This is a genomic window from Streptomyces sp. NPDC006261, from assembly GCF_040613515.1.
In the GTDB taxonomy this organism is placed as follows: domain Bacteria; phylum Actinomycetota; class Actinomycetes; order Streptomycetales; family Streptomycetaceae; genus Streptomyces.
Window position 1 is genome coordinate 1 of the sequence record NZ_JBEXSI010000049.1, and the last position, 50,198, is coordinate 50,198.

At 68.9% G+C, this 50,198-nt stretch carries 38 protein-coding genes and 12 pseudogenes; 27 read left to right on the top strand and 23 right to left on the bottom strand.

Features of this window, described 5'->3' with window-relative positions:
- A partial coding sequence (locus tag ABZ154_RS26735; protein WP_356836753.1) for a DUF3263 domain-containing protein occupies positions 1–82 on the top strand: 82 nt, incomplete at its 5' end.
- 122 nt (positions 83–204) lie between these two features.
- Here the strand turns inward: ABZ154_RS26735 and ABZ154_RS26740 are convergent.
- On the bottom strand, positions 205–1,590 hold the full coding sequence (locus tag ABZ154_RS26740; RefSeq protein WP_356836691.1) for an endonuclease/exonuclease/phosphatase family protein: 1,386 nt from the start codon (positions 1,588–1,590) through the stop codon (positions 205–207).
- A gap of 623 nt (positions 1,591–2,213) precedes the next feature.
- Between ABZ154_RS26740 and ABZ154_RS26745 the strand changes: the two genes are divergently transcribed.
- Complete coding sequence (locus tag ABZ154_RS26745) at positions 2,214–2,486, top strand: DUF6233 domain-containing protein (protein ID WP_356836693.1); 273 nt, start codon at positions 2,214–2,216, stop codon at positions 2,484–2,486.
- 409 nt (positions 2,487–2,895) lie between these two features.
- Here the strand turns inward: ABZ154_RS26745 and ABZ154_RS26750 are convergent.
- The 3 genes and pseudogenes from ABZ154_RS26750 to sigJ all read right to left on the bottom strand — a co-directional run bounded on the left by ABZ154_RS26750 (position 2,896) and on the right by sigJ (position 7,982).
- Positions 2,896–6,236, bottom strand: a pseudogene (locus ABZ154_RS26750) (RHS repeat-associated core domain-containing protein).
- 400 nt (positions 6,237–6,636) lie between these two features.
- Positions 6,637–6,927 (bottom strand): annotated as a pseudogene (locus ABZ154_RS26755) (HNH endonuclease); the annotation flags it as partial.
- Positions 6,928–7,094: 167 nt separating this feature from the next.
- A complete protein-coding gene (sigJ, locus tag ABZ154_RS26760) occupies positions 7,095–7,982 on the bottom strand; it encodes an RNA polymerase sigma factor SigJ (protein ID WP_356836694.1) in 888 nt (295 codons plus the stop codon).
- Between the two features lie 70 nt (positions 7,983–8,052).
- Here sigJ and ABZ154_RS26765 point away from each other — a divergent pair, with 70 nt between their 5' ends.
- Together ABZ154_RS26765 and ABZ154_RS26770 are read left to right on the top strand one after the other, a co-directional pair.
- A complete protein-coding gene (locus ABZ154_RS26765) occupies positions 8,053–8,529 on the top strand; it encodes a carboxymuconolactone decarboxylase family protein (protein ID WP_356836696.1) in 477 nt (158 codons plus the stop codon).
- Positions 8,530–8,607: 78 nt separating this feature from the next.
- Positions 8,608–9,435: pseudogene (locus tag ABZ154_RS26770) on the top strand (IS5 family transposase).
- Between the two features lie 25 nt (positions 9,436–9,460).
- Here the strand turns inward: ABZ154_RS26770 and ABZ154_RS26775 are convergent.
- A complete protein-coding gene (locus tag ABZ154_RS26775) occupies positions 9,461–9,787 on the bottom strand; it encodes a hypothetical protein (protein ID WP_176145750.1) in 327 nt (108 codons plus the stop codon).
- A gap of 236 nt (positions 9,788–10,023) precedes the next feature.
- Positions 10,024–10,368 (bottom strand): annotated as a pseudogene (locus ABZ154_RS26780) (DNA-3-methyladenine glycosylase 2 family protein); the annotation flags it as partial.
- Between the two features lie 142 nt (positions 10,369–10,510).
- Here ABZ154_RS26780 and ABZ154_RS26785 point away from each other — a divergent pair.
- Together ABZ154_RS26785 and ABZ154_RS26790 are read left to right on the top strand one after the other, a co-directional pair.
- Positions 10,511–11,293: pseudogene (locus tag ABZ154_RS26785) on the top strand (transposase); the annotation flags it as partial.
- 60 nt (positions 11,294–11,353) lie between these two features.
- Positions 11,354–12,652: pseudogene (locus ABZ154_RS26790) on the top strand (Tn3 family transposase); the annotation flags it as partial.
- A 167-nt stretch (positions 12,653–12,819) separates the two neighbouring features.
- On the opposite strand, the gene ABZ154_RS26795 reads toward ABZ154_RS26790, so the two are convergent.
- Both ABZ154_RS26795 and ABZ154_RS26800 read right to left on the bottom strand, forming a co-directional pair.
- Positions 12,820–13,353 carry a terpene synthase family protein gene (locus ABZ154_RS26795; protein WP_356836698.1) on the bottom strand — a complete coding sequence of 178 codons (534 nt, stop codon included), beginning with the start codon at positions 13,351–13,353 and terminating at the stop codon, positions 12,820–12,822.
- 663 nt (positions 13,354–14,016) lie between these two features.
- Positions 14,017–14,877 carry a polyprenyl synthetase family protein gene (locus ABZ154_RS26800; RefSeq protein WP_356836700.1) on the bottom strand — a complete coding sequence of 287 codons (861 nt, stop codon included), beginning with the start codon at positions 14,875–14,877 and terminating at the stop codon, positions 14,017–14,019.
- A gap of 1,028 nt (positions 14,878–15,905) precedes the next feature.
- Here ABZ154_RS26800 and ABZ154_RS26805 point away from each other — a divergent pair.
- Positions 15,906–17,105: a hypothetical protein gene (locus ABZ154_RS26805; protein WP_356836702.1), complete on the top strand. Its 1,200-nt coding sequence runs from the start codon at positions 15,906–15,908 to the stop codon at positions 17,103–17,105.
- Positions 17,106–17,348: 243 nt separating this feature from the next.
- Here ABZ154_RS26805 and ABZ154_RS26810 read toward each other — a convergent pair whose 3' ends face one another.
- From ABZ154_RS26810 to ABZ154_RS26835, 6 genes and pseudogenes are all read right to left on the bottom strand, one after another.
- On the bottom strand, positions 17,349–18,401 hold the full coding sequence (locus ABZ154_RS26810; protein WP_356836704.1) for a cytochrome P450: 1,053 nt from the start codon (positions 18,399–18,401) through the stop codon (positions 17,349–17,351).
- A gap of 661 nt (positions 18,402–19,062) precedes the next feature.
- A pseudogene (locus tag ABZ154_RS26815) lies at positions 19,063–19,457 on the bottom strand (DUF6415 family natural product biosynthesis protein).
- A gap of 44 nt (positions 19,458–19,501) precedes the next feature.
- The gene (locus ABZ154_RS26820) at positions 19,502–19,684 is read right to left on the bottom strand and encodes a hypothetical protein (RefSeq protein ID WP_356836706.1); all 183 of its coding nucleotides are present in this window, start codon (positions 19,682–19,684) and stop codon (positions 19,502–19,504) included.
- Between the two features lie 96 nt (positions 19,685–19,780).
- Positions 19,781–20,629 (bottom strand): helix-turn-helix transcriptional regulator, encoded by an 849-nt coding sequence (locus tag ABZ154_RS26825; RefSeq protein WP_356836707.1) that lies wholly within the window; start codon positions 20,627–20,629, stop codon positions 19,781–19,783.
- Positions 20,630–20,636: 7 nt separating this feature from the next.
- Positions 20,637–21,188 carry a DUF6879 family protein gene (locus ABZ154_RS26830; RefSeq protein WP_356836709.1) on the bottom strand — a complete coding sequence of 184 codons (552 nt, stop codon included), beginning with the start codon at positions 21,186–21,188 and terminating at the stop codon, positions 20,637–20,639.
- Positions 21,148–21,423: a hypothetical protein gene (locus ABZ154_RS26835; protein WP_356836755.1), complete on the bottom strand. Its 276-nt coding sequence runs from the start codon at positions 21,421–21,423 to the stop codon at positions 21,148–21,150. The genes ABZ154_RS26830 and ABZ154_RS26835 overlap by 41 nt, the downstream gene beginning before the upstream one ends.
- Here ABZ154_RS26835 and ABZ154_RS26840 point away from each other — a divergent pair.
- Together ABZ154_RS26840 and ABZ154_RS26845 are read left to right on the top strand one after the other, a co-directional pair.
- Entirely contained in the window at positions 21,422–21,910 is a 489-nt protein-coding gene (locus tag ABZ154_RS26840) for a DUF1524 domain-containing protein (protein WP_356836710.1), read from the top strand. The genes ABZ154_RS26835 and ABZ154_RS26840 overlap by 2 nt on opposite strands.
- A gap of 107 nt (positions 21,911–22,017) precedes the next feature.
- On the top strand, positions 22,018–22,245 hold the full coding sequence (locus ABZ154_RS26845; protein ID WP_356836712.1) for a DUF6207 family protein: 228 nt from the start codon (positions 22,018–22,020) through the stop codon (positions 22,243–22,245).
- A gap of 334 nt (positions 22,246–22,579) precedes the next feature.
- Here the strand turns inward: ABZ154_RS26845 and ABZ154_RS26850 are convergent, their stop codons facing one another.
- Positions 22,580–24,415, bottom strand: a complete 1,836-nt coding sequence (locus ABZ154_RS26850) for an RICIN domain-containing protein (protein ID WP_356836714.1) — start codon at positions 24,413–24,415, stop codon at positions 22,580–22,582.
- A gap of 67 nt (positions 24,416–24,482) precedes the next feature.
- Positions 24,483–25,203: pseudogene (locus ABZ154_RS26855) on the bottom strand (hypothetical protein).
- A 370-nt stretch (positions 25,204–25,573) separates the two neighbouring features.
- On the opposite strand from ABZ154_RS26855, the gene ABZ154_RS26860 reads away from it, so the two are divergent.
- Positions 25,574–26,668, top strand: coding sequence for a hypothetical protein (locus ABZ154_RS26860; RefSeq protein WP_356836716.1), 1,095 nt, complete (start codon positions 25,574–25,576; stop codon positions 26,666–26,668).
- 40 nt (positions 26,669–26,708) lie between these two features.
- Positions 26,709–27,209 (top strand): hypothetical protein, encoded by a 501-nt coding sequence (locus ABZ154_RS26865; protein ID WP_356836718.1) that lies wholly within the window; start codon positions 26,709–26,711, stop codon positions 27,207–27,209.
- A gap of 52 nt (positions 27,210–27,261) precedes the next feature.
- On the opposite strand, the gene ABZ154_RS26870 is transcribed toward ABZ154_RS26865, so the two are convergent.
- Positions 27,262–28,782 (bottom strand): RICIN domain-containing protein, encoded by a 1,521-nt coding sequence (locus tag ABZ154_RS26870; protein WP_356836720.1) that lies wholly within the window; start codon positions 28,780–28,782, stop codon positions 27,262–27,264.
- 87 nt (positions 28,783–28,869) lie between these two features.
- Complete coding sequence (locus ABZ154_RS26875) at positions 28,870–29,394, bottom strand: relaxase domain-containing protein (RefSeq protein ID WP_356836722.1); 525 nt, start codon at positions 29,392–29,394, stop codon at positions 28,870–28,872.
- Between the two features lie 37 nt (positions 29,395–29,431).
- On the opposite strand from ABZ154_RS26875, the pseudogene ABZ154_RS26880 reads away from it, so the two are divergent.
- The 12 genes and pseudogenes from ABZ154_RS26880 to ABZ154_RS26935 form a co-directional block, all read left to right on the top strand.
- Positions 29,432–29,846 (top strand): annotated as a pseudogene (locus tag ABZ154_RS26880) (ATP/GTP-binding protein); the annotation flags it as partial.
- Between the two features lie 260 nt (positions 29,847–30,106).
- Positions 30,107–30,772 carry a type II secretion system F family protein gene (locus ABZ154_RS26885; protein ID WP_356836757.1) on the top strand — a complete coding sequence of 222 codons (666 nt, stop codon included), beginning with the start codon at positions 30,107–30,109 and terminating at the stop codon, positions 30,770–30,772.
- Positions 30,769–31,653 carry a type II secretion system F family protein gene (locus ABZ154_RS26890; RefSeq protein WP_356836724.1) on the top strand — a complete coding sequence of 295 codons (885 nt, stop codon included), beginning with the start codon at positions 30,769–30,771 and terminating at the stop codon, positions 31,651–31,653. Before ABZ154_RS26885 ends, ABZ154_RS26890 begins: the two co-directional genes overlap by 4 nt.
- Before the next feature lie 39 nt (positions 31,654–31,692).
- Entirely contained in the window at positions 31,693–31,899 is a 207-nt protein-coding gene (locus tag ABZ154_RS26895) for a hypothetical protein (protein ID WP_267067281.1), read from the top strand.
- A gap of 16 nt (positions 31,900–31,915) precedes the next feature.
- The gene (locus ABZ154_RS26900; protein ID WP_356836726.1) at positions 31,916–32,371 is read left to right on the top strand and encodes a TadE family protein; all 456 of its coding nucleotides are present in this window, start codon (positions 31,916–31,918) and stop codon (positions 32,369–32,371) included.
- A complete protein-coding gene (locus ABZ154_RS26905) occupies positions 32,368–32,835 on the top strand; it encodes a TadE/TadG family type IV pilus assembly protein (RefSeq protein ID WP_356836728.1) in 468 nt (155 codons plus the stop codon). Before ABZ154_RS26900 ends, ABZ154_RS26905 begins: the two co-directional genes overlap by 4 nt.
- The gene (locus ABZ154_RS26910) at positions 32,835–33,275 is read left to right on the top strand and encodes a pilus assembly protein TadG-related protein (RefSeq protein ID WP_356836730.1); all 441 of its coding nucleotides are present in this window, start codon (positions 32,835–32,837) and stop codon (positions 33,273–33,275) included. Before ABZ154_RS26905 ends, ABZ154_RS26910 begins: the two co-directional genes overlap by 1 nt.
- Positions 33,276–33,311: 36 nt before the next feature.
- Entirely contained in the window at positions 33,312–34,637 is a 1,326-nt protein-coding gene (locus tag ABZ154_RS26915; RefSeq protein WP_356836732.1) for a hypothetical protein, read from the top strand.
- 320 nt (positions 34,638–34,957) lie between these two features.
- The gene (locus tag ABZ154_RS26920) at positions 34,958–36,805 is read left to right on the top strand and encodes a hypothetical protein (protein ID WP_356836733.1); all 1,848 of its coding nucleotides are present in this window, start codon (positions 34,958–34,960) and stop codon (positions 36,803–36,805) included.
- Between the two features lie 629 nt (positions 36,806–37,434).
- Positions 37,435–37,731, top strand: coding sequence for a hypothetical protein (locus tag ABZ154_RS26925; protein ID WP_356836735.1), 297 nt, complete (start codon positions 37,435–37,437; stop codon positions 37,729–37,731).
- 35 nt (positions 37,732–37,766) lie between these two features.
- Positions 37,767–39,197 (top strand): hypothetical protein, encoded by a 1,431-nt coding sequence (locus ABZ154_RS26930; protein WP_356836737.1) that lies wholly within the window; start codon positions 37,767–37,769, stop codon positions 39,195–39,197.
- Positions 39,198–39,535: 338 nt separating this feature from the next.
- Positions 39,536–39,940 carry a type II toxin-antitoxin system PemK/MazF family toxin gene (locus tag ABZ154_RS26935; RefSeq protein WP_356836739.1) on the top strand — a complete coding sequence of 135 codons (405 nt, stop codon included), beginning with the start codon at positions 39,536–39,538 and terminating at the stop codon, positions 39,938–39,940.
- Between the two features lie 161 nt (positions 39,941–40,101).
- Here ABZ154_RS26935 and ABZ154_RS26940 read toward each other — a convergent pair whose 3' ends face one another.
- The 4 genes from ABZ154_RS26940 to ABZ154_RS26955 all read right to left on the bottom strand — a co-directional run bounded on the left by ABZ154_RS26940 (position 40,102) and on the right by ABZ154_RS26955 (position 44,347).
- Positions 40,102–41,100 (bottom strand): hypothetical protein, encoded by a 999-nt coding sequence (locus tag ABZ154_RS26940; RefSeq protein WP_356836741.1) that lies wholly within the window; start codon positions 41,098–41,100, stop codon positions 40,102–40,104.
- Positions 41,101–41,251: 151 nt separating this feature from the next.
- Positions 41,252–42,172: a DNA-3-methyladenine glycosylase 2 family protein gene (locus ABZ154_RS26945; RefSeq protein ID WP_356836743.1), complete on the bottom strand. Its 921-nt coding sequence runs from the start codon at positions 42,170–42,172 to the stop codon at positions 41,252–41,254.
- A gap of 311 nt (positions 42,173–42,483) precedes the next feature.
- Positions 42,484–42,660 carry a hypothetical protein gene (locus tag ABZ154_RS26950; protein WP_356836745.1) on the bottom strand — a complete coding sequence of 59 codons (177 nt, stop codon included), beginning with the start codon at positions 42,658–42,660 and terminating at the stop codon, positions 42,484–42,486.
- Positions 42,661–43,153: 493 nt separating this feature from the next.
- Complete coding sequence (locus ABZ154_RS26955) at positions 43,154–44,347, bottom strand: helix-turn-helix domain-containing protein (RefSeq protein ID WP_356836747.1); 1,194 nt, start codon at positions 44,345–44,347, stop codon at positions 43,154–43,156.
- A 119-nt stretch (positions 44,348–44,466) separates the two neighbouring features.
- Between ABZ154_RS26955 and ABZ154_RS26960 the strand changes: the two genes are divergently transcribed.
- The 4 genes and pseudogenes from ABZ154_RS26960 (at position 44,467) to ABZ154_RS26975 (ending at position 49,480) form a co-directional block, all read left to right on the top strand.
- Entirely contained in the window at positions 44,467–45,150 is a 684-nt protein-coding gene (locus ABZ154_RS26960) for a haloacid dehalogenase-like hydrolase (protein WP_356836749.1), read from the top strand.
- Between the two features lie 199 nt (positions 45,151–45,349).
- Positions 45,350–45,460: pseudogene (locus tag ABZ154_RS26965) on the top strand (transposase); the annotation flags it as partial.
- Positions 45,461–45,565: 105 nt separating this feature from the next.
- A pseudogene (locus ABZ154_RS26970) lies at positions 45,566–46,060 on the top strand (transposase family protein); the annotation flags it as partial.
- Positions 46,061–46,356: 296 nt separating this feature from the next.
- A pseudogene (locus tag ABZ154_RS26975) lies at positions 46,357–49,480 on the top strand (Tn3 family transposase).
- A 126-nt stretch (positions 49,481–49,606) separates the two neighbouring features.
- Here the strand turns inward: ABZ154_RS26975 and ABZ154_RS26980 are convergent.
- On the bottom strand, positions 49,607–50,023 hold the full coding sequence (locus tag ABZ154_RS26980; RefSeq protein ID WP_356836751.1) for an ester cyclase: 417 nt from the start codon (positions 50,021–50,023) through the stop codon (positions 49,607–49,609).
- Positions 50,024–50,198: the final 175 nt, after the last annotated feature.

Sequence of the window (50,198 nt, forward strand, 5' to 3'; positions counted from 1 at the left end):
GGACGAGCGGGCACTGCGGGAGGATCCGGTCACGGTGAACCGCCTGCGCCGGCTGCGGGAGGCGAGGCGGGAGCGCCGCTGACCCCCGTTCCGGGAGCGGTAGCGGAGTGGTAGAGGTACAGGTCGGTCAGGCCGATGGCCGGCGCGGCGGTGGTGGGGAGATCAGCAGCGACCTTCTCATCGTCGTTCAGAACAGCCCGGTGCTCAGCGCGCGGCCAGGGTCACCGTGCCCCAGACGGGCTTGTGGTCCGAGGGCCAGGCGGTTGTCCCAACGGTGCATCCGGACCAGGCCCCGGAGGGCGGGGCGAAGAGGTAGTCGAGTTTCGAGTTCCCTGCGGTGGCGCGATTGAGCGGGTCATCGCACTCTTTGTACGTGTGGTAGAGCGACAGAAGGACCGGCAGGTTGCTGCCCGTGGGTGTCACGGTCGGGGTGGCGTTCAAGTCGCCGCCGAAGACGGCCCGGTAACCCTCGTGGTCGACCTTCTCCGCGAGGAAGGCAGCCTGAGCCTTCTGCTGGTTTCGGTCTTCGTCGTCGTAGCCTTCGCCGCCGGTGCTGAAGTGGGCGGTGCAGGCCATGACGGCCCAGGACTGGATCGCAGCGCACAGAGCGGTGCGGCGCTCGGTGTTCGTGGGAGATTCCAGCTCCAAGGCGTTGTACCAGGTGTTCTCGGCGGGCACGGCGATTGCGACGCCGTAAGCTCCGCGATTCTTGGCACATGACTTCTGGGCCCAGTGTTTGGTTGTGCCTATCTGGTGCTGGATGGGGGCGAAACGAACGTCCCAGGCGTCCGCTCCACCGTTGAGGTCTGCTTCGAGTTTCTTCTCCAGCGGCTTGGCGAGCTTCTCGCAGAACTCCTGGAGCAGGATCACGTCAGCCTTCGCCTGGCTGGCCCAGTCCGTGACAGCTTGGGTGAAACTGTCGACCGAGTACTCGTATATCTTGCACTTGCTGTTGTTGCTGCACGCGTTCCATGTCAGCACGTTGATCTTGCGCTCCGGCGTGGACGCTGTGGTCGGCGGCGACGAGGCGGAAGGGATCTCGACGAGCTTGAACTGTTCCCAGGAGCCGGGCGTTCCTGTCGCGCGGGCTCGCAGGAGTCCCTCGTCCGAGCCGGTGCTGTTGATCTCGGCGGAGACGTAGTAGTCCTTGGACGTGCCTCCCTCAGTGAAGTTGTACTTCAGGGCGAACCAGTCCCCTTGGGGTACTAGTTCGAACCGCTCCCAGTTGCCGATGGCGCCGTCTTGACGGGCACGGAGCATGCCCATGTGGGAGCCCGTGTCGTGGAACTCGGCGGATACGTAGAGGCCGTTGGCCTCGGAACGCAGGGCTGCGCGCGAACCCTTGTCGTTGGTGTGCAGTGTGAACGTCTCCCACGACCCGAGACTGCCCGGATTCTCGCAGTTCGTTCGAGCACGGAGCTTGCCAGCCTGGTTGCCGGCGTCGTTGATCTCCGTTGAGACGCACATCTTCTTGCCGGCCTTGTCGGTGGCCGCCCTTGACTGGAGCGCGTACTTACGGCCCGCGGACTTCTCCGTAAGAGGGTCACCGGCCTGAGCCGGCGGCGCTATGAACAGCGCGAGCAACGTCATCAGGAACCCGCACAAGACTCCAGCACGAATCGTTCTCATGGTTATAGGAAGCTCCGCTTATGTAAAATTTCTGACTTGAACAGGACGCATCATAGGCTCTGGCGATCATCGCTTGCGACGCGAACGGTTGGCCGCCGCCAGCCATACGCGTTCGGCCACCCCCCAAGGTTGCCGCCGTCCGTGGCCCGCCGCTCGACGCGCGGCGGGGGGGGCATGCCAACCGTGGTGCCCGTGAAGCGACGATGAGGCCGCTCCTGCTACCGGGGAACTCCTGCACCGATAGTGGCCTGTCCTGCGCCCCTGCGATCCATGCGGGGCCTTTCGCCATGATCACCCCGATGGTGCCCTGGCAAGAACCCCAGCGCCTCCCGAACTCATCAACATCACCCGGCCACATTTCTGGGCGCCTCCCAAACCCGTCGACAAGTGACATCGCTACTGCTCGATAAAGCCAGGTCGTCGATGCGCGGATGCGGCTGAAGCACCAGCACGAGGCTCCTGACACCGAGGCGGCCTGATCCTCATGTCGGGGCTCCGGTGGGATATCCCGTCTGGAGAAGTGGTGGATCACCCGGGACTTCCTCGCCTGGCATCTGCGGCAGGCAGAGCAGCAGGTCCGCACGTTGGAGGCGCAGGAGGAAGAGCAGCAGCGTCGGTCGCGCCGGGCCCGGTCGGAGCATCTGTGGAAGGTTGAGCCGCAGCGTTCAGGTTCCGTCACGCTGCTCCATCGCGGCGGTTGCGGCCTCTTCGATGACGCTGGCGCGCTCATCGACCGCGAGGCGGCCCTCGCCGCGCTGCGCGAACCGGATGTCGAAACCTGCACAGTGTGGGGTTGGCTCATACACCCAGCGGACCGGAGGGCCGTCGCACGGGACATGCTGCCGCCACCCTCGTGATCGATCTGTTGGCCTGAGCAGCTCCCGATGGTGGTGAGTACGCCGGCGAGGCCGCTGATATCGGACAAGACGGCTGCGGTGGGCTACCCCACCGATCAGGAACTTCCTTTTCTCCTCCGCGCTACCGCAAAGGCAAGCAGGGCCACTCCCAGCAACCCCATTCCCCCCAAGAACAGATACATACCATCTCCTGTCTGTACGCCAGCCACCAAGGCTGCGACAGATACCACAACGCACACGACAGAGAAGATCTGCAGCTTGACTTTATCGTGCATCCTGAACTCCACACTTAGAATCCATCAGAACCTTCGCGAAATCCGCTTATCGTAGTCGCCCCTCTGCCGCGGCGACGGAGGAATCCGTCGCCGCGGCAGAGTTTGACTAACGAGCTAGTGGTGCCCTTTCATGCTCATCCGTAACTGATGATGTCCATGCCTGCGTAGCCCATGGCGCCACCAACCGCGCAGCTGGCGACTACCGCACCTACCGTGCCCACCGGGCCACCGAAAACACTTGCGGCCTGGATGATCCCCGTTTCAGCTGCGGCGCCGATGCCCGCAATGCAGCCGACAGCGGCACTTACCTTACTTTCGTGATCGCTCAGGAAATCCCCTGCTTTCTGAAGCCATCCGAGACCCGTAGGGTCGATGTTATTGACGGGGTCGCCTGCGGCGTAGAGGTAGGGGTTCTTTTCCTGGCCGGAGGGGTCGGGGGTGGTGAAGCGGCCGATATTGGGGTCGTAGTAGCGGGCCGCGAAGTGGTAGAGGCCGGTGGGATCCTGGTAGCCGCCGGCGAAGCGGTAGGGCTGGGGGACCTGTTCGGTGGTGGTGGCGCGTTGCACGCCGCGGGGGGTGTAGGCGTACGTGTTGACCTTCGTGCCGGCCTCGTCAGCCAGAGCGACCACCGAGCCGAGTGCGTCGGTCAGGTAGTAGTAGTTCTTCCCCCCGCGGGACACGGAGTTCAGCGTGCCCCCGGGTTCGCGGTTGAATCCGGTGTCCACACCAGCCGTTGAGGTGGCGGAGAGGCCGAGGGGTCCGTTGTGGAAGTAGGTGACGCCGAGCTTGATGCGTTCGGACTGGTCGGTGGAGCCGTACTGGCCCGCGTAGGTCTTGCCGCCGGTGGTGATCGAGGTCATCTGCGAGTGGTCGGTCCACTTGATGCCGGTGCGGGTGGTTTCCGGGGTGGAGGCGGCGGCGGTCTCGTTGCCGATCTGGTCGTAGGACCAGTTCGTGGTGGAGTTGTCCTTCGCGGTGATCTGCTGGGCGTCGTTGATGGTGTAGGTGGTGCCGCGCGGGCAGCCCTTGTCGACGCCCTGCGAGGTGAGGTTCCCGGCGAGGTCGTAGCAGTACTGCCAGGAGGAGTTGAGGGTGGAGCCCTTGTTCTCCGCCGCGTAGGAGAAGCGCCCGGCGCTGTCGTACTCGTAGCTCGTCTTCGTCCCTGCGACCGCGTCCGTCATGGTGCGGATCTTGAGGCCGTCGGTCGTGCCGCCGGTTCCGTAGCCGTAGGTGTAGGCGAGGTCGATCAGGGTGCCGTGGGGGCTGGTGGCCTTGATCTTCTCCGGGCGGCCGGACTTGTCCGGGGTGATCTCCTGGACCGTGCTACCCGGGTACGTGGTCTTGGTGCGGACGTCGTTCTTGTTGTACTCGTACGTCGTGACCTTGCCCTTGGGGTCCTTCAGCTCGGCGAGCTTGTTGACCTCGTTCCAGGTGTAGTCAGTCAGGCCCGCCGGATCCTTGTAGGTGTCGACGTTGCCCGCTGGGGTGTACGCCAGGACCGTTTGCGAGCCGTTCTGCAGGGTGCGGACGGTTTCGCGGGAGAGCGGGTCGAAAGCGTACTTGATCACGCCGGTGCCGTCCGAGCGCTGGGTGAGGTTGCCGTCACCGTCGTACTCGTAGGTGACCGTCTGGTAGTTGGAGGAGTCGACCTTCTTGACCCGGTCGCGGTGGTCGTAGGCGTAGGTGATGGTGGTGCCACGGGCGTCCTTGGCGGAGGAGACGCGGCCGAGGTCGTCGTAGGTGTAGGTGGTGGTGCCCAGCGGGGCGGGGGCTTTGACCGTCTTGAGGTTGCCCTTGGCGTCGTAGGTGAAGGCGGTGGCCACCGACTTGGCAGCCGTCATCCTGGTGGTGACCTTGCAGACCTGGCCCTCGAAGCCGCCGCAGGTGGGGGTGGCGGGGTTGTGGTCGAAGGACTGATTGCCGCCGCCGGTGCCTTCCACCGCTACGGACTTGGTGTTGCCGGCGGTGTCGTAGGTGTAGTTCGTCTTCTCGTCGTCCGGCGTCGTCAGCGTCCCGGGCAGGTCGGCGCCTGCGATGGTCTGGTAGCCCGTCACGGTCGCCGTCGCTCCGGTGGGGAGGGTGGAGCCGGTGGGGTTGTTGCGCGCGTCCCAGCCGTACGTAGTGACGTTGCCGCCCACGCCGCCGGTGCCCATGGCGTCGGTGGCCTCTTCCACGTTGTTGTTCGCGTCGTACTTCCTGGAACGCGACCGCTCCAGCGCGTCGGTGACCTTCGTGACCCGGCCGTCCGCGTCGTGCTCGTACGTCGTCGCGTGGTTCTCGGGGTCCGTGACCGTCGTCATGCCGGCGTCCTGGTGTGAGCCGGCGGAGTAGGCGTAGGTCCAGGTCGGGCCGGTATGTCCGGAGCCGTTCAGCTCGGTGGCGCGGCGCATCGAGGTGACCCGGTTCTCGTGGTCATAGGTGAAGACCGTCACCCCCCCTGCGGAGTGGTGATCTTCGTCAGACGGTGCGAGGAGTCGTAACCGAACACTGTGGCCTTGCCCTCGGTGTCCGTCGTCTTCACCAGGTCGCCATCGGCGTTGAGGTCGAAGACGGCGGTGCGACCCGTGTGGTCCTCGGCCTGCCACTGATTTGGATACGTCTTGACCAGGTCCAACCACCGGCCGGAACGGGTCTCGGTAAGTCTGAAGCCCTTGTGCTCGGCGCCCTCGTCGTGCTGGGTGACGGTGATGACGCCCTTGTTGCGGTCGGTGACCTTCGTCAGCGCGCCGTACTGGTCGTAGGTGTCCTTAGAGCCGGACCTGCGGTCGGTCAGCGTGTAGGTGCCGTCCGCGTTCTTCTTCAGGTCCTTGGAGTACCCCTTCGGCGTGGTGAAAGTCCCGTCGGCGTTCTTCGTGAAGGACGCCGCGTCCCCAGTGGCGCCGAAGAACACCACTTCGTTCGCGTAGAGGTCGAGGTAGCGCTCGTACTCCTGCCACCACCGCTGCGACACCTTGCCCCACGGGGCGTCCACCGAGTTGTAGGTGCGGGCCAGCCGCAGCTTCTGCCCCACCCCCGCGACCTCGAAGTCGGTCGCGGCGAGCATCAGGTTGCCGTTGGAGTGGTTGACCCGGGCCACCAGTGAGTCGGTGATCCGGAAGTCGGATATCTCATGCCAGGGCACTGCCCCCTGCCCGCGTGGCACCCAACTGCGCACACCGGCCGCCGAACGAGCCGCGGGCGACGAGGCGCTGTTACCGGACCTGGCCCGCTCCTCCTGCGCGGCCCGCCATGCGGCCGCCGCCGCCGATGGAGCGGACTCCTCCACGTTGGCCGGCGGCCTGTTGGTGCCGACCTTGACCGGCGGTATGGACTGTGGATCGGCCTTCTTGTCCCAGACCGACACCAAGGCCGAGCCGGGGGCCGGGACCTCGCCCGGCGCGGCCCACGTCGGCAGTGCGGAAGCACCCAGCGCGGCCACCACCAAGGCCGCCGTCAGAGCACCTCTGTGAGATTTACGAGCACGCCGAAACGGCATGCCCGAAGCACGCGAAACCATGCAATCCCCCACGGAATAGGTGGACATGGTGACCTCCCCGGCCACCGGAGGCCCACACGCTGCCACGAGCCCTTCACACGACACGAACAAGTTCCCGAGCACAAACACGTAAACGTGCCAGAACAAGCCGACTTGATTGCCCTATTCCTCCTGGAGCGTCGCCCACCACGCCCTCTCTTAACCTATGGCAACAGTTTCGGCACCAAAGAAACCGGGCCGAAACCCGACCACGCGAAACACTCGCTCGCGCTGACGAATCTGCCCCTCGTGCTCCTTGCAGGATGCTCCCTTCCCGCACCGCGTCGGGATCTGTCCACGCTGGGAGCGGAGCAGGACCGGCAGCTTTTCTCGGCCCCTCCAGCGGGAGGGGCCAGACAGGTCAGTTGGCCAACGCGTAGCGGACGACGGTGTTCTCGCACGGCCCCTCGGCGTGCACCTTCAGCGCTTCCAGCTCGCGGTCGTCCGCGGTGAGCTGCCAGCGGAGCTTGGTCGACACCCACTCCCCTACATACCGGCACTGCGCCTCCGGGGACGGCGGCATCCAGTCGGCCGGGTCCTGGTCGGACTTCGACCTGTTGGTGCGTGCGGTCACCGCGACAAGCGAAACGTCCGACCCCTGGTCGTTGGCGTATGCCTCCCGCCGCGCCGCGGTCCAGTTCGAGGCGCCAGCGTGAATCGGCAGCTCGGCGGCTCGCCCGGAGGCGGGCACGAGCCCGGTCGGCGTGGTTTCACGGAGGTTGCGCCAGAGCCCGAGATGGAACAGCGCTCAGCCCAGTCGAGTGCGCCTTCGTGCTGGTTCCCGGTGGGCGGCGTCCGCTGTGTAGTGGCCGGTATCGGTCAGTTGGGCAGGTTGAGGGTGGTCAGGCGGTCGGGGTCGGTGAGGATGTCGAGTGCGGTGATGCGGCCGTCGTGGATGGTGAACGACATGACGGACAGCGGTCGTCGGTCTTCGGCGAACGAGACGACGCCGGGTGTGCCGTTGACCAGTACCAGGTGTGCGTTCGCCGCGAAGCGGGCGAAGGTGATGGCCTGGGACGCCACGTCGCCCGCGCCGTGTCGCAGGATGCTCGGGACGAGTGTGCCGCCGTCGGAGCGCGCGACGACGTCGGGGTGAAGAACGGCCAGGAGTGCCTCGAAGTCGCCGCCGCGGGAGGCGGTCAGGAAGGCGTCGACGACGTCGCGTTTGCGGGCGTTGTCCGTATCGGCAGCCGGGGCGGCGCCCTGGACACGGCGCCGGGCGCGGCTGGCGAGCTGCCGGGTGGAGACCGTGGTGCGGCCGAGAATGGGGGCGATATTGTCGAAGGGCACGTCGAACATGTCATGGAGGACGAAGGCGAGCCGCTCGTCCGGAGAGAGGGCCTGAAGAACGATCATGAGGGCGATGCCCACCTCGTCCGCGATCAGGACCTCCCGCTCGGGATCGACTCGGGCCGGCGCGGTGACCACCGGGTCCGGCAGCCGGACCGACCCGTCCTGCCCGGGCAGCGGATCCTCACGTCGCGAGGTACGCGAGCGCAGCATGTCCAGGCATATTCGGCCGACGACCGTGGTGAGCCAGGCCCCAGGGTTCCTCACGTCGCTCACGTCGGTGCGGCTGAGCCTGAGCCAGGCCTCCTGGACGGCGTCCTCCGCCTCGGCGAGCGAACCCAGCATCCGGTAGGCCACCGCCCGCAGCCCGGGCCGCTCGGCCTCGAAACGATCGGCCAGAGAAGAACTTTCGCTCACCTGTCACACCCCCGCGTGTCGATCCGTCGGTCCAGTGACAGACGCTAACGGATCACCAGGAGAGCATCAGATGAACGCCGCAACCACGACCACCGCCCGGATGAAGAACCCCGCCCTGGTCCTGCCGGACGCCATGAAGGGCATCCAGAACATCTACAAGGCCATGCACCAGGGCGGCGTGTCCCCGCAGATCCTGGAACTGGTCCACCTGCGGGCCAGCCAGATCAACGGCTGCAGCGCCTGCGTGTTCGCCGGCGTGGCGGGCGCGAAGAAGCACGGCGAGAGCGACGAACGCCTCCACGCCGTGGCCGCCTGGCGCGAGACTCCGTTCTTCATCGACGAGGAGCGCGCGGCCCTGGCCCTGACCGAGGCCGCCACTCGGATCGCCGACCGCTCCGGCAAGGTTGTCCCCGACGAGGTCTGGAACGAGGCCGCGGACCACTTCAACGAGGAGCAGCTCTCCGCGATCATCCTGATGATCGGCCTTACCAACTTCTTCAACCGCATCAACACCACCATCGAGGAGCCCGCCGGCACCACCTGGTGACCGGCACTGCCGAGGCGTCACCGGGGGTGCTAGAGCCTGTCGTCAAAGTGATCTTGGTTCGTGGATCATGGTGCGGTGATACGTCGCCATGAACTGTCCGATGCCGAGTGGGACCTCATGCGCCCGTTGCTGCCCCGGCCTGCACTGGGGCGGCCCCGGCTGGACGACCGGATGGTCCTGAACGGGATCGTGTGGAAGTTCCGCACCGGTGTCCCCTGGCGGGACGTGCCCGAGCGATACGGTCCGTGGGCCAGCCTCCACACTCGTTTCCGCCGCTGGGCGGCAAACGGCACGTTCGACCGGATGCTGCAGGCTGCGCAGGCGAAGGCGGACGCCGCGGGTGACATCGACTGGCTGGTGTCGGTCGACTCCACCATCGTCCGCGCCCACCAGCACGCCGCCGGGGCCCGAAAAGGGGGCTTCACAGCCCGGCACTCGGCCGGTCCCGAGGCGGTCTGACCAGCAAGATCCACCTCGTCTGCGACGCTGTCGGTCGCCCACTCGCGTTCGTCCTGACCGGCGGAAACACCAACGACTGCACCCAGTTCGCCACGGTGATGGACGCCATCCGGGTGCCCCGGCCCGGGCCCGGCAGGCCCCGGGCCAGGCCCGATCACGTCATCGGTGACAAGGGCTACAGCTCGAAGGCGATCCGCGCCTGGCTCCGTCGGCGGGGTATCGCCCACACCATCCCCGAACGGGCTGACCAGGTCCGCAATCGGGCCCGGAAGGGCAGCCTCGGCGGTCGCCCTCCGGCCTTCGACAAGGTGGTCTACAGGCACCGCAACGTCGTGGAACGGTGCTTCAACCCTCAAGCAGTGGCGAGGCATCGCCACCCGCTACGACAAGACAGCCCAGTCCTACAAGGCGGCCGTCACTCTTGCGTCGCTTCTGATGTGGGCATGATGCTCCGGCGATGAGCGGCGGGCCATCAGAGATGAAGCTCCATCTCCCAGTCCTCGAACGGCGGCTCGACCCGATAGCTCGGGTCGCAGCACACCCGAACCCACTGCGCGACCCGGTACTGCGCCTCTCCGTCGTTCAGCACCATGCCGTCGGCGTCGACTTGCAGCACATTGCTATAGATCGCGAAGACCTGTTCCAAAGAGGAGCCGGAGTGGAAGACGGTTGAGCGATAGTCGAACCCATCGAGCAGGTCCAGATCGAGGGTGCCGTTCGCCAAGTAGAAAGCGAAGAGCCGGAGCGAAGCGCGCACGTCGACAGAAAGATGTTCCACCAAGGCATCGTGCGCAGCCATGGGGCCACCTTGGCAAGATCTTTTGAAGACACCGCCTAGGTGCATGCCCGCCCGCAGCGACGGTGCCGGTGGCTACGGAGGTCCGCCACCGGCACCACCTTGAGCTCAGGCGAGGTCACGGGCGGGACCTGCGCTGGCCGAACTCGTGAACAGTTCGACTCCCGCCGTTGGCCCCATCGCCGCTCAAGACGGTGAACAACTGCTGTCCGATCTCGGGCTCTGGCACACAGAGCCAGCCAGGCGTAGTGGGCGCTGCCGGTGGTGATCCGCTCCAGCACGCTCGGCACGAGGGATTCCATCACCAGCCCGGTACGGGCCAGCCGCAGCCCGCCGTGCTTACGGTGCGCGGCGGCCACCACCCGGTGCCGGGGCCGGAACGCGTCCGGCTCGTCGTCGGCACCGAGCAGCGCCGGCAGCCGGTCCAGCGCCCAGTCGGCGCCCGGCCCCCATGCTCTGCCGGTGATCCACCGTCCGGCAACCGCGTCCGGGCCGTCGCTGATCCGGAGGGTGACCGGGCCAGCCGGGGTACGGGACTCCTGCCGGCAGGCCGGGTCCCCGCGGCCGCGGCGCAGCACCCGCAGCGTGCGGGCCAGGTCGTCGGGCGCGGGCGGCGCCCAGGACCAGAACCGCGTCGCCTCAATGCTCCGGGCCACCGAGCTGAACGGCACCGGCACCGCAGGAACGCTTCCGCTGTCCGTCCGCTCACCCGGGCGCCGGGACGTGGACCTCGCCGCGGAAGCCACCCGCACCTCCAACCGGATACGCGGCCTGCTCACGCAGTTCCACCCCAGCCTCGAGCGCGTGCTCGGGCCCCGGCTCGACCACCCGGCCGTCACCTGGCTCCTCGAGCGATACGGATCCCCGGCAGCTCTGCGGAAGGCCGGCCGCCGCAGACTCGTCGAACTTGTCCGTCCCAAGGCCCCACGCATGGCCGCACGGCTGATCGACGACGTCTTCGACGCCCTCGACGAACAGACCGTCGTAGTCCCGGGAACCAGCACCCTCGACATCGTGATCCCGTCCCTGGCCGCCTCGCTCGCCGCGGTCCACGACCAGCGCCGGGCACTGGAAGCCCAGATCAGCACCCTGCTGGAGGCCCCCCCTCTTCACCCGGTCCTGACCTCGATGCCGGGCGTCGGAGTCAGGACCGCCGCAGTCCTGCTGGTCACCGTCGGCGACGGCACCAGCTTCCCCAGCGCCGCCCACCTCGCCTCTTACGCCGGCCTCGCCCCGACGACGAAGTCGTCGGGGACCTCGATCCACGGCGAACACGCACCCCGAGGCGGAAACCGGCAGCTCAAACGCGCGATGTTCCTCTCCGCCTTCGCCTGCATGAACGCCGACCCGGCCTCCCGCACCTACTACGACAAGCAACGAGCCCGCGGCAAAACCCACACCCAGGCACTCCTGCGACTGGCCCGCCAACGCATCAGCGTCCTGTTCGCCATGCTCCCCGACGGCACCTTCTACGAGTCCCGCATCCCTACCGTCACCCTCGCCGCATGACCACCCCAAACACCCACACACCAGGCACCACGTCCTTGACGAAGGACATAGAGAACCCCCCCGCGGGGCCGCCTACTGGACGGGCCCGACCGGGACGCGGTCGAGGAGTACGTGCTGGCCGGGCTGAGCCTGGACATGCCCGTGACCGAGCACCTGGCGGAGCTGGTGCGGGGCCTGGACGCCGGGTGGAAGCAGCTCGCCGAACGTCTGGAAAGGGCGGGGCCGGCGGCGAAGGTCTCCATCGAGGTGTAGGACGATGGGCGGGTGAAGCTGAACGTCGGGGCGCTCGGCGAGCCGATTGTCCCTGACCTGGTCGCGGGGGCGCGTCGAGAGGATGCTCCCGAAGATCGACCTGCCGGACCTGCTGTTCGAGGTGAACGCCTGGACCGGGTTCCTCGACACGTTCGTGCACCTCGGGGACGGCACGACCCGGATGAAGGACCTGCCCACCTCGGTGGTCGCGTTGCTGGTGTCGGAGGCGTGCAACATCGGCCTGGCCCCGGTGGTCAACCCCGCCCATGAGGCCCTGACTCGGGCCCGGCTCGTGCACGTCGACCAGTACTACCTGCGCGCCGACACCATCGCCGCCGCGAACGCACGGCTCATCGCGGCCCAGGCCGAGGTGCCCATCGTGAAGTTCTGGGGCGAGGGCCTGCTCGCCTCGGTGGACGGGCTGCGGTTCGTCGTCCCTGTCCGCACCATCAGCGCCGCTCCGTCGCCGAAGTACTTCAGACCGGAACGTACGGCGCGTTGGAGGATCTGGCCCGCAACCGCGTGAACCTGAACAAGGTGATCACGCACTGGCCGGACATGCTCAAGGTCGCCGGCTCCCTGGTCACCAACCAGGTCCGCGCCTACGACCTGCTGCGCATGTTCGGCCGAGACGGTCGCCCAGTCGGGGCGGCGTTCGCGGAGTACGGGCGGATCGCCAAGACCGAGCATCTGCTGCGCGTGGTCGACCCGGTCGACGACCCCTACCGCCGTCAGATGAACCGGCAGCTCACCGTGCAGGAGTCCCGCCACAAGCTCGCCCGCGACGTGCGCCACGGCAAGCGCGGCACCATCCACCAGGCGTACCGCGACGGCATGGAGGACCAGCTCGGCGCGCTCGGCCTGGTCCTCAACGCTATCGTGCTCTGGACAACGAAGTACCTCGGCGCCGCCGTCAGCCAGCTCCGCGCCGAGGGCCACGAGATCCGGGACGAGGACATTGCCCGGCTCTCTCCGCTCAAGCACAAGAACCTGAACCTGCTCGGCCGCTACAGCTTCACCGCCTCGACGCCGGCCGCCGGTGCCCTGCGCCCGCTGCGTGACCCGGACGCGCCGGAGCTGGACGAGGACGGGGACGAACAGAACTAAAGGGCGGCTGACCACGTCGGTGATGAGCTCGCGAGTCCTTGCCCTGTTCAGCCGCTTCGCGGCCGCCACGGCGTAGCCGGTGACAACCTCGCGGGAGATGGGGCATGGACGCGACCGTGAACCCAGCGATCGGAGCGGCGGGCGCGGCCAGTGATGCGCAGACCCGCTCATAGCGCATGTGTATGTCCGGCCGGGCTGGTGCGGATGCCGCGGATCCGCAGGCCGTGCGGTCCGTAGCGGGCAGCGAAGGCGTATGCGCGGAAGGTTCCTTCGACGGTTAGCCTTACCGCTCGGGTGTAGCCGGTGAGGTCGGGATGGCGGCGGCACAGTGCTTTCGCCAGGCGCATGGTCTCCATAGCCTCGTGGTGCTGCATGGCCATCACCTTGTCGCAGGATTCCTGCAACGTGAGGCTGCCTTCTTGGTGCAGGACCATGACGAGGTTGCTGGGGTTGCCGTTTCTGATGTCCTTGGCCAATCCCATCACATCATGTCCGAGCAGAACGGCGTATGTGGCTGCCTGACGGAAACGCCTGATTTCCAGGAGGTTTTGGAGGCTGGGCGGGCGGTCGACGGCGTTGAGGAGCGCGGCTTGTTCGTACGCGAGATTCCCGGCTCCTTCGAATTCTCGCTGGGAAAAGGAAGGTGTTGACGTCCGGAGGCCACACGCGTGTTTCCGCGTACTCGCGCAGTGCCCATTCACCTGCGTCGAGATACTCCTTGAGGGATTCAACGAAGACCTGTTTGCGGGACTGCCAGCCCGGCATGTGCGCGGCGTAGCGGACGGCGGCTTCGCGCAGGCATCCGAGAAGGGCGGCCCCGTAGGGGTAGGGCCTGGCGGTGCTCACGGGGTCACGGGGCCGGTCGTCGCGGAACACGTCCAGGATGACCTGATCGATTTCCTCCAGGCTGCGGAGACGCTCAAAGACTGAGTCGGGGGCTGCGCGGGGATCGGGATCGACTCCGTCGTCGTGCATGAACAGTCCGGTGTTGAGTAGTGCCGTGGCGGCCATCAGGGGGGACGTCGGGGAGACGTCAGGAAAGGCATAGGCCGTCCATGCGGCACCCATACGGCTGATTGCCGCCACGTAGCGATCGTCTTCAGGGGAGAAAACCTGCATTTCGGCCTGGCAGGTGGAAACGAGCTCTTCCACAGCGGCTGGGTGCGGCATAGCTGATTCACCGAAATAGGTCGCGCACACGGCCGTGTAGTCCAGGACGGCTTCCTGTCCGTTCATCGCGACCGTGCCGGCATCGAAGTGCAGGGCGATCGGAGTGCCGGGCGTCAGTTCTCCGTCAAAAAAGGCCGACCCATTGCCTTCCTTGCTTCCTTGGGGAATTTGTGACAGCGGCGCCAAGCGGGCATTCACGTGGTCCTCCCAGTGACGGCGTCGGCGAACTCTTGCAGGCTCTGTGCAACGGCTGGAGCGACAGGCACTGTCAGCAGTGCCCGTCCGGCCTGCTCACGACGCACACGGATCATGTCCTCGACCGCCGCGCGGGCGCCGGTGGCGGTGATGATGTGGCGAATGCGGGCAGCGGCGTCCTCGTCGAGACGGGGATCACCAACCAGCGCGTGGAGGGCCTCGCACTCGGCGGAATCAGCACGCTGGAGGGCGAGGGCGAGCAGGGCCGTGTGCTTTCCTTGGCGCAGGTCGTCCAGGCGGGGTTTGCCGGTTTCGGCAGGATCGCCGAAGATTCCGAGGATGTCGTCGCGGAGCTGGAACGCCTCCCTCAGGGGCAGGGCATAGGCGCTGAGCGCATCCAGCATCTCCCTCCCAGCCCCGGCGAGGGCGGCGCCGATGTGAAGGGGCCGTTCGATGGTGTACTTGGCGGTCTTGTAGCGCGCGATGGCCAGCGCCCGCTCGACGTCGGTGGTGGGGCGGCCGGTGGCGGTGAGGTCCAGATACTGGCCGTACATGACCTCGCTGCGCATCACGTTGACCAGGGGCCGTAGGCATTCTCGGTGGGCTGGGCTCAGTTCGCTGTCCGGGCCGTACAGGAGTTCGTCCGACCAGATCAGGGCGAGGTCTCCGGCCAGAATGGCGGCTGACTCGCCGAGTGCATCGGCCGCCGCGACGGTACGGCCGTGGTGGTGGGTGGCCAGGGCCCGGTGCACGGTGGGCTGGCCGCGGCGCGTGGCGGAGTGGTCCATCACGTCGTCGTGGATCAGACAGAAGGCGTGGAACATCTCCAGGGACGCACCCGCTCTGACTGCCGGCTGCACGCTGTCGGCGCCGCCGGGCTGCGTGCCAGCCGAGCACGCACATCGTGGGGCGAATCCGCTTGCCGCCGGAGGCCAAGAACTTGCCCAGGACGGTGGGGATGTCGACCGGCAAACCCTGGCGGCGGGCCTCGCTGGTCTTGCCGTCGATGAAGGCGTTCAGCACGGCGGTGAGCTCACGGTCCACCCATGACAGGTCCAGCCGGCCGTGTGCGGGAGCAGGCGGTGAGGACGGAGCCGGATCGTGCGGCGTGGCAGTGGGCAAAGTGCTCATGACGGTTCACCCTTCCGTAGCGGCCCGGTTCATGGTCTCGGCCAGTTGGAGGGAGCCCCAGCAACGCACCCCAGCATCCCCCGGTTGACCGAGCCCGCAAAGGCGCACACCAGCCACGATTGACGCGTACACGTCCTGCGAAATGCGCGGTGGCGCACGCCATCCGGCCCCATCAGGAGCGGTGTCGCCGCGCGGGCCAGGCGCGCAATCCACCCCGCCCGCGCCGGGCGCATAGCCGGGAGCGATCTGTCGGCAAACAATCGTTCGACGACAGGCAGCCAGCGAGTCCAATGAATCCGTGCAATCCGGGGGCTCGCGGCGGAGCGAATCCAGTCAGATCCGATGGTGATTGCTGACAGGGTTTGACGACAGATAGGGTCCGACCCTCCGTACGGAAGATGGTGTCCCGCCACGTGGTGTAGGGGATCAAGCGGGCGGAACCCGCAGGTCGTGGCAGGTGCGACCGCCGACGGGAACGCATGCGTCTGCCCCACAGGGCTCTTCGCGGGCCGCGCTCGCCAACGAGATCGACGCGAGTCGTGCAGTGAAACGTGACGGGCCTGATCCCCTACACCGTGTGGCGGGCATGACCGTCACGTCATCCTGGAAACCCGCACCGCTCCGGGGTCACATGTTCCCACCTTCGGGCATGTCCCACCCGGCTGCCGGCCGTGTCCACGAGCGTCCACCGGGTGTTAACGGTGCGGTGTACGCCAGGGTGCGTCCCTCTGGGAATTTGACCCGTGGTCGTCGAAACGTGCGCGACAGGGTCTGCACGAGCGGCGCGCACCGGGGTGCGCGCCGATTGGGAGGACAAGGGATGGTCACGCGTAGAGGATTCATCGACGGGACGTCGGCGGCCGGCGCCGCAGCGCTCTTCGGCATCGCTGCGCCGGCTTCTGCAACCCCGCGTGCAGGCGCGGGCGTGGGAGTGAGGGGTGCCGAGCTGAGGGCCCGGGACGCGATGAGGGCGGCCAACGTCGGTATGCGTGCGAGTTATGCCGCACTCAAGTCTAAAATGATCAGTCGCCTGAGTCCCGTGATCGTCGTCCAGAACGATGCCACGGGCGGCACGTTCACCCTCATCCAGGACGGAAACCAGCAGGAATCCGTCAGCCCGGTGCCCGAGCTGTTCGAGCTGGCGAAGTCGATCAGCCATGTCCCTCAGGGCATCTTCTCCACCCTTGCCGCCTACCTGAGTGACAAGGTGCCCAACCTCCCCAACGCCGACCGCATCGACCCCCACGACCTGGACATGGTCGCGTCCGAGGGACCCCGGGCGGACGGGTGGATCCGCCCTCTCCAGAACTACGCCGCCACACTCACCACCGCACGACGGCAGCTCAGGGAGGCCAATCTTCCACAGGAGCTGGAAATCTCCTGCGCGAAGATCCTCGACGAAGCACTCACGTTCATCCGTGACTCCGTGCGAAGCGGAACATTCGACATGGCGTCGTTCGAGGAGTTCTCGGGCAGAACGTACCCCAGCATCCGCACCAACATGAAGTACGCGGCCGCGGCACAGATCTCCGGCGTGGAAGGTCTCATGCGGAAGTGGCGGGAGTCCATCGGCGAGGAGGCGTGGAGGGACCTGTACACGGTCGTGCTGTCGATCTGGACGACGTCCGAGCTGAACCAGGCATCGATCATCGTCAGGCGATGCATGAATCCGGCGAAGGTCGCCACCCACCTGATCGACCTGCCGACCGTCGAAGTTCCTCACGACCCGATCTTCGTGGCCCTGGACAATCTCGCCCGGATCGTTCAGGACAACGTCTCAGCCGAACTGGTCTTCCCCACCGACCCGATGATCGCGGACGCCTTCAAGGGCAAGGAAGACTTGCTCTCCGTCGAAATCCTCCATCAGATCGGGGCAACGACCAGGTCACCCACGACCTCCCCCTCGGCGGCGTCCGTCTGCCCCATGCAAAAGGAAAAGACTCAACCGGCCGTTTGACATCGGTGAAACCATACTGAACGTAGTGAGCATTTTCAGCGATACCTCTCCAGGGTGAGGACGGCTTCGGCCGCACGGGTGAACCAGATCGGGCTGCAGCGTGCCGTGCGGAAATCCGCCAGATCTTGAGGCGGGCCATGCCTCGCTCGACGGGGTGGCGCAGGCGGCCATGGGCCTTGTTCAACGACTTCTGGTGGAGGCTGAGCTCTCGGCCGGGGCAATGCCCTGTGCCAAGAGACCGGTTCAGCGATCGGGTACCGGTGCGGGTGCGGGGGTGAGACGGGTCCAGCCGGCGGGTGGGGCCAGGAGCGTACGGACGTGAGGTCTGCGGGTACGCAGTCGCACGTGTCCCCGGTATCCGCGGAGGATGAGGTGGCTGAGGTGTTCTAGAGCCTTGACGGCGAAGCCGTTCGCCGGGCACATGCCCTCGCCTTTACCGAAGGGGAGGTAGGAGCGCCGCTGGTCGTCGGTCGGCTGTTCCCAGCGCGAGGGACAGAAGTCCAGGGGCCTGTCCCATACGGCCGCCGACCGGTGGATCGCGTGCGTGCCGATCAGGACGTGCTCGCCCTTATGGACCCGGGCGCCGGCTATGTCGTGGTCGGCGGCGGCCACTCTGATCAGGCGCCAGGCGGTCGGATACAGGCGCAGCGCTTCCCTGACCAGCTGCTGGGCATGCTCGTGCCGCAGTGCGGGGGTGTTGTAGCCGTGCCGGATGCCGAGCATCACCACCCATTCGAGGGTCACGCCGGTGAAGCCGACCGTGGACAGGACGAGACGTTGCAGCAACTGCGCGCGATCGGCCGGGGACAGCTCGCCGGGCAGGCCGAGTACCAGGTCGACCAGGTCCTGCGCGCTGTTCTCGCGCGCCGGCAGTCGGCCGAGCTGTTCGGCGAGCCCGGCCCGCACGGCGGGCACCGTACGGTGCGAGCGCCTCAGCACATGGCCGACGATGTCGTCGGCGACGACGCTCGACGTCACGTAGGCGTCAACGAGCGCGTTGATCTCGGTATGCCGCTGGTACGCGATGACGGGAGCGAAGTACCGCCGGACCAGTTCGACGCCCCAACTCCGGTGCCGCAGGCGGCCGCGGCCGTCACTCACCTCACCAAGGGCGCGGTCGAGGTCGAACGACGAGGCGAGGTCGTGCCGGGCCAGGACCCTGAGCAGCTCTCGGGAGGCTTCGCTCCGGACCTCCTGGGACAGGGATTCGGACCCCAGGCGGAAGAACCCGGACTGGGACAGATAGTCGCCGGCCGAGTCGGCCAGGATGTCCCGGGCCGCGTCGGCATCGGCCACGAAAAAAGTGCCGAAGCGGAGCCTGAACGGACCCTCGCGACCCGCGGCCTGCTTCTCCCACCGCCGCAGTTGCGGCCACAGACTCTTCCTGTCCAGGAGCACGGTTCGTCCACCCATCTGACGGAGGGACGGAGCGCGCGGCGGTCCGGCCGCGCGTCCCGTCCCTTCGCGGAGAGGACGTCAGTCGGGGCGCCCGTACCTGTCGCCGTACTGATTGCGGCGCGCACGCGCTTCACCGCTGAACGCCCGAAGGCTCCTGATGAACCATGACACCCAGCTGCCCTCCTTATCCGGTCGGAGTTGCGCCTGGTCCGGCTGCCGAGCGTCAGTCCTGCTGCCCGTAGCCGGCGAAGTAGCCGTGCCACCGCGCACGCATCTCACCGCTGAACGCCCGAAGGCTGCTGGTCACCCACGCCATCGTGGTCCTCCTTGTCGGTCGGTGCTCTCAGGACGTGCCGCGTAACGTTCCCTGACGCTACTCTCACGACAGAACCGGGTGAACTGCCGGAATCAGCCAAAGACGTGGTGGCTTTATCGAGCAGTAGGTTCTCGTGAACAAAGCCAGGCACTGGACTGCAGTGGTGCCGTTCGGCGATGGACAAGGCAGCCAAGGATTCCGCTCCCTGATGGGCAGTATCCAGCTCGCTTCAGCGTCGGTAGGTCAGACGGTCCGGGTAACGGGCGCGGCCTCCAGGCGGTCCAGGCGTTCGTAGAGGGCGCGGACGAGGCGGGCGCGGTTCTGGACGCAACGCACGGTGCCCTCGATCGTCGCGGACAGCCGGCCTTCTGCCTCGCGCAGGACCACGTCGGCGAGCGCCCGGGGCCGCTGTTCTTCGGCAGCTGGTCGGCGCGGCGTCGGACGTCGGCGGCGACCGCGCGTGCGTGGCCGGTGAGCTGGAGGGCGATCTGCTCGTAGTCGCGGGTCGCGAGCGTGTCCGGGCCGGTCCACGCGAGGACGGCCTTGACGAGGCTCTCGTACGGTTCGCGATCGAGCGGGAGTTCCGCCCCGAGAAGTCCGTCGGGGTCGTACAGGACCGTGTGGCTGCTGGTGTGCATGGCGGGCCTCGCTGCTGGGGCGTCGTCGCGCGGGTGGCCGGCGGTCACCGCTGGGGGTACTCGCTGCCGTCGGCCCCGTCGTCCTGGTCTTCGTCGTGCTGACCGAGGAACCGGGCGAAGCCGCGGTCCGCGCGGGCCAGCAGAGCCGGGGAGGGGGCGCCGTAGGTGGGCGGCTGGAGGCCGCGGCCCTCCGGGGCCGGAGCGGTGGAGTCGGTGTGTGTGCGCATGGGGCCCCGCCTCTCCGGCTGGTGGTCCGTGGGTGCCGTCGACGCTACGCAGCCAGGGACGGTGCCCTCAACGAAGTTGCGGAGAATTGCGGAGGTTCACTCCAGGGCGTCGATCGCGGCCGTGATGAGGTCGCGGGCGGCGTCGCCGTACACGGCCATGTCTGCGAGGCCGGCGAACGCTTTGGCGTAGTCGGCGAGCTCGCGCGGCTGCTTCACCTTGATCTCCGCCGTCAGGGTCTCCACCACGGCCTGGACGTTGTCGTGGAGGTAGAACGCCTCCAGCGGCCACACGGTGCGCTGTGCGGCGAACGGAATGATGCCGAGCGAGACCGAGGCGAGCGGCATCACGGCCAGGAGGTGGCGCAGCTGCCCGCGCATGGCATCGGGGTCGGCGGTGCGGTAGCGCAGGACGGATTCCTCCATGAGGACGACATAGCGGTGTCCGCCCTCGTAGAGGAAGCGGGAGCGGGCGATGCGGGCCGCGACCGCTTCGGCGACGTCGTTGGGGGTGCCCTGGAAGCGGGTGATCTGCTCCATGAGGGCAGTGGCGAAGCCGGCGGTCTGGAAGAAGCCCGGCGGCACGTTGGAGACGTAGACCCGGCAGACGCGGGTCCGCTCGTGCAAGGTGTTCCAGTCCTGTTGGACCTTGCGCATGCCGGTGCGGTGCAGGCGGCGCCACTCCAGGTACATGGAGTCGACCGCGCGGGCGGTGGCGATGAGGTCGTCGGCCTGGTCGTCGGCGCCGCACGCCGAACACCAGGTGCGGATGTCGGTGTCCGAGGGCGGGGCGTCGCCCTTTTGGATCCTGGTCGTCTTCGCCGGATGCCAGCCGCACCGGGCGGAGAGTTCGCGCCCGGTGAGGCCGGCGTCCTTGCGCAGGTGCGTGAGCCGCACGGCGAGCGCTTCACGGGCGGCCTGCGCGCTGGAGGAGGGAGAGACGGTCACGGGCTGCTCAGGGAGCCTGGACGGTGTACTTCTCGTGCGGGATGCCGCGCTCCCAGACCGCCTCGAACGCCGTGGCGCACAGCGCGGCCGCGGCCGGGTCGTCGGTGCGCTCCCTCCCGTCCGTCGCCCAGTCACCGGTGCCGGTGAAGTGGTGAAACTGCACGAGCCGGCCGTCCAGGAGCCAGAAGTCGTTGCCCGGCAGCGGGATGTCGCTCGCGTGGCGGCGGGGCAGCCAGCGCACGTCCTCTCCGGCCTGGAGGTTGAGCGGGGTAATGGCGTGCTCGTAGCGGATGTAGTCGGTGACCGGCTCGGAGACGATCCGCGCCCGGCGCATCACCACGCCACGGGCTACCGCATCCTTGACGAGCGGCATCCACTGCGGCCAGAAGGAGCGGCCCGGATCGAGGTTCGGCGTGCCGGTGCGCAGGAAGGTCTCGAAGTCGTCGGCTTCGTCGCCCACCGCGTAGGCGTCGCGCATCTCCAGATGGACGGCGCTGCGGTGGGTGGCCGCGAGGAGGTCAGCGAACGTCGCGCTGTTCAGCAGCTCGTTCCGCCGCATCGCACGCCTCCCTGACGATCGACACCATGTGAGCCGGAATCCGGATCACCCGCTCGTGCGGGGGAATCCCGGTCCGGTGGCCGGGCACCCACTGGGTGGAACCGACCTCGGTCTTGAGGAGCGCGTCAGCCTCCTCACCTTGGAAGATCAGATCCGAGCTCTCCTCTTCCACCCACACCGTCGGCGATCCCTCGCCTCCGGTGTTCGGGTCGATCCCGACGAACCGTAACGTCATGGCGCTCTCCCCTGCGACGTGGTTGCGCACAGTTGCGCGCCACGACCGTCCCGCAGGCTGGAGAGTCGGTCAAGAGGACCGAGAGCCTCGGAGGGCTGACCCGCGCACGCTGCGGCGCGGGCCAGCCCTCCGGGTCAGCTCCTGCCGACGGGGCGGGCGTCCAGCGCCGTACGCAGGCGCCGCGCGATGGCCCCCGCCAGCTGGCGCTCACGCTTGGACGCCCGAGCGCCGCGAGGCCTACGCCAACGACCTCGGCGCGGACAGGAGCCTGGTCGCGGTCACCGCGAAGACCAACCGGTCCAAGGCCGACCGGGACCCGGCCCAGTGGATGCCGCCCGCCGAGTCCGCCACCTGCACCTACCTCGTCGACTGGACCGCCACCAAACTCCGCTGGGCCCTGGCCATGGATGAAGCCGAGAAGACCGCGCTCCTCAACCTCGCCGAGCCGTGCGCCGACTCCGTCGTCCAGTACGAGCCGGCCTCGTAACTCACCTTGCCCGTGGAAACGGGCTTCTCCCCTTCCGTGCAGGCAGATTCGTCACCGGACCGTGCGGGCGCGGCGGAATCGTCACCCGACCCGTGCGGGCGGCCGCAGTGTCAGGAGCAGGCACGAAGGAAATCGAAGAGCAGCACCTCATCGAGTCGGGCTTGGTGGTGTTCGACATCACCGCGGCCGACGAGGAAACCGCCCTGCAGGCGATGGCCGGTCTGGAGCGGCAGTGGGCCACCTCCGGAACGACCACGCTCCGACGTACGCCAGGCACCCCCGGGGTCCAGGCCCGGGTGTATGCCGACACCCGGCGGCGCGGCACCAAGCAGTAGAGCCGAACAGGCGGGAGGCGCCCTGCGGTATCGCATCCGTTCGGGTCGGGTGCCTATCGTGGCTGAGCTCGCCAGTTGGCGCCGTTCGCCAGGTGGCGCGCTCAGGTTGTCGGGTACATGATGCGTATGTGGCAGGCGTACTGTCCGTCAGGTGACAGCCCCGTTTGGGGAGTGGCGTCGGTGTCGGGTGGACTTCGCCCTGGGGTGAGCAGATCAGTCATGGAAGGGCTGGTACTGCAGGAACGGGCGGTTTCTTGTGGCCCAGCATGGGCACGCGCTCCAGTCGCTCATCGGTCGCGCCTATGTGCCGTGATGGGTTGTGGGTGCTTTCGGGTTACCGGGTTCTGAAGCGGCGGAAGAGATTGTGGGCGACGTGGACGCCCGGGCCGCCGAAGCCGACGATGTCGACGCGTCCATCGCCGGTGATGTCGGCCAGGAAGCGCGCGTGGCGGTCGACCCGCCAGCCGCCTGCGTCGTCGTTGTACCCGAATCCGCGGCATACCAGCTGGGCCTGCTCGAAGCTTCCGTCGCCGTTGTTGTGTGACACCCAGACGCCTTCGTTGCCGAAGCCGATGATGTCGGGGTTTTTGTCGCCGGTGACGTCGGCGAGGAGGCGGAGGTGCTTCTCGCCCGTCCACCCCTGGGCTTGCCCGTAGTCGTTCAGGACGAGCTTGCTGGGTTCGAATGTGCCGTCGCCGCGGCCGCGGGCGACGACGACGCCCTGAGGGCCGAAGCCGACGATGTCCGCTACCCCGTCGCTAGTCGTTTTGACCAGGAACCGGGGGTGTTCGTCGTTGGAGCTCCATTCCTGGTCGATCCCGAATTCGTCGAGGACGTAGAGAGGTTCGGCGAATGTTCCTTCCTCGTCCTGGAGGGATACCCAGAGGCCGTCGTCGTGGCAGCCGATGATGTCGAGCCTGCCGTCGCCGGTGGTGTCGGCGAGGAACCTGGGGTGCTTGTCGACAAGCCAGCCGCCGGCCTCCTCGCTGTGGCCGAACGCCCGGAGGGCGGGTTCGTCGGAGAGCGGTGCGAACTTTTCTTCGTCGTCCTGGAGGGATACCCAGAGGCCGTCGTCGTGGCAGCCGACGATGTCGAGTCTGCCGTCGCCGGTGGTGTCGGCGAGGAACCTGGGGTGCTTGTCGGCGAGCCAGCTACCGGCCTGCGGGCCGTGGCCGAACGCCTTCAGGACCAGTGCGCCGCCCGACGGGGCGAACGTGCCGCCCTCGTCCTGAGTGGACACCCGGATGCCCTCGGCGGCAAGCACAACGACGCCGGGACGGCTCTCCTCACCCGTGAGGTCCGCGAGTGTCCACAGATCCTTGGGGCTCGCGGAGGACGCGGGCGGGTACAGAACCCGTTCGTCGTCGAACGTCCCGTCCCCTCGGCTGACGGAGGTCATGGCCCCCTTCGCGGGTTTGAGCCCGACGATGTCCGCGAGCCCTGTTCCGGTGGTGTCGGCGAGGAATCGGTTGCCGAGCCCCGACCACCAGCCCGCCTGGCCTGCAGGGTGGCGGTTGGGCCTGTCGGTCTTCCACCCGCCGGCGTCCTGGTCGCTTCCGAACTTCTCCAGAACCAGCAGGACGTTGCTGAAGGAGGGCGTCGCGTCGGCTGTCGGCCGCAGAGCGCTCTTGTCGTGGGTCAGTCGCCAGGACTGGCGGCTGTTCCAGTGGCTCAGCGTCGCCCAGTCCAGGACGAGGTCACTGGTGCGCTCCGGCTCGCCCGGGACGAGGCGCCAGCGCTGACTCTCGGCGCTGTCGTCGTGCTCGCCGAGGACGATCCGGGTGTCGTCCTTCCCGGGGTCGGCGAGGGCGAGCACGGCGCCGTCGGCCGCGGCTTCGATGATGTAGAGGTCCGCTTCGCCGTGGACGGGGACGAGGTGCCACTGCTGGGTCTTCTTGTTGGCGGCGGCGTCCCACTGGCGGACGCCGCGGTCCGCGGTGGCGGGGTTGTCGAGCACCTTGCCGCTGACCGCGTTGCGGATGACATACACTGGCTCGCCCTGCGTGCCTGGCACGGGGGTGAACTGCCACTGCTCCGGGCTCGGGCCGCCTTTGGGATAGTCGCGGACGACGAGCGCTCCGTCCGTGCCCGGTGCGGCCCTGGCGCCGAGGGGCTGCCCGGTGGCGGCGTTGACGATCTCCAGCTTCAGTTCTTGCGTGGGGATGGGCATCGTGGTGCCTCTTCCAGGCGGTTGGTGCGATGGCTCGGGACGGGGGTGGCGCGATGGAGGCTGCGGATCACGTGAAGACGTGGTGGTAGGGGACGTCCCACTCGTTGGGCAGCCGCGGAATAGAACGTGTTGATGACCGTCCCGGTGAAGTCCCCGCCCCAGTTGTAGGTGAGCCGCGCTTCGCTGTCCTTCGCCACGGTGTGGTCCTTGAACCCGAGGATGGCGTCGGGGTGGGTGATCGGCACGAAGGTGATCCCGCCCCAGGGCGTCACCGTGACGACCCACAGCTGGGTGTCCTCCATCGCACCGTTCTTGCCGCGCCATTTGTCGCTCACCTTTGCGGGCAGGCCCAGTTGCAGGGTGTCGGCCGTGCTCTGGGGGGCGTCCTGGTGGGCGGTGATGCGCCTGCGCTGGGGCTTGGGGGTTCCGTCGTCGCCGCGACCGGCATCGGCGTCGGCGGTGCCGGCGGGCGGGGGCGTCACCTGGCCGGCGGCGCTCTCGATGAAGTACAGGGGGCGCTGGCCGAAGAAGCCGCCGGGGGTGATGTGCCAGAGGTGGCCCTGTGCGTCCTTGGTGGCCGGGTCGAGGGCGGTGGCCAGCTTGACGCCCTTGTCGTGGCTGCTCGCCGCCAGTTCCGCAGGTCGCAGGTAGCCGCCGTTGAAGGCGTGGACGAGCATGACCGGCCGGTTTTCGACGAGTGCGGCCACGATGGCGTTGTCGTAGCTGTTCACCGCTACCGGGCCGCCGACCACCAAATTCGCCATTGCCGTGCGTTCTTGGGTGTACATCGCGGAAACCTCACCTGTTCTTGATGTGGAGAGCAACGCCTCAGGCGCTCAGTGAAGTGGTTTATCACGCACCATTATCGGACGCCCCATCACTCGCGATTGATTCGCCTTCATAAGCGAATGTACGATCGAAGTAAATACACCCAAAGCGGCAACTTTCGAGGTCAGAGCTCTAGGGCGAGGCGGCGGAAGATCATCGATCGGGTGATCGCTCCCGTCGCGAATTCTTGATCACCCGTTTGAGTACGATACCCAATGCCGCCTTCCTGGGTGATGAAATTCCTGCTAGCTTCGCTTGTCGGAGCGTGTGCAGATTCTCTTTTTGCCATTTCACCAGTGCGGTTTCGGCCAGATCAGTCGAGGACAGAAATTGCCTTCCAATGCGTACAACCTGGAACGGGCCAAGCGCCAGCCGCTGACGAAGAAGAACCTGCGGGAACTCAACATCGAGCAGACCTGGCAGTCCATCCTGGAGCACCCGAACCTGGTCTACGTCGACGGCTACGGGGTGCGGCACAAGCCCGTCGGTTTCTCCGTGAACAAGTCAAGCTTCGGCTCCTTCCCCGGTACGGCGTACGGGCTGGGCTGGCTCGCCTACATGAACCTCGGGGAGCCGCTGATCGAGGAGCGGCGCAACATCACCCAGCCCCCGCCCGACACGTTCTCCTCACGCACCTACGTCAACCGCAGCAAGTCCCCGATGAACTTCACCGACTCCGTCGACTTCACCGTGTCGAACGGAGCCACCTGGTCCCTTTCGGGAGACACCAAACTCACCTTCGGCGGCAACGTCAGCGCCCAGCTCCAGCTCCAGCTCCAGAACAAGCTCGGCCTGAACCTCCAGGGCCAGCTGGGGACCCAGCTCAAGAACGAGATGGCGAACAAGAACGCCAACACGGTGACCAACAAGAACAGCAAGGACAGTGTCGGCGTGGACAACGCCAACACCGTCGACACGGCAGTGACCAACGGGATGACGAACACCGCATCGGCCACGATGACCGGCTCCGTGGACTTCACCACCACAGGAAGCGCCTCCGGCACCGCGGGCCTCAACGCCGCGCTGGCCCAAGGCATCGCAGCCTCCGTCGGCGGATCCCTGTCCACCGGCTGGGCCTCGAAATCGCAGATCTCCGGCATAGTCCCGCCGGGCTCCCGCGTGGAAACCATCGTCACCCAGCGCCGCGCCCTCAAGCAGTACACCTACGAGATCCCGGTGACCTTCTCCGGGCTGCTCGCGGTCAAGTACGCCGTGCCGGTGGCCGTCCTGGCTCCCCCGCAGCCGGACGATTACCCCGGTCTCGACGAGTTGGTCGCCCGCGACATCGCCGACCTCGACCTGGCCGGCGGCGGCTTCCGCATGAAGGGTCTGGCCGAGGTCGTCTCCGCCCTGGAGGTCCACCACACGATGTTCGACGACGAGAGCCTGACCGACAGCGACCGAGACCTGTACAAGAAGCCGTGACCGGCGGGCGGCACCGCCACAACGACCAGAGGTGACGACCATGGTGTTCAAAAACGTCTTCGACTCCGCCGGAACGGGCGCGGGGCTCTTCTCGGTGACCACCGACCGCGACAAGCCGCAACCGGGAGTCGGCGTCGACTTCGAGGACGCCGACGACGACACCTACGACGACACGACCACGAGCCTGTTCACCAGCGGGATCCACGGTGCCTCGCACCGGGCGAAGACCGTGCAGGAACAGGCGCCCGAAGCACGGGCCATCCTGGGCTTCCTCGCCTCCTTCATCCAGACCACCCAGGCATCCGCCGGCACCCAGGCCGCCTACGCCCAGGACCCCGGATCGGTGTCAACGGCAGCGGCCGCCGGCATGGACAAGTCCAGCGAGACAGTGAAGCAGTACGACGACCTGCAGAAGGACGAGAGCCTGCAGGCACCGAAGAGGGACGACTTCAAGGCTCCCGACGCCCCGGCGTCGCCCAAGGCCGAACAGCCCCCCAAGGCACCCAAGGCCAGCGCCGAGAAGCCGTCCGACTCCAAGTAGGTTGCCGAGTCCGAGTGGTCAGGGGCGTCACCGCCCCTGACCACTCGTGCGTTCACACGGGGAGCAGCTGCCACTGGCGGTCGCGGTGGTCGCCCTGCGCCCCGTACTGCTTGACCACCGTGGGGGCGTTGGTGTCGACGCGCAGGAGGAGGCCGCTGTTGCGGTTCGCGATCTCATAGACCCGCGGGGTGTCGGTCACCGATCCCACCGGGATCAGCCTCCACTGCTGGTGCTCGGCATCACTGCCTTCGTAGGCGCTCTGCGCGACCACCGCCCCCTCTACCGTCCCTCCACCGACGACCTCCAGGACCTTGCCGCTGCGCAGGTTCTCGATCCGGTACAAGACCTCACCATCGTCCTGGCCCGACGCGATCAGCCGCCACCGCTGGTGCGCCCGGGGGGAGGAGAGGGACTGGTGGATCTCGGCCCCGTCCTTGGTGGACTCACGCACAACCCCCATCCGCAGCCTGCTGCGCACGTTGGCCCAGGAGACCACTGTGCCTGACTCGGGCAGCCCAGCCGTCTTCTCCGAGGAGACCTTCCGGACCCGGTTGTTGAGGTGGTCGGCGATGTAGAGGGTGTCGACGCAGTCCACAGCGAGCCCGAACGGGTTATTCAGCTGAGCTGCTGCGGCCGGGCCACCGTCGCCGCCGAAACCCGCGGTGCCCTTGCCGGCGAACGTAGTGATCTTCCCGTCCGGCGAGACCTTCCGAACGCGATGGTTGTTGTAGTCGGAGATGTAGAGGGCACCGGCGCTGTCCACCACCACCCCCAAGGGCAGGTTCAGCTGTGCAGACATCGCCGGGCCGCCGTCACCGCTGAATCCCGCGGTGCCCTTGCCCGCGACCGTGCTGATGGCCCCGTCGGCCGCGACCTTGCGGACGCGGTGGTTGTTGCCATCGGTGATGTAGAGGATGTCCGCGTCATCCACGGCCAATGCATACGGGCCATTCAGCTGAGCGGAAACCGCTGGACCATCGTCTCCCTTGAATCCCCCTACGCCGGTCCCCGCGACCGTGCTGATCTTCCCGTCAGTGCTGATCTTCCGGACCCGGTGGTTGCCGTGGTCGGAGATGTAGAGGATGCCGGTGCTGTCCACCGCCACCCCCAACGGGTAGTTCAACTGGGCGCCGGCGGCGGGGCCGCCGTCACCGCTGTATCCCGCGGTGCCCGTTCCGGCGACTGTGTCGATCTTCCCATCAGTGGTGATCACCCGGACCCGGTGATTGGCGGCATCGGTGATGTAGACGCTGCCCGCAGCGTCTACCGCTACCTCGCGCGGACAGTTCAGCTGGGCCGATACAGCAGGACCCCTGTCGCCCCGGTAGCCAGCGCCGGCGCCGACGACCGTGCTGATCTTCCCGTCGGTGCTGATCTTTCGGACCCGGTGGTTGTTGTAGTCGGAGAAGTAGAGGCTGCCGGTACTGTCCAGCGCGATGCCGTACGGACGATTCAGCTGAGCCGTGACGGCCAGCTCGTTGTCTCCCTTGAACCCCGCAACTCCGATCCCCGCGACCGTGCTGATCTCGGGGACGAAGCTATCGTCACCGGCTTCCGTCTGAGCAGTGCTCATCGTCATCCCTTCACCGTTCACCGACCGCTCACTACAGCCGGTTGTCGGTCGATTCCAGCAAGACATACGGGCGCCCGGTCGGCGAAGTCACCAACGGGTACCTTCTCGCATTGCGTTGACGGAGGCCGGCCCGGATCGGCTGCGGTTCTCGCGGTCGGCGCCCGGAGGTAACGAACGGGCGCGGCGAGCCACGCAACCGGCGATCTGCAGCGGACTCCGGGACTGCCGCAGGGCAGTGAGTGCGGAGCTTTCAGTGACAACTTCGCGACCGTGTTCTCCAACACGACCTCCGAGTGGATCGATCCCCACTTCCCGTCCAGACGTTGCCCCTTCACCGACAGCAGCATGGTCATGCAGGAGCGGCATCCCGAAGGGTGCCTCGTAGTGGCGGAAGCGGGCGGCGACCCGACCGCCGGGCGGCCGGACCTTGTAGATGCCGTCCTTGCCGTACCGGATCACCGGCACTTCGTCCTCGATCCACTCCAGCACCCGTACGATCGCCCGCTCGTGCGCGGCCTCGTTCACCCGCCGGGTCTCCTCATCCCCCAGCGCGCACAGCAGGTAGATCGTCGGCTGCGGCCGGTACACGAGATCGAAACCGGTGGCCTTCACCCGGCGCCCCAGACCGCCGGCCTTGAGCGCCTGCTTCGACGGTCAGGGCGGCAACCTGTGCACCCTGCACGCGATCGGGCCGCAGGTGGTGTTCGACCGGATCGCGGAGCTGTATCTGCTGGCGCAGGCCAACATGTCGGAGCAGCTCGCGTACCGGCAGGCGGCGAACGGGCTGCACTTCATCGTGTTCGTGAGCTCGGTCGACGAGACGAAGATCGGCGGGCACCGGCACCGGTTCCTGTCCCACGTGCTGGAGGTGACGGGGATCGGTGAGGGCGGCCGCCCGGACACCAACACCATTTTCGGGCCGCGCCCGGAGTGGGACGAGCCGCGTGCGGTGCCGCTGATGTACCCACGATCTGCGTCGGGTGGGGTTCGATTCGGACCTGCTGAACGCCCCTCGCGGAACGTGGTCCGGGGAACTGCCGCTGATGGTGCGGGGTGCGGCGTGAGCGCTCTGCTGCTGTGGGTGGTGTGCGGTCTCGCTGTGGCCGGCGGGATCGTGGGGCTTGCCGTCGGCGTCGTCGGGACGTCGGGTCCTGCCGGGCCGTCGCTGGCGGCCCGGTTGCGGGCGAGGACGGGGAAGGCCGACCGGGACGCCCGGACCAGGCGCCGTAACCTTCTGGCCGCCGGAGGCGTTCTCGGCGCGCTGCTGTGGCTGGTGACCGGGGCGTTCATCCTCGGGGTGCTGGTGGTCCTGGCCGCCGTGGGAGTGCCGTGGCTGCTGGCCCCGACCAAGGGCGCCACCGTCCGCATCGGGCGCCTGGAGGCGTTGGGTGACTGGACGCAGCGCCTGGCGAACGTACTGCGGCTGGGCCGCGGCCTGGACGAGGCGTTGAAGGTGTCCCGCAAGGGGGCACCGGAGCCGATCGCGCAGGAGGTCGGTGACCTGGTCGACCGGCTCCAGGTGGGATGGCGCCCCGCCGATGCGCTGCGCGCGTTCGGGGACACGCTGGATGACGTGACGGCGGACAAGGTCGTCGCCGCGCTGATCCTGTCCGCGTCCGACCGGGGCCCCGGCCTCGCCCAGGCGCTGGAGGACCTCGCGGAAGCGGTCCATGAGGAGGTCGCCAAACGGCGGGCGATCGAGGCGGACCGGTCCAAGTCCCGTACCACCGTGCGGTGGATGACGTTCATCACCCTCGGTGTGATCGGCGCCGGGCTCCTCGTCCCGAGCTACACCGCCCCGTACGGGACGCTGCTGGGTCAGCTGATGCTGGCCCTGCTGACGGCCGGGTTCGTCGGGGTGCTGGTGTGGATGCGGCAGCTCGCCGAGCACCGGCCGGTCCCCCGCTTCCTCGTCCCGGACCCCCGCTCCAGGGTCACCCTGCCCGCGGCGGCCCCGGTCGAGGCGCCCCGCGTTGAGGAGACAGCATGATTTCCGTCGGTGCGGTCATCGCCGGATGCACAGCCGGAGCCGGAGTCGCCCTCCTCGTGAGGGAACTCGCCCGCCCCGTCCCCGCCCTGGGTCCGGCGCTGCAGCGGCTGAACCAGCCCACGCTGCCGGCCCCGGAGACGTTGAGCGGCGACCGCGACGAACGGTGGGGGGCCTGGCTGGTCGAGCACCTCCAGGCCGTGCCGGGGGTGCGGATCCCGTACCGGAATCTGGCCCTGGTGGGGCAGTCGCCGGGCCGGTTCCTGCTGACGAAGGTAGCGCTGGCCGGGGGCGGGCTGCTGATCCCGCCGCTGGGCACCCTGCCCTTCCTGCTGTTCCTCGGCATGCCCATCTACCTCCCCGCCGCAGTGGGCCTGTTGTTCGGCGCCGTGCTGTGGTTCACCCCGGACCTCGCGCTGCGCGACCAGGCCAAACGGGCACGGGAGGAGTTCGCGCACGCCATGGCCGCCTACCTGGAGCTCGTCGCACTGCGGCGGGCCGGGAACACCAGCGCCGAGCAGGCCATGGAGCAGGCCGCCCAGGTCGGCGAAGGGTGGGCGTTCCGCCGTATCCAGGACGCCCTGGCCCGCTCCCGCGTCGACAAGGTCGCCCACTGGGAATCCCTGGAGCGCCTCACCCGCGAGCTCGACCTTCCGGTCCTGGACGACCTCGCCGCGATCATGCGGCAGTCCAGCGACGACGGGGCCTCCGTGTACGCCACGCTGCGCTCCCGGTCGAAGAACCTGCGCTCCCAGCTGCTGTCCGACCAGGCCACCGAAGCCAACGCCGACAGCGAGAAGATGACCGCCCCCGGCGCTCTCCTCGCCGTGCTGGTCATGGTCCTCATCGCTTTCCCCGCCGTCATCAGCATCCTGACGGCCTGACACCCACCAGTTGCAAGAAGAGAAGAGGGAGCACCCATCATGCGTACGACGCTCACCCGCCTGTCGGCTCCGTCCCGCTGGCTGCGTACCCGGATCGCCCAGGGCCGCGCCCACGGGGACGACCGGGGCGACATCTCCATCACCACCGTGATCATCTGGGTGGCGGCCGTCGCCGGGGCCCTGGCCATCGCGGGAACCCTGGCCGCCGTGCTCACCAAGTACAACGGCCTGATCACCGGCCTGTGAGGTGAACCGCACACCGATGACCCACCGGTGCCCCGGCCCGGGCAGCCGGAGACTGACCGGCGCCCAGGGGCCGTTCGGTGACCGGCGTGGCCGGCTGCTGCTGGGTGACCGGGGGGAGACCAGCATCCAGATGGCGATCGTGTTCCCCTTCGTCATCCTGTTCACGATCGCCACCGTGCAGTATTTCGTGTTCGCGCATGCCCGGTCGGCAGCCCTGACCGCTGCCCGGGAGGGCGTCAACGCGGGCCGCTCCTACCAGTCCTCCCCCGGAACGGGCGCCGCCCGCGCGCAGGAGACAGCGTCCCGGATCGGGGGCAGCACCCTGCGCGGCCCCTCGGCCAGTTCGGCCGGGAGCACGGCGGAGACGATGCGGGTCACGGTGTCCGGGACGGCGCTGTCCCTGCTGCCCGGGGTGAGCCTGCGGGTATCGCAGACCGCGACCGGGCCGCGCGAGCGGTGGGTGGCCCCATGACCCGCACCCTCGGGCCGGGCGCCCGCCGGCTCGGCCGCAGGCTGCGGCAGGACCGGGGCAGCGAAGCGATCCAGGCGGCGATCGTGACGCCGATCCTGATCACGTTCCTGTGCCTGGCCGTCGCCGCCGGGCGGATCGTCATGGCCGGAGGAAAGATCGACGCGGCGGCGGAGGACGCCGCCCGGGCCGCTTCCATCGAGCGGACCCACGGCGCGGCAACCTCGGCGGCCTCGCAGGCCGCCGCCCGGTCCCTCGGCGACGCCGGAGTGGTGTGCTCCTCCAGGAGTGTCTCTGTGGACGCGGGCGGACTGAACGTGCCGGTCGGGCAGGTCGGCTACGTCACCGTCACCGTGCGGTGCACCGTTCCCTTCGGTGACCTGCTCCTCCCCGGCACACCGGGGTCCAAGACGATGACGAGCCAGTTCCGGTCGGTCGTCGACGCCTACCGCTCCCGGGAGGGCTGATGCTCCACGCGAACCGGCGGCGCGGGCTGGGCCGGGATGACGGCGGGGTGGTCGTGTTCGTCGCGATCTGCACCGTGGCTCTACTCGGCCTGATCGGGCTGATCCTGGAGGGCGGCGGGAAGATGCGGGCCACCGAGCGGGCCGACGCGGTGGCGATGGAAGCCGCCCGGGCCGGCGGGCAGGCCATCGACCCCGCAAGCGCGGTCACCGGTGCCGGAGTCAAGGCCGACCCGGCGGCCGCGACCGCCGCCGCGTACGCCTACCTCTCCTCCGCCGGAGTCAGCGGCAAGGTCAGCGCCTCACCGGACGGCCGGAAGCTGACCGTCACCGTCAACGACACCTACATCACCAAGATCCTGCCCGTGGTCGGGATCGGATCCATGAGCGTGCAGGGCCATGGCACCGCGACGCTCCTGCACGGCGTGACCCAGCCCCAATAGCCCAGCCCCACCCCGCACCCGAAGGGCCACGACACGATGTCTCCCTCCCCCTCCCAACGCCCCGGCCGCTCCCGTACCCGGCCGGGCGGCCCTGCGCGCCGGTCGGCGGCCACGGCCCTGACTTTGCTGCGGGCCCTGGGCAGTCTGACGGTGCTGGTAGCGCTGCTGGGCGGACTGCCGCTGCTGCTGTGGTGGGGCACCACGGCCGTCGGGCCGGACGGGGTGCGGGCGCTGGGGAACCTGCTGTCGACGCAGGACTCCGGGCAGGTGTTCCTCCTCGCGCTGGCCATGGCCGGATGGGTCGGCTGGGCCCTGTTCGCCCTGTCGGTGCTGCTGGAGATTCCCGCCCAGCTCCGCGGCCGCACCGCCCCCCAGGTCCGGATCCTGGTCGGGCAACGCACGGCGGCCGCGCTGGTCGGTGCGGTCCTGCTCGCCCTGCCCACCGGCACCGCCCTGGCCGCGTCCGCGACCCCGGCGCAGGCCTCCCCCATCGTCGCGACCGCCTCCGTCCTGTCCGGCAGCCAGACGCCGGACACCGCAGCGGCCGACGCCTCAGCCCCGCGCGCGGAGCGGTCCGTCACCCACATCGTGGCGGACACCCGCCCGGCCGAGAGCCTGTGGTCGATCGCCGAGACGCGGCTCGGGGACGGGAACCGGTGGGCGGAGATCGCCGACCTCAACGCCGGGAACACCATGGCCGACGGCACCACGTTCCGTGCCGACGGACCCATCCAGCCCGGGTGGACCCTGCACCTGCCCGCCGACGCCAACCCGACGGCCACCACCCCCGCACCGCCGGCAGCAGCGGCCGAAGCAGCCGACGACAAGGGCGGACTGAGCGCTCAGGGGAACCGGGCGGCAACGACCGCGGACAAGGGGTCGGTCTACACCGTGGCGGCGGGCGACAGCCTGTCCCAGATCGCGCATGACGAACTCGGTGACGCCGACGCCTACCCGACCATTTTCGAGCTGAACAAGGGCGAAGCCCAGCCCGGAGGCGGCAAGTTCACCGACCCCGACCTCCTCTACCCCGGACAGCAGCTCGACCTCCCCGCCCAGGCCGAAGCACCCAACGACGGGGCCGGGCGGGCCGCCGGGGCCGGAGCCCCGGACAAGGAGCAGCCGGAGAGGGCGAGGCCGTACCGCCGCCCGCACCCACGGCCCCGGCCCCGGAAACGTCGGCGTCGGGGACGCCTTCAGCGGCACCGGACACCACAGCGGAACCGGATGGTGCCGCCCCTGTCGTTCCGGACCGGGAGACCGCCCCTTCCACGAAGCCGGTCCCGGACCGGTCCGGCTCCCCGACAGCGGAGCCGTCCGTTCCCGCCCAGTCCACTCCGGCCACACCCACCACCCCAGTAACCACCCACCCGACACCGGCTCCTACCACGTCGGCTGGAACGGCCGCGCCCACCACGTCCACGTCGAGCGGGGTACAGCAGGTCGCGCTTGCCGCCGGGATCGGCGCGCTCCTGGCGGCGTCGCTGGCCGGGACGCTCGCGCTGAAGCGGATCCTTCAGCAGCGGCGGCGCCGCGCGGGCGAGACGATCGCGATCGATGCCGACCCAACGCCGCTGGAGCAGGTCCTCAACACCCAGAGCGGACCGTCCGGCGTCGCGCTGCTGGACACCGCGCTGCGCACCCTCGCCTTTACCGCCCAGGCGGAGGAGCGGGAGCTGCCCGTGCTCCGGGGGGCGCGGGTCTCCGACCGCACCGTCGAACTCGTCCTGGACGAGCCCGCCGAGCCTCTCGCCCCGTTCGCCGCAGGTGCCGGTCCCGGGCGGTGGGTGCTGGACTCCAAGGCGAAGCTCCTGGACACCGAGACCGCCCCCGACGTTCCGGACGCCCCTTACCCGGGTCTGGTGACTCTGGGGGCGACGGAGAACGGTGACCTGCTCCTCGCCGACCTCCTGCACACCGGGACGCTGCTCCTCGAAGGCACCGCCGACGATGTTCTCGCCGTCGGCCGGGCGATGGCCCTGGAGGCCGGGACGTGCGGGTGGACCGACCACACCAAGATCATGACGGTCGGCCTCGGCACCCGTCTGGCGACCCTGCTTCCCCGTGGCCGGGTCCGGCCGATGCCCCACGTGTCCGCCGTCGTCGCCGACCTCGGCGCGCTCCTCCTCGAAGTCCACCAGCAGGCCGACGACGCCGGTACGCCGGAGCCGTTGCCGTGGATTTTGATCTGCGCGGGTGATGTGGATACCGAGCAGGCCTGGCAGCTCGCCGACGCCGTCTCCGCCGCCCGTAACCTGCCCATCGCGATCGTGCTGCCCGCCAACGACGCCACTCGCAACGCGTTCCCCACGGCCGAGCCGATCGCGGCCGCGCCCGGCACACCGGTGACACTCCCCCAGCTCAGCGACGATGCCGTGCAGTTGCAGCGGCTCACCGACGAGCAGTACCACCAGTACGTCCACGCCCTCCAAGTCGCCGAAAAGCCCGCCGAGCCGGCCACCGGCACCTGGCAGCTCGCCGAACCCCACGACCAGACCGCCGCCGCACCCCGCCCCCAGCCCCACCCGCTGCTCCGGGTCCACACTTCCGGCACCGAAGCCGACAGCGACCCCGGCAGCCCCTACCCCGCGCTCCTCGCCTCCGTCAGCGCCACCGCAGTCCCCCCGGCCGCGCAGAACACCCCAGCGGCCGAGACATCAGCCAAAGCCGAAGCGGGCGACGCAGGGCCGGAGGCAGGCAAGGCGGTCGATCCCGGAGCCAGGCTGTCCGCCGCCGGCAGCGGAGCAGGCCAGGACAAGCCGGACGCCGAGGACAACAACGAGGTGTGGCAGGCGCCGGAGATCGCGGTACTGGGGCCGCTGGCCGTCAGCGGCGTCACCACGTCGGGACACGGCCCGAAGGTCGCCGCGCTGGCCGCGCTCATCCACCTGCGCCCCGGCCGCAGCGCCGAGTTCCTCTGCACCGCGATGGACCCGGTCAACCCGTGGTCGACCCGCACCCTGCAGAGCAGGCTCTCCGAGATCCGCTCACGCCTGGGCGCCGCACCCGACGGCAGCCCCTACCTGCCGCGCCCCACCCACGGCTACCGCTTCCACCCCGACGTCACCTCCGACTGGCAGCGGTTCCAGCACCTCGCCACCCGCGGCCTCGCCGACCCGGACGCCGGAACAGCCGACCTGGAGAACGCCCTGTATCTCCTGCGGGGCAAGCCGTTCGAGGGCCGCGACTTCGCCTGGGCCGACGCCGTGCAGCAGGAGATGATCTCCCGCATCGTCGACACCGCCCACACCCTCGCCGTCCGGCACACCGAAGGCGACCACCCCGACCTGGACGCCGCCCGCCGCGCAGCGCTACGCGGACTGGAGATCGACGAGACTTCCGAGGTCCTCTACCGGGACTGGATGAACATCGAATGGGGCGCCGGGAACACCGCCGGAGTCCGCAAGGCCATCGCCCGCCTCCACCAGGTCGCCCGCACGTACGACATCTCCCTCGAACCCGTCACTGAACAGCTCATCGACCTCGTCCTGTCCGACCGGCCCGCCCCCGCACGCACCGGGCGGAGCTGACTTCACCTGCGACGCCAATCACGGGGTCGGGCAGCAATGTCGTCACCCATGTGGGCCGGTCGCAACATTGGCGAAGTGGTAATTCCACCCGGTAATCCAACCTGGGTTGGTTAACAATGTCGTCATCGGCGTTCATCCGACCAGCCAGCACCGACAGCGCGCTCCTGTTCAGGCCCCCTGGTTGCAGCGGGGTGACGGGGCAGTTGCGGAAGCGGGGCCGCCAGCGGTCGGCCTTCTGCGTCCCGGGACCTCTTCCTCCGTCTGCTGGCGAAGCTGCTCCTGCTCCTGGCGCTCACGTTCGTCGGCCTTTGCCTGCTGCTCCGCTGCGACGGCCCGGCTCTGGCAGTCCTCGCACAGGTGCTTGTGCAACTCGGGGCGGTGGGTGTACCCGACTACTCTCCACCGGTCGTCGGTGAACTTCGCCCCGCAGCGCCGGAGACCGGGCTGTGCGAGCAGGCGCGCCTGGCGGTCGACCAACCCCCTGTCATACAGGGGATTTCACCACGTCGGGCAGTGCTCACGACGCGGCGGCCGTCTGGCGCCGGGGCCGGTCCCGGCCATGCGAGCGGTCATGGTCCCGCTGGCGGACGGGGCCTGACAACCGCGGGGCCCGCCTGTAGCGTCGCCGCATGACCGAGGAGATCACGGCCAGGGCAGGTAGAGAGTTCTACACGTTCGACGGCCGGATCCTGGAGATTTTCGGCAGCCATCCGCAGCGGTTCCACATCCGGAACATGGACCTGCGGGTCACGGGCCCCGACCGGAAAGGGAGGCGGACCGTCGAGATCATCGCCGGTCCGCCCGATGCCCCGGCGCCGAAGCACACATGGCACCACTCGGCCGAGGAATGGCAGCGGGCGCAAGGGCTGGAAACCCTGCTGGAAGCCGTACGGGCAGGTATCGCGTCGGCCTACTCAGTCGATTGATTGCCATAGACATATATCGCAACTAAGGTTCAGCGATGCATCATCAACAGCACCCCATATCCAGAAAGTTCACCGGCCGACGCGTGCTGGTGACGCTGTCCCTGGCGCTCTCTGCCGTGGCCAGTGGCATGGTGGCGGCGCCGGTGGGCGCAGCCGAGCCCGAGAAGCTCGCGCCGATCAGTGCCGGAGCCTTCCGCCTGGCCACGGACGAGAACCAGTGGACGCAGTACCAGCAGGGCATCGCGGCCGTCGAACGGTCCGGCGCCGTATCTGCGGCGACGCCTCTGAACGTGGCCACCTCCGGCCAGCACAAGGGCCGGCCCGGCCTCTGTCATGGTGTCGCTCCGCTGGAGACCAGGCTGGTTCCTGACGGATTCTGCTGGGACCAGGTGGATGACAACACCAACTCCTGGTCGGCGGGCGGCGGCTGGACACCGCAGGGCATGAGCGCCAGTCATGACTCGACCCCTACGGGCACGGTCGGCGGCAGCCACCTGTACCTGGCCTCGTGGTACTTCGCCAGGTGCAAACAGCAGGACAGTCCCGGCACCTGTGACCACGGCAAGGACGCGCAGGGCAACGACAAAGCGGGAAGGGAGACCGAGAGCCTGGCCCGCATCTCCATCGTGAAGAACGCGGGCAGTACCAGCACGACCTACGGTCATGTGCTGCTCGTCAGGCCCGACCCGAGCCCCACCACGAACTTCTCGGCTGTCGACAACACTCACGCCGACGGCATGGTCTGGTACGGGAACCGTCTTTTCATCGCCAACGGCGGCGAACTTCAGGTCTACGACATGCGTCACCTCTGGCGCATGACCACCATCGCCGCGAAGATCGGTGTCACCGACGGCAAGACGTCGTCGGCCCGCTGGCACCAGTGGGCCATGCCCATGATCGGCAGCTATCGCATCCCCGGTGCGGGAGCCGCCCGTGACTGCGCACCCGGTACGGGACGGCTCTGCCTCAGCACGCTGAGTCTGGACCGCAGCACCTACCCGGACTCCCTCATCTCCGCCGAGCACGTCAGCTACGGGGCATCTGCGCCCTCCAAGGGCGACCCGCCCCAGAGGGGAAACCGAGGACGCGTGGTGCGCTGGCCGCTCAACGCCGATGTGGCCCTGCCCAAGGCCGATGACGGAACCGGCATCGGAAACGTCACTGCGACCGCGGCATACACCTCACCCGTGTGGGCCATGCAGGGGGCCGCTACCGACGGTACCTACTTCTACATGAGCGGTGCCTGTCCGCCCAGTTGGTCAGAACATCCCAACCCCGGGTCCACTGAGGCTTACAGCTGTATCCACAGGGCCAAGGCGGGAGAAGCGCCGGTCGCTCTCAGCAAATCGCCAAGGCTCACCCAGAACCTCTCGTACGCACCGAACTCAGGGCGGTTGTGGGGCCTCAACGAGAGCCTCTACGGCCCCGACGGCGACCGCAGCGTCTTCTCCCTCAAGGTCCGCTAGAACCTGCACGCAGGCGTGATCACGGAGCTGGTTGATCGCGCGCGTGTTGCGACGTGAACGGAACGCTGAGGGACGGGCGTGGGCCGTGCCGTGGCCCTTGACCGGTGCCTGGAGCCGCACCCGTATCGGGTAGCGCCCGTCCCTCTGAACCGGCTGTCGAGAGCGACTCGTACTGTCCCGGGCGATGCCCTGGGCTGGATCCGGCCCTGCGGCCGGCACCCCTCATGCCCGCAAGCCCCGGCGGCAGGCCCGGTGCTCACCGCGCACTGCCCGGGGCCGTCTCCACACCGCGTCAGGTCGCGCAGCGTCTGCCTGCCGTCCTGTGTATCGGAGGGCTTGTGCAGCGTGGCGAAGTCTGGTGGGTCCAGTTCGACGAGCAGAGGTTGGTCGTACTGCTGTCAGGAGACGACGCGTCCGGGTTCCAGGTGATGCAGGTCGTCGCTCCGGCGGGCCTCGACATCGGCGGTCTGGGCATCGAAGTGACGGTCGGCGCCGGTGAAGGGCTGCCGCTCAAAGGCGTGCTGCGGCTCGCGTTCCCGCGTCCAGGCTTCACCCCGTGCACGTGGCTGACCACCGTGTCCCGGGGCGACCTGATGGAGCGGGCGGCCGTCCTGTCCTCCAGGAAGCTCAGCGAGATCGACGATGCCCTTCGACTCGCTGAACAAGCACAGGAGCGGACCCCGGCAACGACCGCGAAGCTCAGCGAGATAAGGGACGCCCTCCGTCGCGGTGAACTCGGGTAGACGGAGAAGGAGCCGACGCCCGCGTCGGCATGGGCGATCTCGGGCGAGATGATCCACGCTAGACGGGCTAGAGCGGCCGTCGGTCGCCGAGAGACCGCGCCACCGTTCGGTCACAGAGACTCCGGTCTCGCTCAGGCGACCGCGGTCGTGGCGATCGACCGTCAGACCGCTCGTCCGTACGCGGCGGCGGGGCCGACGGTCCCGGCGCCGAAGCGGCGGTTAAGTGCGTCGATCGCGCTCTCGGCGCGGAGCTGGTCGTCGCGCTGGGGGTCGAGGGAGAGCTGTTCGGGTGTGCGGGCGGCGTCCTGGAGTTGTTCGCAGCGGGCGGTGACGGCGCGGATCCGGGCGCGCTGGAAGCCGCAGTCGGCGTAGAGGTCGTAGAGGACCTGGCGGAGGTCGTCGGTGTGTGCGGAGGGCCCGCCGTCCAGGCGGCGGGAGCGGATGACCTGGCCCCGGCCGGCCAGGGTCACGGTGAGGGTGACGGTCCGGGCGGTCTGGTGGCGGTTGCGGAGCCGGTCGCCGAGCTCGACGGCGAGGGAGAGCAGGGCGGCGCGGACGGTGGTGGGGTCGAGGGTGTCGATGGGGAAGCGGCGCTGGGCGCTCGCGCTGTAGGGGAGGTCGGTGGGGACGACGGCCCGCCGGTCGATGCCCCGGGCTCGTTCGTGGTTCAGTCGTCCGGTCCGGCCGCCGAGGATGCGCTGCACGGTCGACTCCGGGAGCGCGGCGAGGATGCCGACGGAGTGGACGCCGAACGTGGTCAGGGTGCGGGCCTGGGCGGGGCCGATGCCGTACAGCTCTGCCACCGACCGCGGATACAGGAACGCTTCCGTCTCCGCGCGGGCGGCGCCGACGGTGCGGATGCCGCCGGGGCCGGTCTCGTTCGATGCCATCGCGGCGAGCGCCCAGGTCGAAGCGACGCCGATCTTCACGTCCAGGCCGTAGCGGGCGAGCGCCCGGGTGCGGATCATCCGGGCCAGGCCGGAAGGGTCCCGGCCGAAGTACCGCAGGCTGCCCGACACGTCCGCGACCAAGGCCGACGGAGGGAGCGCCTGCACCACGGGGGTGACCTCGGCGACCAGGCCCAGCAGGAGGCGGTACACCTGCGGGTCGACATCGGCCGGGCAGCGCACGTGCAGAATCCGCAGCGCACTGTCGGGCAACCTCGCATCGTGCTGTCCGGGCATCGGGGGCACCTCCACCCCTCACATTACCGAACACACATTCGAACACGCATCTGCGAACAGCTGGAGCCCCCAAGCAGGCGGCGGCGGGAGGAAGCGCCGTGCGGTCTTACGTATCAGAACAAGCTGCTTATAGGTGGGCGATGCGGCTATGCGGCGCGCGGTGCGCTCTGCGGTTGGGGAGGCGGCCGCCGAGGAGGATGAGGCGCGCCGTACGGTGGCGCTGCCCGGCGTACGGGGCCAGCAGCTTCACCATCTGCTCGTCGGTCCCACCCCGGGCGCCGGTGAGGGCGTACCCGACCTGGACCGGCAGGTGGAGGTCGCCGAGGGTCAGTGCGTCCGGCGCGCCGAGGACTCGCTGGAGGGTCTCGGCGGCGGTCCAGGGCCCGATCCCCGGAATCAGCTGGAGGCGGGTGGCCGCCTCCGGCAATCCCATCGCCGCGGCTTCTTCCAGGCGCGGGGCGTAGGAACAGGCGCGCAGGATCGCCGCGGCTCTGGATCGGTCGACTCCGGCGCGGTGCCATTCCCAGCTGGGGACCATCCGCCACCGGGCCACGGAGGGTGGTACCCGCATGCCTTCCGGTGCGGGGCCTGGGGGTTCTTCGCCGTACGCGTCAAGGAGGTGTCGCCAGGCGTAGTGGGCGCTGCCGGTGGTGATCCGCTGCTCCAGCACGCTCGGGATGAGGGATTCCATCACCAGGCCGGTGCGTGCGAGCCGGAGGCCGGCGTGCTTTCGGTGCGCGGCGGCCACCACCCGGTGCCGTGGCCGGAAGATGTCCGGGTCGTCGTCGGCGCCGAGCAGGGCGGGGAGCTGTGCCAGGGCCCAGTCGGCGCCGGGGCCCCACGCTGTGCCGGTGATGAGCCGTCCGGTGATGGTGTCCGGGTGGTCGGTGATCCGCAAGGTTACCGGGCCGTCGGGGGTGCGGGAGGTTCGCCACCAGGTCCCGTCTGCCTCCTGCCGGCAGGAGGGGTCGCTCCGTCCTCGCCGCAGAACCCGCAGGGTGCGGGGCAGGTCGTAGGGCGCGGGCGGCGCCCAGGAGCGGCTGGGCATACACCCCAGACTACGAGGCGGGAAGTGGCGGGCGACCTCGGGATGGATCGCGGAGGCCGTGCCGCTACAGTGATGTTGCTGCCCTGCCTCGGCGGAGCCGCCCGCCCCGTGAAGGCGGGAATGGCCCAGGTATATGGGGTCTCAGGTACCGCTTCCCTGCGTCAGTGGGGATGGCCCGAGAGTATGTGCAGTCTTCTCCTCGCGGTCGCGGGGATAGAGCTTCCGCCCCTCGCTTCGGACAAGACCGGAGCGAGGGGCGTTCTCGTTCGCAGACCGGGTCGCGGACCGAGCCCGGGAACGATGCTCTGCGTCTACCGGGGTGGCAGAGCGCAGCAGGTGGGGGCGCATGCCCAGAGTTCGGTGGGCTCGGTGCACAGGCCCTCGGCCGCGGTGAAGGTGCCGAGCGGCCGGTCCGCGTAGAGCCGGTTCCCGCACAGTGCGCAGGCGAAGCCTCTGACCTGGTCCAGCGTCAGGCGGGGCCAGGTCAACTGTGGTTTCGGTGGGGCGCGGGCTCTGTACCGCTTCCAGGGCGCGGCGCAGGTCGTCGGTGTTGCCGAGGGGGCGGCGGGGTGGCAGGAGCCAGTACGGTCCGGGGGGCTGGGTTTTGCCCTGGGCGGGGAGGACGACGTAGTGGGTGTCGCTCAGGCCCATGGACTGGGGTACGTCCCAGGTGCGGGTGCTGCCGGCGGGGACGAGGAAGTACACGGCGGTGGGCTCGACGATGACCGGTCCGGCGGTGCTGCCGAGGCGTTCGACGGCTTGCAGGCCCAGGAACCGGTTGGTGCGGACCGCGTCCCATGTTTCCCCGGCGGCCGCGATGCGTGTTTCGGCGAAGCCGGGGATCTCCCTGCTGATGTCCGTGCTCACGAGACCTCTCCATGACCGGCGGTGTGACTCGGCACCGTACGGCCGGATCAGCCGGGCAACCCGAACTGCGAGTCCGGGTGAGCCCTGGGGCCGCCCGGAGGCTGACCCTGGTGTTCACAGGAGCTGGAGGCGTTGGGCGAGGCCGGTGGCCTGGGCGCGGTACGTAGGCCGAACCCGCCCCAGGAGGGAAGTGACGAGCTGACAGCCGAGGGGGCTGCGTTGCAGGTCCTCGGGGGCGAGCTGTTCCAGTTCGAGGAGGTGGACCAGGACGGCGGCGTCGTCGCGGCGCAGGTCGTAGCAGCGGGCGACTTCCAGTCCGAAAGTGAACTGCCGCTCCCGCGAGGGCATCTGAGTGGCGTCGATCCGGTCGGCCAGGCGCAGGCCTTCGGTGGCGTCGCCGTCGGTCATCTCGACGTTCACGGCGTGCAGCATCACGTTGGTGGGACCGAACACGGTCCAGTGGACGTTGCCCTCGCCGGTCTGCCGGGCGAGCGGCACCGCGGCGGCGGCGAGGCGTTCCCGGGCCGCCCACGGGCGGCGAGCCCGCGCCTCCGCAACGACCGCAACCAGCTCCAGTGCACCCCGCAGTGCCGCCCCGGCAGGGGTGGCCAGGGTGGCGAGGTCGTGGGAGGCGTCCATCGCGACGTCGGCCGCGTCCTGTTCGCTGCCGGGCTGGGCGAGCAGGACGTGCCCCAGGTTCCACCGGGCGGCACCGACCCGCAGGGGATCATCGGCCTCCTCCGCCGCGCGCAGTGCACGGTCGGCGGCCATGAGGGACAGGTCAGGCCGCCCGGTCCGGCGGTAGTAGGAGCGCAGCAGCCCGTACAGGTCGGCGGCAATCCGCAGGGCCTCGCGACGGGCGGCAGCGTCGTTGCCGGTCCGCAGCGCCCGTACGGTGCCCTCCACGTCGCGGATCAGGTCGGGCAGGAGTGCCTCTGCTTCGGTGAAGCGGCGCGGTGAGGTCTGCCAGACCTTCCAGGCGTGCTCCACCCGCGCCCGTAACTCATCGGGGGGCGTCGGATGGCGTGCTCCGTGGCGTTGCAGGAGCGCCTGCACGACACGGGAGCTGCCGGTCGCCGTCGGCGCAGGGTGGTGGGGTTCGGTGTCTCCGAGGAGGGTGCCTACCGGGACCTGGAGCTCGGCGGCGAGGCGGGCCAGGACGTCCCCCGAGGGGGTTTTCAGGCCGCGCTCGATCTGCGACAGGTAGTCCGTCGTGATCCCGCACAAGCCGGCCAGCACCGCTTGCGTACGCCCCAGCCGGCGGCGCCGGTCCCTGATCCGCTCACCGACGGGAAGCCTGGGCAGCATCGTGAAGTCCCTTCCCTCACCGGGGTATGCGCCCAGCGTAGGACCACCCGGCGCTCCGCCAACTCGCCTTCACCACAAGGTGTGACACGGTGGCCGCCGGACATCCATGGGAGGCGACGTTGAAGCTCGTTCTGTGGGACATCGACCACACCCTCATCGCGACCCGGGGCGTCGGCCGGGAACTCTTCGGGAAAGCTTTCGAGCAGGCCACCGGGATGGTCATGCGCGAGCAGGCCATTGTGGACGGGATGACCGAGCCCGTCATCTTCGGTGAGACCGCCGAGCTCCACGGCATCCACAGCGACCGGGCCATGTTCGAGGACTTCGCCCGCCGCTCCGCCGACCTCCACCGCCTGCACGCCCACGAGCTCCGCGAACGCGGCCACGCACTGCCGGGCGCCGCGGCTGCCCTCGCCGCCCTGGCCGAGATGGACGGTGTGGTGCAGAGCGTGGTCACCGGCAACATCCGGCCCGTCGCGGAGATCAAGCTCCAGGTCTTCGGGCTCGACACCCACATCCGGTTCCCCTACGGCGGATACGGCGAGGATCACGACGACCGCGCCGAACTCGTCCGCACCGCCATCGCTCGCACCCGCCATGCCACCACCACCCCGTTCACCGACGCCGACGTCCTCCTCATCGGCGACACCCCCGCCGACGTCGCCGCCGGCCGTACGGCCGGTGTTCGCGTCCTGGGCGTGGCAACGGGCCGCACCACCACCGCTGAACTCGACAAGGCAGGGGCCGCCGTGTCCGTCACCGGTCTCGAAGACCTGCAACCCCTGCGCGCCCTGCTGCACTGATGAGGAGCGAACGGTGACCCCAAGCCTGCGCCCCAACTGGCACGGCTCACCTGGCGATGCGGTGCCCCGGGAGCGCCGCACCGCTCGGTGAGCCGCAGCTTCGGTCGCATGACCGAGAGCTGCGGCTCACCGAGGCAGGTCCCTGCCACGAAAGCGGCTAGGCCATTTCGTTTGGATCAGTCGTTTCGTTGGTCAGGGTGTGCCGTTGACTGATGCGCAGTGGGCGCGGATCGAGCCGTTGCTCCCGGACCGGACGCCGAAGCGGGGTGGCCGCTGGCGAGACCACCGTGAGGTGATCGACGCGATCGCCTTCAAGTTCAGACCGGTACCCAGTGGGTGCACCTGCCGGAGAAGTACGGCAACTGGCGGGGCGTCTACAACCGACGTGGCCCGGGCGGGCGACCTTCGTGCGCCGATCGACGTACCCGGCTGCTCCGGCTGGGGCACCGAGCTGAGCCCGCGCTCTTTCAGCAAGTTGGTGACGATGCTGCGGCACGACGGGGCGGCCGCGGTTCGCAGGGGCCGACCGTGGAGCCTGCCGCTGGAGGACCGGGTACTGCTGGTCACGGCGTACTGGCGGACGAACTTGGCGATGCGCCAGCTCGCCCTGCTGTTCGGCATCTCGAAGTCCGCGGCTGAGCACATCATCACCCATCTCGGGCCCCTGCTCGCGCTCCAGCCCCGGAAGCGGTTCCGCAAGGACACCGTGCTCATCGTGGACGGCACGCTGTGCCCACTCGCGACCACACGGTGGCCGAGCAGTCCAAGAATTACCGGTACTCCACCAACCACCAAGTCGTCATCGATGCCGACAGCCGCCTGGTCGTCGTGGTCGGCCGGCCGGCCGCTACCAGGTAACCGGAACGACTGCAAGGCGTGGGAGGAATCCGGGGCCAAGGCCGCCGTCGGCCGCCGGCGCCCACGGCCCGCTTCCGTGGCATGGTCCGGCAGGCCATCGCCGTCAGCTGTGGGAGTGATTGCTGAACTCGTCGAGGAGATCGGCGACTGGGCAACGCCAAAAGCAGTGAATTCGGCCAAATATATGAATACTTGTGGCCGTTTTGATCACCTACGGCCTTGGGGAACAGCGGTACAGCGGTTAACGCTAAGCCGGTGATCATGGGCCTCTAGCACAGTCGATCAGCTTGGCGCCGGGGTTCGGCGGAAGATCGTTGAGCGGCTGCGGGCGTCGTTAGCGTCAGGTCCATGCCAGTGGAGTTCTTGACCGACGAGCAGGCGGCTTCGTACGGGAAGTGCAACGAGGAGCCGACCCGGCCGGAGCTGGAGCGGTTCTTCTTCCTCGACGACGAGGACCGCAAGCTGGTCGCGAAGCGGCGCGGTGATCACAACCGGCTCGGGTTTGCCCTTCAGATGTGCACCGTGCGCTACATCGGCCGGTTCCTCCCGGACGACCCGCTGGACGTTCCGTGGGCGGTGGTGGAGTACCTCGGGGAACAGCTCGGCATCGAGGACGTCAGCTGCGTGAAGCAGTACACCGAGCGTAAGCCGACGGCGTACGAGCACGCGTGGGAGATCCGGGACGCGTACGAGTACCACGAGTACGACGATACGGAGTGGGGGCGGAAGTTCCGTACGTTCCTGCACGGGCGGGCGTGGACGCACGCCGAGGGGCCGGTGGCCCTGTTCAACCAGGCGGTGGGCTGGCTGCGCCGGCACCGTGTGCTGCTGCCCGGGGTGAGCGTGCTGGCCCGGAAGGTGTCGGAGGTCCGGGCGGTCGCGGAGAAGCGGCTGCACACCACGGTCGCCAGAGCCGCGCACCGGGCGGACGCGGCGCTGCCCGGGCATCTGGTGGCCACGCTGGTGACGCCGGAGGGCGCCCGGTACTCGGAGCTGGAGCGGCTGCGCCGGCCGCCGACGCGGACGACCGGAACGGCGTTCGCGCGGTCGCTGGAGCGGGTCGATGAGATTGGCGCGTTCGGTCTGGGCCGGGTGCGGCTGTCGCAGGTCCCGCCGAACCGGCTGGCCGCGCTCGCCCGGTACGGGCTGGGGTCGAAGGCGGCGAGTCTGGAGCGGGCCGAGGAGCCCAAGCGCACCGCGATGCTCACCGCGGTGATGCGGCACCTGGAGGCGAAGGCCATCGACGAGGCCCTGGACCTGTTCCAGGTGCTGATGGCGACCCGGCTGCTCAGCACCGCGAGGCGGGCGACGGAGAAGGAGCGCCTGTCGACGCTGCCGCAGCTGGAGAAGGCGTCCCGGACGCTCGCGCGGGCGGCGAAGGTGCTGTTCGAGGAGCTGGAGCTGGTGGAGACGCACGGCGTCGACCTGGACACGGCGGCGCTGTGGGCGGTGGTCGAGGAGGTCGCCCCGCGGGAGACGGTGATGACCGCGGCCGCCCTCGTGGTGTCCCTGGTGCCCGAGGACGAGGACTCCGCCGACGTCGCGATGCGGGCGGCGCTGACCACCCGCTACAACACGGTGCGCCCGTTCCTGGCGCTGCTGGGCGAGTCGAAGGCGCTGGCGGCGTCGACCGGCGGCGCGCGGGTGCTCGCCGGGGTGAAGCGGCTGCCCGCGCTGGCGCGGAGGCGAGTGAAGGACAAGCCGCTGCTGCCGCGCGAGGTGGACGAGAAGCTGGTGCCGCCGGCGTGGCGCAAGGCGGTCTACGCGAACGCCGATCTGCCGCAGGGGTCGGTGGACCGGGACGCGTACGTGGTGTGCGTGCTGGAGCAGCTGCACCGGGCTCTGAACAACCGCAACGTGTTCGCCTCCCCTTCGCACCGGTGGTCCGACCCGCGCGCCCGGCTCCTGGACGGCGCGGCGTGGGACGCGGTGTGCGAGGACGTGCTGGCCGGGCTGAGCCTGGACATGCCCGTCACCGAGCACCTGGCGGAGCTGGTGCGGGCCCTGGACGCGGGCTGGAAGCAGATGGCCGAGCGCCTGGAGTCGGCGGGCAAGGACGCGAAGGTGTCGCTCGACGTCCTGCCGAACGGCCGGGTGAAGCTGAACGTGGAGAAGCTTGGCGCGCTCGGCGAGCCGAAGTCGCTGGCCTGGCTGCGCAAGCGGGTCGAGAAGATGCTCCCGAAGGCCGGACCTGCTCTTCGAGGTCCACTCCTGGACCGGGTTCCTCGACGCCTTTGTCCACCTCGGGGACGGCACCACCCGCATGAAGGACCTGACCACCTCGGTGGTCGCGCTGCTGGTGAGCGAGGCGTGCAACATCGGCATGACCCCGGTCACCAACCCCGGCCACGAGGCCCTGACCCGCTCCCGCCTGGTCCACGTCGACCAGTTCTACCTGCGCGCCGACACCATCGCCGCGGCGAACGCGGCTCTGATCGAGGCCCAGGCCGAGGTGCCGATCGTGCAGTTCTGGGGCGACGGGCTGCTGGCCTCGGTCGACGGACTGCGGTTCGTCGTTCCCGTCCGCACGATCAGCGCGGCGCCCTCCCCGAAGTACTTCGGGTTCAAGCGCGGTATCACCTGGCTCAACGCCGTCAACGACCAGGTCGCGGGCATCGGGCAGATGGTCGTCCCCGGCACCCCGCGCGACTCCCTGCACATTCTGGACGCGCTGCTGAACCTCGACGGCGGCGTGAAGCCGGAGATGGTGGCCACCGACAATGCGAGCTACAGCGACATCGTGTTCGGGATCTTCAAGATCCTGGGCTACAACTTCAGCCCCCGCTTCAAGGACCTGGACGACCAGCGGTTCTGGCGGGCGACGATGCCCGGGGTGGAGACGGGCACGTACGGGGTGCTGGAGCCGCTCGCCCGCAACCGCGTCAACCTGAAGAAGATCGAGACGTGGTGGCCGGACATGCTCCGGGTCGCGGGCTCCCTGGTCACCAACCAGGTCCGCGCCTACGACCTGCTGCGGATGTTCGGCCGCGAGGGCCACCCCATGCCCCTGGGACAGGCGTTCGCCGAGTACGGGCGGATCGCTAAGACTGAGCACCTGATGCGAATGGTCGACCCCGTCGACGACACCTACCGCAGGCAGATGAACCGCCAGCTCACCGTGCAGGAGTCCCGCCACAAGCTGGCTCGCGACGTGTGCCACGGCAGGCGCGGCACCATCCACCAGGCGTACCGCGACGGCATGGAGGACCAGCTTGGTGCGCTCGGCCTGGTCCTCAACGCCATCGTGCTCTGGACCACGAAGTACATCGACGCTGCCGTCGCCCAGCTCCGCGCCGAGGGACACGAGCTGCGGGACGAGGACATCGCCCGGCTCTCTCCGCTCAAGCACGCGAACCTCAACGTGCTCGGCCGCTACAGCTTCACCGCCTCCACCCCGGCCGCCGGCGCCCTGCGCCCGCTGCGCGACCCGGACGCGGCCGGGCTCGGGCTGGATGAGGACGACGAGGAGTAGAGGAGCTCTTGGGGTCTCCCGCCGGGGCCCGGATCGCTGTCTGGGTGGGAGCGTTTCGTTCCAGGCGGGTGCCGTCGGTGGCGGCGGTGGAGAGGTGCAGGGTGTGGCCCTGTCGGGCCCGTGTCGTCAGGCAGCGGAGCCGGCCGTGAGCTGGTCCATGATGTCGGCCAGGTTGTAGTGGGCCCGCTTCTCGATGATCTTCCCGTCGTTGAAAGTGAACAGGTTGAACATGGAAAACCGTACGTGCGCTCCGCGTGGGGGGATGTTGTAGTAGTCGCCGCCCTGGTCTCCTTCGACCACGACGTAGGCGCCGACCTTGTCGGCTTCGGCGACGGTGTCGAGGACCGTCAGGCGGTTGCCGGGGAAGGCGTCGAGGTGCTTCTTCTCCGCGTCGATGAACCCTGCGGCGCCGGGCCGGGGGCTGTCGATCTGGGGGTAGAAGACGAAGTCCGGGTGGAACATGCCGGTGAGCGTGTCGTAGTCGCCCTGCTGAAGGGCCTGGTAGAAGCGGTGCACGAGGTCGGCGTTGGTTGTGGTGGACATGTGATGTGGTCCTTCTCTGTCGTTCTGGCACGGCGCAGGGGACGCCGCGAGGGGTCGCTCCCAGGGTCGGGGCTCGGCGTGTGGGGAGCCCCGACCCTGGCACGGGTCTCGGTTCCCGAGAGGCGGTCCGGCTCAGGCGCGCTGCGCCCAGTCCTGGTCCAGGCGGTCGGTCAGG

Excerpts from the sequence above, each read along its gene's own strand:
- ABZ154_RS26740 (WP_356836691.1), bottom strand. The coding sequence starts at position 1,590 with ATGACGTTGCTCGCGCTGTTCATAGCGCCGCCGGCTCAGGCCGGTGAC.
- ABZ154_RS26765 (WP_356836696.1), top strand. The coding sequence starts at position 8,053 with ATGAACGCCGCAACCACGACCACCGCCCGGATGAAGAACCCCGCCCTG.
- ABZ154_RS26775 (WP_176145750.1), bottom strand. The coding sequence starts at position 9,787 with ATGGCTGCGCACGATGCCTTGGTGGAACATCTTTCTGTCGACGTGCGC.
- ABZ154_RS26820 (WP_356836706.1), bottom strand. The coding sequence starts at position 19,684 with ATGCGCACACACACCGACTCCACCGCTCCGGCCCCGGAGGGCCGCGGC.
- ABZ154_RS26830 (WP_356836709.1), bottom strand. The coding sequence starts at position 21,188 with ATGCGGCGGAACGAGCTGCTGAACAGCGCGACGTTCGCTGACCTCCTC.
- ABZ154_RS26840 (WP_356836710.1), top strand. The coding sequence starts at position 21,422 with ATGGCGCTCTCCCCTGCGACGTGGTTGCGCACAGTTGCGCGCCACGAC.
- ABZ154_RS26835 (WP_356836755.1), bottom strand. The coding sequence starts at position 21,423 with ATGACGTTACGGTTCGTCGGGATCGACCCGAACACCGGAGGCGAGGGA.
- ABZ154_RS26850 (WP_356836714.1), bottom strand. The coding sequence starts at position 24,415 with ATGCCCATCCCCACGCAAGAACTGAAGCTGGAGATCGTCAACGCCGCC.
- ABZ154_RS26865 (WP_356836718.1), top strand. The coding sequence starts at position 26,709 with ATGGTGTTCAAAAACGTCTTCGACTCCGCCGGAACGGGCGCGGGGCTC.
- ABZ154_RS26870 (WP_356836720.1), bottom strand. The coding sequence starts at position 28,782 with ATGAGCACTGCTCAGACGGAAGCCGGTGACGATAGCTTCGTCCCCGAG.
- ABZ154_RS26890 (WP_356836724.1), top strand. The coding sequence starts at position 30,769 with ATGATTTCCGTCGGTGCGGTCATCGCCGGATGCACAGCCGGAGCCGGA.
- ABZ154_RS26895 (WP_267067281.1), top strand. The coding sequence starts at position 31,693 with ATGCGTACGACGCTCACCCGCCTGTCGGCTCCGTCCCGCTGGCTGCGT.
- ABZ154_RS26900 (WP_356836726.1), top strand. The coding sequence starts at position 31,916 with ATGACCCACCGGTGCCCCGGCCCGGGCAGCCGGAGACTGACCGGCGCC.
- ABZ154_RS26905 (WP_356836728.1), top strand. The coding sequence starts at position 32,368 with ATGACCCGCACCCTCGGGCCGGGCGCCCGCCGGCTCGGCCGCAGGCTG.
- ABZ154_RS26910 (WP_356836730.1), top strand. The coding sequence starts at position 32,835 with ATGCTCCACGCGAACCGGCGGCGCGGGCTGGGCCGGGATGACGGCGGG.
- ABZ154_RS26915 (WP_356836732.1), top strand. The coding sequence starts at position 33,312 with ATGTCTCCCTCCCCCTCCCAACGCCCCGGCCGCTCCCGTACCCGGCCG.
- ABZ154_RS26925 (WP_356836735.1), top strand. The coding sequence starts at position 37,435 with ATGACCGAGGAGATCACGGCCAGGGCAGGTAGAGAGTTCTACACGTTC.
- ABZ154_RS26930 (WP_356836737.1), top strand. The coding sequence starts at position 37,767 with ATGCATCATCAACAGCACCCCATATCCAGAAAGTTCACCGGCCGACGC.
- ABZ154_RS26945 (WP_356836743.1), bottom strand. The coding sequence starts at position 42,172 with ATGCCCAGCCGCTCCTGGGCGCCGCCCGCGCCCTACGACCTGCCCCGC.
- ABZ154_RS26955 (WP_356836747.1), bottom strand. The coding sequence starts at position 44,347 with ATGCTGCCCAGGCTTCCCGTCGGTGAGCGGATCAGGGACCGGCGCCGC.
- ABZ154_RS26980 (WP_356836751.1), bottom strand. The coding sequence starts at position 50,023 with ATGTCCACCACAACCAACGCCGACCTCGTGCACCGCTTCTACCAGGCC.